The organism is Halobacillus sp. (genome assembly GCF_049282395.1).
Classification (GTDB): Bacteria; Bacillota; Bacilli; order Bacillales; family Halobacillaceae; genus Halobacillus.
Window position 1 is genome coordinate 1 of record NZ_JBAPTY010000286.1, and the last position, 43,838, is coordinate 43,838.

The following is a 43,838-nucleotide window of genomic DNA, read 5'->3' on the forward strand; positions in this document are numbered from 1 at the left end:
CCCTACACGAATAGTATTAGTAGCTTGAGCGATTTGACTGATGAGAATCTCAGGTGAAGAACTCGCCAGACCATTTGTACTATGATGCTCAGCAACCCAATAGCGATAGTAGCCTAACTCCTCTGTAAACCTTGCGAGTTCAATCGAATGCTGGAGGGCTTCATTTGCCATTTCCCCTTTAGAAATAGGACTCTGATCTAAAACACTGAGCTTCATGATGATCTTCCTTTCAAATAAACCGGCAGTTACGTAAAAATTTACTTATATACATCTTTCATGATTTGCTGTAAGATTTGTAACTGCTCCTCAAATAAGAGTTTGTACCGTTTCTTTAATACATCAAATTCTTCTTTCCCTTTATCAGTAAGGTAATACCAGTACACTTTTTGTCTTTTCTTATCGTGAGACTTATAATCTTCGCGTCTGTATAGAAGACCTTCTTCCGTCATCTCGTGAAGAGTATCCAGTAACGTAGAAGGTGCAGGTATCCAGTTCTTTGTTAATTGTTTAAATTCTGTCTTAAAATGTTCGCTAATCATTGGTTGATGGATTTGAAGTAAATGCATAATATAAAACTTTGTAAATTGAGCGGCACTCATGTTTAAGGCGAATCGCTTGGGATTATTTTTATGAGACATCCTTATCCACTCCTTAGGTATAGGCTTCTTCCTCCATTTTACAATAAAGAGTGGACGGTTTGTCTACTATTACGCACATTCGTTCGGTTATTTTGGTTTTTTATTTATCATTTCGGAGTTGCTACTAAGTTTGAAGAGAGAATATGTGATTGTGTTACAACCACCTAATCTAAATTGAATGAAATTCCAATTTTTCCAAAGTTTTTCGTATCTCTTAAGTATTCAAAAGCGTTTTTGTACTCATCTAATGAAAATACACGATCGAGCTGAGGTTTTATGTTGTGTTTTTCAATAAATTGAAGCATCTCTTTTAGCTCTTCTGCACTGCCCATAGTAGAGCCAAGCAAGTTATACTGTCCGTAGAAAAACTTTCGAATATCTAGTTGAATTTGATCTTCTGTCGTAGCCCCAAATGTTACGATCGTTCCTCCTTTTCGTATAATATTCAGTGATTTATCGAATGTAGCCTTCCCGATACTTTCAATTAATAAATCGATAGACTCATTATGAAGTGCTTCATTCCAGTCGTCTTCTGTTTGAATGGCTCGATCTGCACCCAATGCTAGCGCCTGTTGAAGCTTATCTTCAGAACGAGAAGTAACGATAACCCGTGCTCCTATAGCTTTTGCGTATTTTAAGACAAATGTCAGTACACCACTGCCGATTCCAGGAAGCATAACCGTTTGGTCTTTCTGCAAATTACCTCGAGTAAATAAAGCTCGATAAGCTGTTAAAGCAGCAAGAGATAAAACTCCAGCTTCTTCAAAGCTTAAATGTGAAGGTTTAGTCTCGAAGTGATTTTCATCACTAGTATAAAACTGCGCAAACGTTCCGTGATCGGGAAGGCCTACGATTTCAAATCCTTCCGGAGGGGCGGAACTGTTTCTCTTCCAGCCTAATCCCGGGTTAACTACAACTTCATCACCAACCTGAAATCTGCTTACTTTTTCCCCAACGTCCATAACTGTACCTGCGGCATCTGAACCTGGAATTAACGCAGGATCTTCTGGCTGGTGTCGCTTAGTAATGACAGCCAAATCACGCCTGTTCAATCCGGCTGTATGTACCTTTACTTTCACTTCCTTTTCCCCTAGGTTCGGGTCTTCCATTTCTTTTACTGTTAACCCTTCGATCCCAACTATTTGTTCATGTACTATTGCTTTCATATTCAACACTCCTTCCAATGAATGATTCTTAACAAGTCTATCAATTAAGTTGGGAACTATCCACCACTTCCCATTGTTGCAGGTTACTTGAAGAGGGGTTTTTATGCTCGTTATTTTAAGGGAGAGCATCTCGTTCTCAGTGGATAGCCTCTTTCCTTTACAAGAGTTATAGGAACCATTCCTTTCTATAATTTCGTGAAGTAGGATACTGTAAATTTCTATGCAGGAGTTGGTTTACCATTTCTTCATATGTATTTACTTAAAGATGAGCTGTTTGGACAGCTTTTAAAAAACTCTCTTTTACAAGAAAGGTTCTGTTAAAACCTTAGACGGATCTTTTAAATAATTGACGATTGTAACGGAGGTAGCCCATTGTGATCACCGATGTTGTTCCTGTATGCTATCCCCTCTCACCTTCACTTATAGGCTATATGACGCTATATAAATATATAAAAGCCCATCTCTGTCATGAACAGAAATGGGCTTGAGTATAGAATAATAGCAATTTCTTAGGGGGAGAATGCTGTTATTATTCACTTAGGATTTTAACTTGCACAGACTTTCTGCCGAAATCAAGAGCATCTTCGCGCTCTGGGATAAAGACATCAATGCGGTTACCATTGATAGCTCCGCCAGTATCTGCTGCAATAGCTTCACCGTAGCCTTCTACATATACTTTAGAGCCTAGTGGAATTACATCAGGATCCACTGCAATAACTTTTTGATCAGGATTTGCACGGAGGTCCACACCTGTAGCAGTCACACCACTGCAACCAGTACAGAATGCAGTGTACGCTGTAGCTTCTGCCGTAAATTCTTTCACTACGTCACTGCTTGAATCACTAGATTCTTCTGATTTAGATTCAGAAGCTGATTCATTACTTGATGAATCATCATTGTTGGATGAACTGGCTGAAACTTCAGGTTCAGAAGAAGCTTGTCCATTTACTTTAAACTTATCTCCTGGGTAGATTAGAGTGGAATCAAGATTGTTCCAATCCATAAGATCATCTACGCTAATTCCATACTTGTTAGAGATTTTATATAGGGTATCACCGGACTTAACCGTATAGGTAGCGTCGTTAGTGCTTTCTTCTGAAGAAGAACGCGACTCTTTTGATACCGTAAGCTGTTGATTAGGGTAAATTAAATTTGAATTCAAGTCGTTCCATGATTTTAGTTGACTTACGGATACATCATATTTTTTTGAAATGCCCCAAAGCGTGTCACCTTTATCAATCGTATATTCTTCAGCACTCACAGAAGTTGCGAATGCACCTGTTAATGCTACCGTAGCTGCTACTGAGAAAATTTTCTTTTTCATGTAGTTAATGCCTCCTCTAATTAATTCCAAAAATCACGAAGTGTTTATTTCACTAACTACAAGACTATCAGAATTTATTTATATTTTAAGAACAAACACCTAACAGTTTGATTTCAAAGGTAACATCCATATTTCATATAGATTACAAACCTCTGCATTATAAATGTATACCAGTGAAATTACGACAAATTCAGCTTTTCCTAATCAATGGCAAGAGATATTTTCTATTCACTCCCAAATTTGTTGTATAGTTCTAGTCCCTCTCTTATCCCAAGAAAAAAAGCCTGCCCATGAGGGCAGGCTTTATTCTATTCAGCTAATGCTGCTACTTGCTTTTGAACCGCTGGATCATTTAAATACTCATCATAACTCATTTCTTTATCAACGATACCATTTGGAGTGATTTCAATAATTCGATTCGCAATCGTTTGAATAAACTCGTGGTCATGGGAAGCAAAGATGACAGATCCCTTAAAGCGAATTAACCCTTTGTTTAAAGAAGTAATGGATTCGAGATCTAAGTGGTTGGTAGGTTCATCTAATAGTAACACATTGGCTTTAGAGAGCATCATCTTAGAGAGCATGCAGCGAACCTTTTCTCCACCGGAAAGCACATTAGCTTTCTTCAAAGCTTCTTCTCCGGAGAACAGCATACGCCCAAGGAAACTTCTTAAGAACGTTTCTGTTTCATCTTCAGGAGAATATTGACGAAGCCATTCCACCAAATTCAAGTCAGAGCGTTCAAAGAACTTCGAGTTATCTTTAGGGAAATAACTCTGTGAAGTAGTGACTCCCCACTTATACGTTCCTTCATCCGGCTCTATTTCACCCATAAGAATTTGAAAGAGAGTAGTCTTTGCAGTTTCATTAGCTCCGACTAATGCCACTTTATCATCTTTATTAAGTGTAAAGCTGATATTATTCAACACTTTAACACCATCAATTGTTTTAGATAAATTCTCTACTGTTAATAGATCGTTGCCTATTTCACGTTCAGCTGTAAAAGCAATGTAAGGATACTTACGTGATGAAGGCTGAATATCATCCAGCGTGATTTTTTCCAACAGTTTTTTACGTGATGTAGCTTGTTTGGACTTGGAAGCATTTGCGCTAAACCTGGCTATAAACTCTTTCAAATCTTTGATTTTCTCTTCTTTTTTCTTGTTTTGTTCCTCAGCCATTTTTGTGGCAAGCTGACTTGATTCATACCAGAAGTCGTAGTTCCCGACATAAACTTGAATCTTGCCATAGTCAAGGTCAGCTATATGGGTACACACATTATTCAAAAAGTGACGATCGTGAGAAACTACAATGACCGTGTTTTCGAAATCAATTAAAAAGTCTTCTAACCATTGAATTGCTTTAATATCTAGGTGGTTGGTAGGCTCATCCAACAATAGAACATCTGGATTGCCAAATAGAGCTTGAGCAAGCAGAACTTTTACTTTTTCAGAACCTGCAAGTTCACTCATCTTTTTCTCCTGGAGATCCTCTTTAATACCAAGACCTGTTAGGAGACGAGCGGCATCTGATTCCGCTTCCCATCCATTCATCTCGGCAAATTCACCTTCAAGTTCAGCTGCTCGCATACCATCCTCTTCAGTGAAATCACCTTTCATATAAATGGCATCTTTTTCTTTCATTACTTCGTACAAACGAGTATTACCCATGATTACTGTTTCCAGAACTTGATACTCATCATACTCAAAATGGTTTTGCTTTAAAACAGACAGACGCTGATTATTCTTTAGAGAAACTTCCCCAGTCTGTGGCTCGAGCTCTCCACTTAGAATGTTAAGGAAAGTCGACTTTCCTGCACCATTAGCACCGATTAGTCCATAACAATTTCCTGGGGTAAACTTTATATTCACGTCTTCAAATAACTTTTGATCGCCGAAACGAAGACTAACATTATTTACATTTAACATTAAAAATCCTCCAGTATTCGAATGTATAACATTAAGACATTATAACATTCATCCGAAAGATATAACAGGTTTCACTTATGATTTAAAATAATCTTGTTCAATCAGCCATTCTTTAAATAGCTCAAAATCATTCTCCACTGTTTCTTTATAATATCTGGACCACAGACCTAATTGATGGCGAAACAATTTCTGATCAGAGCCTATCGCTTTAAGGATAGCCTTTTCGCTATGATAATCCATAATACCATTCTCGATATCTGCATCTGCGCGCGCGTGGATTTTGGCACTAATTTGAGCCATGGTTTTGATTGTCTGTGTAAATTTCTTATAGTCATCCAGATTCTTTTCTCTTAAGTCCTTGGAGAAAGGTGACCTTTCACGCACATAGAAATCATGTCCATCCATTCGGAAGTACCCTAAATATGGGTCTGCCTGATGGTGCATGGCGTGCTGAGTGTGTGCAACTCTTCTTCCCTGATGTTTATTATCTTCCCAAAATTGTTCGTCATAAGGGAAGAAATAAGCTGGAATCGGGGAGCGAGCCTCTTTGGCTTCTAAAATGATATCATCGTGGTGCACTTCACCCTCTTGTCCTTCTATCAGGATGTAATATCGTTTAAGACCTGTTGATCCAATACCTGAACCGTTCTTCTTTACAACATCTTTAATACTGTAGAATGAATCCTTTTTTTTCGTTTCTGGATTTAAAGAAGACAGATATTCTTTCCATGCGGATTCCAGTTTATCCCTTTCCTGCTTCGAGACGGATGAAAGTTTGTCTTTTCCAATATCAAATGAACGGATGGAGTTATGATCGACTACGGTTTGTTTATCAAGTTCGTGAGAAGCATGTCTTTCTTCAATTTTTTTCAAGGTTTTCTTAATTGGACCTTTTGTGTTCTCGGAAGTAAATTGAAGGGATTGTGGATCTTCGTCTCCTTCTTGAAATGCTTTTAGCTGCTTACGGTACGCTTTTAAATACTGATCAACAAATTCATCTTCCTCTTTATCTGAAAATTCCTGCTTTTCAGACATAAGGCGGATACTGACAACCATTCGAAGAATATCGTATAAATAAGAACCTAAATATCCTTCGTCAAAATCATCAACATCGAAAACAATGTCATGGTTTTCATTGAGGAAGGCACTAAAGTTGTCAAAGTGCATGTCTCCCATAATCCACGTGGGTTTATCTTTTGGAGTGTGAAAAGTAAAGGGGAATTCAGTAACATCAAAGAAGAATAAATAAGCACTGCCTCTAAAAAAGCTGTAGGAATCTTCTCTCATTTTCTGATATTTCTTCTTGCGGCTGGACTGGGATAACTTCATAATACTTCCGTCGAATTGCTCAAGTATCGTGCCCAGTGTGTTTTTTCTGAGTTTTTTCTTGGTTGATAATATATGTTCCAGCTGCGGATCCATATAGCACCCCTCCCATTAATACTTGTGATCTCTTTTCCCGCTTCCTGCTTAATTATAAACAAAAAAACGGCCGCTCGAAAGGCGGCCGCTTCGCTATCTTAATTTTTATAATACAAACTATTGTTCTCCACTACCTGCAGGACTTTATTTTCCTGTTTCATCGGATTGCCGCATTTAGGGCAAAGATTTTCTTCATTTGTTCTGAAGTTATCCCTCATCCAACAGTTACAGTCGTCAGATGTGCAAACCCAAATTTTAGTTTCTTCTTCTTTAATTTCTGCCTGATTCTTTTTACCGAAAGCCATGTTTGAAGCCTCCTCTAGACATAAATTATGTAAAAGAGACTGACTCTGAAGCCAGTCTCTTTCTATTTTTTAAATTATAATTTAGTTACGTTTGCAGCTTGTGGTCCGCGGTTACCTTCTGTGATTTCGAATTCCACAGATTGACCTTCTTCTAGAGACTTAAAGCCTTCTTCGTTGATCGCGCTGAAGTGTACGAATACATCGTCTTCTCCTTCAACCTCAATAAAACCAAAACCTTTTTCCGCGTTAAACCACTTCACTGTACCTGTTTTCATAGGAATGGATCCTCCAATATTTCTAAAATTAATATGTGCTTACCATACTGAAAAAATCACATATTATAAAAAGTACCAATAATGCTTGATCACTCTTTATAATAGGTGATTCTTATTAATTGGTAAGCGATATCTCTTATATAGAATATAATACTATGACTCACCGGTTAAGTCAAGTAGTGCTTCTTAACATCCTATACAGTTAAGTATATCCATTTCTGATAAAATTTATTCCACTTTTTCACGATTTTTCTATGATTCCACAGGCAATCCTCTTTCCGGCATTCCCGCTAGGCTGAGACCGATAGTCATCCGGCTGCTGATGGATGATGACCGATTTTCCGATAATATCCTTGACCCGAAACCGGTCTGTAAAGAAAATCATTCGAGCCCTTCCTTGATTAGAAAACAACACCGGGAAGTCACCTGCATGGTTTCCATGTGGTTGTTGATCTGGGTTCCAATGCCCTCCGGCCGAAGCAAATGGATCTTTTCCTTCTCCTAATTCACAAATTCCTTTTTCATGAATGTGAAATCCATGAGGGCCCACCTGTGTTCCATCCTTTAATGTCTGAAATTCAGGCAAACCTTCGACTTGCACAAATACCTCCACACCATATGGCATTTCGTAAAAATACATGGCTCCTTTTAAATCAGGAGCAAGCGGACTGCTCCTAAAAGTTACCTTAGCAGTCTGGGAAGTATAAGCTGACCTGTAAGGTGAGTAGGAATAATACGAATACATACTCTTCGACCTCCTTTGTCCTTATAAATATGCTTAACCTAGAGACTTCATGATAGTAATTTCATTACACCGCATAGGTGATTGTTATTCTCTGCATACAAAAAGGACCTGAAATAAGTTCAGACCCTTTACAGAGATGTGATTTTCAAAGATTCGCTGTGTAAGAAGGAGGAAGAAGTTCTTACACAGCGATATCTTTTCACTTGATCTAGCTTATGAACAATTTGTGAAGGTTAGACCAGGTTTTTTATCTGGTCAAACTTTTTCTCTAGAGGACCAATATCGGCCGGGTGCTCTACACTATGAATCAGGCTGTTGAAGGTAGCATCAATTTGATGACGCCACTCATCTACATGATCTTCCAGCAGATGTTGCCATTGCTGTTCATAGTAGTCCTTCATAATTTTATTCGCTTCGTCGAGCTGATTTTTTAAGATGGGAGAGATAAGGTCAGCGAATTCATCTTTCATATCCTCTTTCTCATTGAGCTCAAAAAAAGCACGTGGACTTTTGAACATTTTCAATATTGATGAGGATTGCCGCTCATCGATCACAAGCTCTCCATGGAATGCAGGCAAAGGAATCGATATCCATTCCCGGCGTTCCAATCTAAGGTGATTTCTTACTTTTTTCAACTCCGCTTCAGTTTCCTGTTGTATTTGGTCAATCAAACCTTCAAGAAGACGCTCAATTCTAACACCAACCGCTTTGAACTCCTGATTCATCTCAAATTCTATTTCCTGAACCAATTCATTCCGTGCTTCTCTAAGTTCATTCTGAATAGTTTGATCTTTTCCATTAATGGTGGCCGGATTAAAATGACGCTTAAAATAATCCGTAAAATTTAGCATCATTCGGTGATGGACATAATAGAGCTGTTTGTCTATTTTATTCTTTAGTGCTTCTTTTTCTTTCATGCGGTCGAAGTCTTTTATTACATCAAGAGCTTCCTCTTGTTGAGCTTTTGCTTTCTTCAGGAACTGCTTCCGCTCTTCTTCGTTGAGTTGATTATTCTCAATAAACGTGGCGAGTGTTTCTTTTAATTCATTTAGGTTCCGCTCCATAGACTGAATTAAAACCTCAGCAAGCTCCCCATGCAGAAACTGATTAAACTGAGCTTCAAACGCATTAATACCGGAGGATTGGCCTAGCTCCCCCTGTTTTTCTCGTAAACCCATCAGACTGGATAGTGAAAAAAGACGTGGCTTCCGAATATCGAAGCTTCCCAGCTGATCGGCTACATATTTTTCTACATGCTTTACTTCCTCTTCTGAAGAGGCCAGATCCACCGCATTTATAATAAAGAACATCTTATCCATAGCGAAACTATCTTTGACGCGTCCTAATTGCGTAAGGAAAGATTGATCTGCTTTGGAGAATGGGTGGTTATAGTATGTGACAAAAAGGACAGCATCCGCATCCTTGATATATTCAAACGATACATCGGTGTGTCTGGCGTTCACTGAATCCGCTCCCGGCGTATCCACCAGAGTAATTCCTGCCTCCGTGAAAGGGCAATCGTAAAAGATTTCTACAGATTCAATAAAACACGATTTAGATTCTTCAGCTACGTACATAGAAAATTCATCCCACGGAATGGAAATGGACTGACCTAAATAATCTTTCATCAATTTATATCCACTTAAAAAAGCCTCTAAAAATGAAGCGGATTTGTGTTCCAGGCGGCTCCAATCCTGTACAGTTTCCAATTGTCTTACGTAACCGGAAAGTGTTTCACTACGTAATTCCAACTTTGTAAAAATCGGTTCTAAATCATCTAACAGTTCTTCTTCTTTCTTTATAATCGCCTGAATCGAGCCATGAGGATGTTCATCGCTGGAAGGCGATATTTTATTGATGGTCGCCGTAGTCGGATTGGGAGAGGCTGGTAACAGAGTATCTCCTAGAAGAGCATTAGCGAAGGATGATTTTCCTGCACTAAAGGCGCCAAATAATGCTACCGTATAATGTCTGTTACGCAGTCGATCCTGCTTATCCCGAAGCTGATTAAATAACCCGTCAATTCCTTCAACATCCTCTACAATCGATAGAGCCTTGGTTACTCTTTTCAGTGTGGAATCAATAGAGGCAGGTCCCTCTGTGAGTGAGGAATCCGGAATCTGATTTTCTTCAAAGTTACCTTCTACAGTCTTTGTCAACAGTTCACTTGTAATCTGTTTATGCTGAACGCGTTTTTCCCGCTCCTCAAGGTCGGTCTTAATCAAATCCTTAACCATGGAAGGAAGCGTCTCATTTTCAAGGCTCTTGTACAAATTCTTTCGGTAGGAAGCAAGATCTTCCTCCATCTGTTCCAGTTCTTCTTCAATCTGATCTTTTTCTTCCATAGCCTGGAAAACAGACTTATTTTTTTGATACTCCTTTTTCTTTTCATTTCTTATGTGGCTTTCGATTTGATTCCACCACTGATTCACGAACTGACGCATCTCTTTCTTGATATCATTGGACAACTGATCCGTATATCGAAGAATATAGTGACCGGTGACAGAAGCACCTGGTTCTATCATATCCTGCAGTTTAGCCTTCTCATAAATAAAGTTAAACCGCTGGATTTCATTCAGAAGCTCTTCATCGGTTATCGAAAGCTCTTCCGAAACTTCCAAAAGACGTTCTTTAAGCGGCCACTTTAAATTTTTTTCAATGCTCTCGAGGACCTGATCATAAAAAGCGGATTCTCTTTCTTCTTTAACTTCTTCTGTCTTTTTTTTGGTGAATAATACGCCTACTTTGAAGCCTCTCTGTCTGGATTCAAGAAATTTTTCTGCTTCGTCCCGTAATGAACTCGGCATGAGGTAAGCGTTCGGAATGAATGAAGATACACGCCGTTTAAAAAGATCCGCAGCATCTGAAATGACCTGTTCAGTATCTCTTCGATCTTCCTGGGTAAGATGGCTCTCACTCATTCCTTTATCTAATTGCTCTTTACGATCTTTTAACTCCTGTTCCCGCTCAAAAAATCCATCCGATCGATTATGTACGCTTTCCTCGATTATGGTTTCTGCAGCCTTTAGAGCCTGCTCCTGAACCCGAGAATAAGAAGACGAATACAACTGGGTAAACGCTGCTTTTAATGATTCATACTCATTCTTATCATAAGAAAAGTCCTTTAGAGAGATATAATAAATGGCTTCAGGCTTAATTCCACGGGTGGAGAACGAATGTTCGACACTCTGTTTAAAGTCTTCAAATGACAGTTCCGCTTCGTTGTGTTTATCGATTTGATTAATGACGACAGAGAATGGTGTTCCGCGTTCTTGCATCTCCATTAAAAACTTCACATTGACTTCGGATTGAACATGGTTATAATCCATTACATAATACAGAACATCCATCAGATGCAGCGAGGATTCTGTAATTAAACGATCCGCATCATTCGTCGAATCTACTCCCGGTGTATCCAATACGGTGACATGCTCAGGCAGACCGCAGTCAGGACGGCTGATTACAACCCTCGATATATCACTTCCATTCTTACACAAGGCCTGTATAGTTTCAAAATCCGTTTCCCCTTCATACTTTTCCGGAAGATCATGATGGAAATAAGTCATGGTATAAGGTTCGCCAGCCTTAATTTCCACAATATTGGCGCTGGTTGGTATGGGACTCGAAGGCAGCATTTGTTTATCCAGCAAATGATTAATTAACGTGGATTTACCAGCGGAAAAATGCCCTCCAAACCCGACCATCACTTTTTCATGCATTAATTTATCGATTACATCCAGAACCTTTTCACTCTGAGCAGGATCTTCTGTTTTTAAGTATTGATAGAGATTCTGTAATTGTGTAACGGTCTCTCTCGTTGCTGTCATGCCATTTTCCCCTTTTTGAGTATAGTGTATCATGATATTACTTCGATTGAGTATGATTCACAAGATCATCCAAAAAAATTCATCCGTCGATATAAGGAAGTGGTTCTTTAGTATCTAACTGTCCGAGAACTTGTTTAATCGGTGACCTGTTCCCTTTCATCCAATCGCCCAGACTAAATTTGACAGGATTGCTATCTCCTCCAAGCCCGAAAAGCATAGATAGAGACTCAGGGTAATAACACGCTGTATGAATAGTGCCTGACCAATGGCTGTACCGCTTCGAAAAGATCGGATTCCCGGTTTCATTCAAGTACTTAAAAGCTTCCCTTCCTGTAGAAAGTTGAGGATGCCCTTCTCTTAACGAACGGAGCCGAGTATGGGATTCTTCCACATGACGACGGTTTTCCTGAGGAATGACTTCAAAGTGATTCGTACATACACTTTCCTGCCGAACACGAATCCCCCTGGGCGAACCCTCTACAATTCTTGAATTTCTGCTCCGATCATAAAGTACATAATTAAAGGAATGACGGTGGGGAAGCTCCTTTAACCACTCAACCGCTTCATCCGTTGTCTTACAATTTTCAAGTAATATTCGTGTTAAAAGACAACAGATCAAACCGTCTTCCGGTTTAATCCGATTAACAAAATTATACCCTACACAAAGACCGTATTCATTCATTCCATCTGTTCTACCGATGATCCGTTGAGAAGGACCAATCAAAGCAGGACCTTCCGAAGGCTGAAATATAACAAGACGTCCTTCATAGGTTTTCGGGTGATAATCGTAGTTACGAGCAAAGAAGTTCTCTTTAGCCATAATGGAGCATCCGGAGTGAATCCAGTCCTGCTGCCAGCCGCTGAATTCATGAACAACCTCCTCCAGGGGCCATCCCAAACCGGCTGAGAGCCCTTCTAATTCAGCCCACAGCCCGCTTGAATATTTCATAAAAAAGGCTTTGGCTTCCTTTTGATTGACCCTGTATTTACGCATGGATTTGGTTCTTCGATTACGATATTTAGTAAGCAGTGGATTTTCTTTTAGCTGCTCGGCCTGATAACGTCCGAATGCATAATGACTTCCCTTAAACTGGATAACGTCTGAATAAATCTGTTTCATCCTTTTTTCTCCTCGAACTTCTATTCCTCAAGCCACTCCCAAATAGAGTTGTGAAAGGCGGGATCGTGCAGAATATGATTATGATCGGTGTCCTTAACAATTGTCATGTTCATCCCGAACGTATTTTCATACCATTCGCTTAAACGCTCCGGATGAACTACTTCATCATGCTCTCCTACATAAGTACGTACTCGGTCTTCCATTCCGCGAAATAAGTCTGCTGGCACTTTCTCAAGAAAGCGGGACATCATTAAGCGGAAGCTGAGCGATAGCCTTCCTGAATGATGGAATTCATCCGGAATTTGAGCAACAGTCCAGTTCAAAATGCGTTTTACCCCTAATTTGTACAATACCATTAGAGTTCCTGCCTTTTTCTGATACACAACATAATCCACATCTGTAGAAGGTTTAAATTGATCCGTAGCATCATTACGATAAACCGAAAGAGTGGGATGGAAAAAGGGAGAAATAAATAAGTATTGATCAGCTGCCTTGGGGTTTCTATGAATCAGCCTTAACAAATTAGCACACCCCATCGAGTGACCAACTAATAAAATTTGATCATACCCTTTTTTCTTAACAAAATGGATGAAGTCAAATAAATCATCATCAAACTGCTCCATATAAGAAAGGTCCCCGCGAGAGTTCAATTGATCGTACCCTCGCAATATTGGTAAAAATACATCGGCTTCTAATTCCAGCGATTCAGCAAATTTTTCCTGGTGGTTCAACTCAGCGGTAATGCCATGGATTAGAATCACAGCTCGATTTTTGGGTCTGTCTTTTTCAAAAGAGACATACTGTAAATGGGAGAAATCTCTTGCCGTGTACGTTTTCCAATTTGTTTTCACCATTCCTTGATCACCTCTATTCCATTTGCTGGAGGTATTTTGTAAATTCATTCACAGGGAGCTCATGCTGAAGCCGCTGCTCCAATCGTTCCATGTAATTCTTACTTAGATAAAAACGTCCTCCGCGATGGATCTCTCTTGCGTAATGGAGGGGAGGAGTAAGACTTTCTTTTTTGTGAATAACGGTAAATGAAAGAGCTTCTACCACGGGGCCATTATGAAGAGTCACTTCAACTACTACCGGCCTGTAGACATGGTTTGACACACCTTCCCGGCGAAATAAATAATCAAGAGCTTTCTCCGTAATTTTATACACCACTCCCTCTACTGAGTCTCCGCTTCTCTCGATAATATCTGCTCGCCCACCATCAGCACGATGATAAGAAAAGCCCAGGTGATATCCTTGCAGCTCTGCTCCACCTTCAATTTCCTGAAATAAGTTCTGCACACCACTTTTATAGAACCGCTCATGGTCCATACATGATCCGAAAGCGAAATAATAATAAGATTCCTTCTTTAATAATTGTTCCACCTTCCAGTCCCGGTGAAGAACTGGTTTTCCTTCTGGTGGATGGGGATAATAATAAACGTACGCAGAATAACTCTTCTGCTGGGTATGAACCGCGGACGTTTCTCGTTTAAATAATGAATCTGGATCTTTCTCTCGGTATCCTTCCAGTCGATCCAACTGTTGTAACATTCCTTCATCAATTTCGTACAATTCCCCATAAGCAAGAGAAGCTTCATTTTTTATTAAGAGGGGGTAATAAGAAGATCCTGAATAAAGCTCGCCGCTCGTCCAGGCTTGTTCGGATATAAGTGAAGCTCCTTCGAGGAAATGATGATTTTGTTCATTTTTGCGTAATGATCCATAAACAAACGCGTACAAATTCCTGCCTCCTTGTTTCTACATTAACTCAAATTCAACTATCATTAATAGCTTGAGCACCTTGAATGGCACGAAGTACAGCTTGCTCTACCACATGAGCAGCTAAACTTGAAAGACCATTTAGATCCACCTCTACTTCATTTGTAGTTAATGTAAATAAAGTGTCTCCATCTACAAATGTATGAGAGGGACGTATGGTTCTTGCAAGTCCATCATGAGCAAGGGCAGCTATTTTATTAGCTTGTGGTTTGGTCAATTTAGCATTAGTTATAACAGATCCTATCGTTGTATTTCCACTAAATCGGTTTGTGTCTGTCTTTTCTAAGGATTGAATCAGCACATTCTCCGTTCCTAAGAAGCGCCCTTCCTTCTGAACGCCCGCAACAATTTGTCCTGTTTCCGGATCAATGACGTCACCAAAGCTGTTCACAGCTACGACAGCTCCAATTTTTAAATTTCCCGCCTGAACCGCATAACTGCCTATTCCGCCTTTCATCGCATGATCTGGTCCCAGAACTTTCCCTACCGTTGCGCCTGCGCCCGCACCTTCTGCACCATCCTTAAAAGGAATAGGGGCAAAAGCGTTTGTACTGGCCTGATAACCCATCTCCCGGTCCGGTCGAACCCCTGCGTTACCTGTATGAAGATCAAACAAAATCGCACCAGGGACGATCGGCACTCGGGCGACCTGCACATCAAAGCCAATCCCACGCTCCTCAAGAAACTTCATAACGCCCGCTCCCACATCCAGCCCGTAAGCACTTCCTCCTGAAAGAAACACAGCGTGTACTTCCTCCACCAGGTTTTCAGAACGGAGCAGGTCTGTTTCTCTAGTTCCAGGTGAACCCCCGCGAACGTCTACGCCCCCTTTTGCCCCTCTCTCACAAATAATAACGGTGCACCCTGTATTCGCATGAGGGTCTTTAGCCTGACCTATCCGGAAACCTTCTATATCCGTTAGTTCGATCTTTTTCATATCTTTCGCCCCTTTTAGTTTTTATGTAGGAAAGATTGGGGAAAACTTCAATATACCAAATGCAGGAGGTGCTTCTAAATGGAAAGAAATCATTTAATTGTTCATGGCAGAGTACAGGGAGTAGGCTTTCGTGCCTCTGCCAAGCAAATTGCAGACCAGCTTGATATAACAGGCTGGGCTAAAAACAAGTCAGATGGAACGGTGGAAATTGATGCTGAAGGCGAAGGCCGCCAGTTGAAACAATTCATAGATAAAATAAATGAAGGTCCTACCCCATTTGCCAAAGTTGAAGCTTTAGATATTACTGAGAAAGAAGCAACCAATAGTTATGAGAGTTTTCGAACCATTTAATAATCTTGACCGCAGGATTTCCTGCGGTCAAGTTTTTTATTTCCTATTATTTTTTGTGCATTGGCCGTACAATAACCTCATTCACATTGACATTAGAAGGCTGAGTTGCCGCATAAGCAACAGCGCGTGCAATGTCATTCGCTTCCAGTGGGTCCATGCTGCTATCTTTGAACATGTCCAGTACTTCACCGTCCGTTATATGATCGGTCAATTCTGTATCTACCGCTCCCGGAGAAATGTTAGTCACTCTTACGCCTGAACGTGACAATTCTTTTTCCATCCCCATGGAAAGAGCACGGACTGCATATTTCGTTGCACTGTAAACCGTACTTGAAGGAAATACTTCGTGGCCGGCCACAGAAGACACATTAATTATGTGTCCAGCATCCTGTTCCAGCATAACAGGAAGAGATGCATGAATGCCGAACAATACCCCTTTAATGTTCACATCAACCATTTGCTCCCACTCATCTACGTGGTCATTTTTTAAGAAGGATAAAAGCATGACGCCGGCATTATTAACCAGGATATCGACGCTACCGAATTGATCCTTCGTTTCTTTTACAAGCTGCTCTACATCTTCTTTTTTGGTGACGTCAGTTTCCACCACTTTAGCTTCTACATTATAAGATTCTGTAATTTCATTCGCTAATTCCTGTAATCTCTCGGATCGCCGTGCTGCAAGCACCACGTTGGCACCTGTGTCAGCAAGATGATGGGCAATAGCTTTTCCTATTCCACTGCTTGCCCCTGTAATGATTGCTACTTTATTTTTTAGTTTAGTCATAGTGTTCCCTCCTATTAAAAGCTTCTCAAGGTATTTACCCTTTTTAATTCAATTTTATTCATACACCGGACGATCGCAAACCCGTGAACTATAAAAAACCGCCTCTATAAATAGAGACGGTTTTAAGTATGGATATTATTGTTCTTCAAAGAACTTACGGTTTAACTCGATGTATTTGTTTTCTTCTTCAGGTACTTCATCCTCTATATAAATAGCTTCAACCGGACATACAGCTTCACAGGCGCCACAGTCGATGCAAATGTCAGGATCAATGTAAAACATATCTTTACCTTCTTCTATACAATCTACAGGACACACATCCACGCATTCCCCGGCTTTTTCATCTTTACAAGGGGATGTAATAACAAATGCCATAGATATTCTCCTCCTTCTAGTTGTTAAATGTGTTTAAGTAACTATTCACGTTAACTAGTTTCGATAAACACTAAAGTCTATGATAACGACTATAGTATAATTTAGCAATTACTTCCGCTAAAATTCGACCAAATTAAGCAAATTTCCCGGGAGCTAGTAATTCTCCTGCCAAATTCGCTCTACCATGTATTCTCCCCCCTGCTTTTGCACTAAAAACATATCAGGGTTTGATAAACGTTTCCATTCATAAAAACCGATTTCCCGGTTATACTTTTGCAGCAGCAATGCAAGAAGGTTGCCGTGTGTTACAAGAAGTACATTCCCACAATCCTCTTGTTCAAGCTCATCGACAAGGGAGAGGATTCTCTTTTTTGCTTCCTGTGATGACTCGCCGCCTGAAAATTTCAACTCAGGATCTTTGAACGTATCATGCAGGACTTCTTCCCAGTCATCCAAGGGTTCATGGCTTAGGATTCGCTCCTCTAGACGCTCATCCGTTTTTATGGACAATCCTTTACTTAAGGCAAAAGGCTTAATTGTTTCGATCGCTCGTAAAAAAGGGCTGGAAATAATATGATTAATTTCATAACCGGATTGATCAAGAAAATTAGCTAACACCTGAGCCTGGCGGACCCCTGATTTCGTCAGAGGGGAATCCTCGTGCTGCCCTTCTGTTTCACTATGGCGTACTAAAATCAATTTGTCCATTTTCTCCATCCTCCCCTTAAATTAACCTTACCCTTATTATCGCTGATGGGAGGAGTGTTGACAAGGAAGCTCAGGAGAAAATGTCACTTTTTATACACTCTTTTCCCTCTATGCCAGGTTTCTACAACTTCTATAGTATTAAGTTCTTCTACAGCAACCTCTTGGGGGTGCCGGTCTAATAGGATAAAGTCAGCCTGGTAATCAGCTTCTATTCTGCCCTTTTCTCTTTCTCTGTATTCAAGTTCTGCAGGTGTATTGTAGAAACCCGAGAACGAAGCGTCCACCGAAAGTTTTTCCTGCGGCATCCACCCGCCAGGCGGCTGACCCTCCAGGTCCATCCGATTCACAGCCGTGTAAATGGACACGAGCGGATTAATAGCACCAATCGGAAGATCAGAGCTGAGTGTAATTGGAATTTGGGATTTATATAAACTTTGAAAAGCATCGCAATAAGGAACAAGTTCTTCAGGCGTCCACTTTTCTTTTTTATCCCATTCTCCTAACAAGAAAGACGGCTGGGTTTCAATATAAGGTTTTAAATCTGTTAATCGACGAAGCAGATCAGGAGCAAGTGTCTGAGCATGAATGATTCGGTGTCTGCGATTGCTTGTATCCACTCCATCCTGCTCCAGGGCTTCGATGGCTTGTTCTACTGCCCTGTCACCAATGGCGTGCATGGCTACCTGCATGTTGTTTTCGGAAGCTGTTCTCACCATGTCGTTTAACTCCGACTGGGAATAAATTAACGTTCCTTGAGTCTCTGGCGCTTCAGGGTAAGGATTTCTCATCGCTGCTGTGAACAAACGCTGCGTGCCGTCAAGAAAGATTTTTACAGCACCGACTTTTACTTGCTCCGTTCCATCTCCGGTTCGCATAGTGCTTCTATCTAAATAATGATGAAGATCATCTATATTGAAAATATAATGGTGGAGTTGTGCATCGATCGGGAGCTTACCTTCCTGTTCTAATTCAGTATAAGCCTGCCATAGTTTCTCATATGAACCAATAAAATTAATGTCGTCACTGTGGACGGAAGTAACCCCCACTTCACTTAAGTAAGGTACTGCAGCCGTTATGGCTTCTTTGGCATCCTCTACAGAACGCCCCCAAAAGTGATGCTTAATGTAATGGACGGCGGTATCTTTAAAACGACCAGTCCAGTTCCCTTGCTCATCTTTTTCCTTAAATTCTTCCGGTTCTTTCTCAAACCCTTTATCGTTTCTAAGTAAGTCCATAGCCTGCTCACTGATCACACATTCATGTCCATCCTGATGCATGAAATATATATAGGAGTTTACCTGTATTTCACTTAAGTCCTTTGCTGTAAGTAAATAATCAATGTCATCGAATTGAGCATCATTAAAACCTTTTCCAAAAATCCAATCATATTCTTCCATCTCATCATAATGGTTTTCCACAAGGTTTTTCATTTCTTGCCAGCTGGTTACCTCTGTTAAATCCAATTCTTTTTTTAAGAGACCAAATCTCAACAGGTGCATATGGCTGTCATTAAAGGAAGGTGCCAGTACCTTCCCTTCTCCGTCTATGACACTTTTATCTCCTTCATAAGGGCTTTCATAAATGGCCGTAATTTTATCTTCTTCTACGTCTACAGCATATCGGGTGTCTTCATCGTATTGGGATGATGGCTGGTAAATCCTGATGTTATCAATTACCATATTCATTGCTCCTTTATACCTAATATTCTATATCCATAACTTCCCCATTTCTTGCTCACTAAACATTAAAAACCGGCAGCGCGTAAGCACTGCCGGAAGAATTTATACTTCTTTAAAGTATTCTTTGTAAAAGCCGCCCATACGACCTGAATTATCAATAACAAAATAAAATTCTTCACTTTCATTTTTAACATCATACCTCTTACCAGGCGTTAAAACATTTTCTACCACGAATTTGGCTGCATCATTATGGACGCATTCAATCTGCTTAATTGTCGGATTGTTTTCCCAAGTCTTATGAATCATACTTTTCATCCTCCTTATTCTTCTGTATCCCTATCATACCTTGAAACGGAAAGAGGACTCAATCATTATAAACACGTTTTCAATTAGATTAGGTGTGTTTCATACCAGCTCCTGCCTGCCTTCACTTCTGATTCGGTCAGCTGATGTCCAGACCTTTCCCAGTGATCTGTCACCTGTGCCCCCGCTTCCTCCAGCATCTGTTTTAAATCAACGGTTTCTTGAGCTGGACAAATAGGATCGTTTTCGCCAGCTCCAATAAATACTGGCAAGGCTTTCTGAACAGGGAGCTGTATACTTCTCCTTGGAACCATTGGATGAAACAAGAATGCACCTTCCAGGCTTTTTTCATAATGAAATAACAAACTTCCAGCTATATTGGCTCCGTTCGAATAACCAATAGCCACTACTTTATTGCGATCGAAATCGTACGCCTCTGCAGCTTCAGTAAGAAATTCGTTTAACTCTCTCGTTCTGTTGATCAAGTCTTCTTCATCAAAAACTCCTTCACGCAGACGTTTAAAGAAACGGGGCATCCCATTCTCTAAGACGTTTCCCCTGACGGATAAAACGGAAGCGTCAGGATCAATCATGGAAGCGACGGGAAGTAAATCCTTCTCCGTCCCGCCCGTGCCATGCAGCAACAGCAGTACACGTTTATTTCCAGGCTTTCCTTGCTCGAATATATGCTTCATTTTCATAGTAGATCGCTTCTCCTTTGCATGATTCTTCACCTAGCTTATCGTCGATTATCAGTTTATCTTTAATTCGAGATATAGTCAAAGAGAAGACCTATATGCTTTTGGGTAAGAACTTTTGGTAGAAAATAGGCAGGATGATCACAATGGTAAGTAGACGTATCATTTGCAATGAGCTTACAATGGCCGGCTGTCCACCTGCCGCCTGAGCAGTAAGAGCCATTTCTACCAACCCTCCTGGAGCAAGACTTAGCACAGCGGTTACCAAATCCATACCTGTCCACCAGGAAAGCAAAAATCCAAGAGCGATTCCAAATGCTATAATCATAATAGCCAACCCAAAATACAGCAGGCAGTATTTCCCTGCTTGTAATAGATCTCTTATAGAAACTGAATGGCCAAGATGGACACCTATCATGATTTGAGCAGCAATAAAAAATAAATTCGGCAATTCATAAAGGGGAGTACCAATAGATTGAAGCAGCCCTATGATGAGCATAGGAACAATAACTAAAGCTGCCGGAATCCGAGCTTTGAGTAAATGTGCGATAAAATATACCCCGCCATAGATGATTATAGTCCATAACGATTCTTCCTGCGTGTTGGAGTTCATTATGGAAGAAGAAGATTGATAAAACCAATGGGTAGCTGCAAAGGGAATAATAAATAATACACAAACCAAACGTATCGTATGAAAAATAGTAACGAGGACCGTATTTGCTTTTAAAGATTCACTGACTGCCATCATGGCAGAAAGCCCTCCAGGTGCACTCCCAATTAAACTGGTTGAGATATCGATTGCTGTTTTTCTTGAGATGAGATAGGCTAAAAACAGGCTGAGAGAAATAAGCACAAGTGAAAGTAGTGTATAAGGAATAAAATAAGGAACGACTAAGGTAAACGTTTGTGTTGTAAAAGTGAGGCCTATCTGAATGCCAAGCAGTGCAAATGCTGCGTTTCTTATCGATACGTGACTGGTTGTTTCATATTTGAACCAGTATTTCAGCATGACCAGCCCGGCTACTGGACCGAGAATCCAGGGAAGAGGAAGCTTTAGCAGCCAGAATATGATCCCGGCAGTTAGCGCTAACGCATAGGTAAGAATAAACTTTTGGATAGAAATATTTGGAACCTCCTCACTTCTCTAATTGTACCTCACAAGCTGTTCTCAAAATCCTATACATATCGAATAAGTATGGAAAGGAGTCTCCCTAAAATGGATAAATGGATTTACGGTTACGACCGTGCTCGTTCCCGTTTTAATCATCTGCACCTGCGTAATTATTACGAGAATGACTTCGAAGATCTAATTCAAATTCAAAAAAAAGCGTTTCCTCCCCCTTTTCCACCAGAGCTATGGTGGAATAAAGAACAACTGGCTAATCATTTAGAAATCTTCCCACAGGGATGTATTTGTATAGAGGTAGATGGGGTGGTAGCAGGTTCCATGACCACAATGATAACGGATATGACTAATGAAACCATCGATCATTCGTGGGATTCGATGACAGGTGAAGGCACCATGAGTACGCATAATCCAGAAGGAAATACTCTTTATGTAGTTGATCTGTGTGTGGACCCCAAATACCGTTCTTTGGGACTTGGACGACAGCTCACTCAAGCCATGTATGAGAACGTCGTTCATTTGAACCTTGAACGTCTCGTCGGTGGCGCAAGGATGCCGCTCTACCATAAATACCATCAGGAACTTACCCCTGAAGAATATGTGAATCTTGTCATCCGGGCAGAGATTAAGGACCCGGTAATAACATTTTTATTAAAGTCTGGTCGTTCTCCCATCAAACCGATGGCTGATTATATTAAGGATGAAGAGTCCTGCCATTACGGATTACTAACAGAATGGCGCAATCCCTTTTTCAGTTAATTCAGGAAAAAGCCGCTTCCAGTACAGGGAGCGGCTTTTTATTGACCAGGCTTATGGGCAATCCCATGTTCAATCATCCCAAAAAGTTGAGAAGCTAATTCATCTACTCCCAATCTCTTTCGGTTAGGGAATAGAATAGAGTGAAAAATCAAGTCACCGATCAAACCTGAATCTGTATTTTCATTCCATATCCCCGTTTCTTTTGCATCGGAGATCCAATTCATCATCAAATCATAGGTTTTCATTAAATCTACATCCAATTCATTTTTGTAATAGATCGCTGCATTTTTATCGCTTGACTGCAGATCCTGAATCATTTTGTCAATTTGATAGATTTGAGCGTGTTCTAAAATAATTTGCAGCAATTGGAACAATTTGTGATTAGGGGGATCATCGGAAGGAATTCGATCAACTTTATCATTCATTTCCTTCATCATGTTTTTCATATAGGCCAGCAGAAGCTCATCTTTATTCTTGAAATATTCATAGAGTGTACTTCGTCCAACTTCAAGTAAATCAGCTATCTTTTTAAAATGCACACCATGTAAGCCCTCTGCTTGCAATACTTCTCCAGTTACATCTAATACGTCCTGCTTCGTTAAAGCTTTCTTTCGTCCCAAAAAGAATCCCTCCCCTCTTATTTTATTATAGCATTTTCCTGCAAAACCAGAGGGAAGGAGGATAAGACCCTATACGTGTTTAAAGGAACAGTTATTCTCGCTCTCTATTCAAATAAATGAGTTAAATATCCATATCCCTTTTCTTCCATGTCACGTTTAGGAACAAATTCTAATGCAGCTGAGTTAATGCAGTAGCGCATTCCCCCCTGTTCTTTCGGTCCGTCATCAAACACATGTCCAAGATGGGAGTCAGCGTATTCACTTCGCACCTCCGTTCGTCTCATTCCATGAGAAGTATCCATTTTTTCTTTTACTTCCTGGGTTTCGATAGGTTTCGTGAAACTCGGCCAGCCGCATCCTGCGTCATATTTATCTTTGGAACTGAACAAAGGTTTCTTTGATACAACATCTACATAAATACCTTCTTCTTCATGATCATGATAAGCATTTTGAAAAGGTCTTTCCGTAGCATCTTCCTGGGTAACTTTGTACTGGATATCACTCAGGCGATTCTTCAAATCTTCCTGATCCTTTTTATATCCCCAGTGTTCTTTAATAAAACCTGCACGTCCGGACCCTTTTTTATATCGTTTATAGTGAAAAGCATTTTTCTTATGGTAATTCTGGTGCTTATCTTCTGCTGGATAGAATGTCTCAGCAGGAAGAATTGGCGTGACAATCGGCTGCTTGAATTTACCAGATTCTATAAGCTGCTGTTTGCTTGCTTCAGCGATTTGACGCTGCTCTTCATCGTAATAGTAAATCGCGGTAGTATATGACTCTCCGCGGTCAGCAAATTGACCGCCATCGTCCGTTGGATCAATTTGCTGCCAGAATAGTTCGACCAGTCTTTCGTATGGGAATACCGAGGGATCATACGTGATTTGCACCGCTTCCTTGTGACCCGTCTGCTCGGTGATAACATCCATATAAGTAGGGTTTTCCGTGTGACCTCCAGTATATCCGGAAACAATAGAGTCAATTCCTGGTCTTTCATCAAATGGCTCAACCATACACCAGAAACATCCACCTGCAAATGTAGCTATTTTCAATTCATTATTCATTAATAAAACCTCCAATGCGTAGGTTGTTACATGTAAGCATGTCCTTATTCTTGCTAATATAAGAAAAAAAATCAAGCCACACGCACAGCCTAGATGTAAAGCTTGGGCTGTGATGTGCCTTGACGCCTTCTTTTAGAAGAAGAACCGGTGCTTTTGGATTGACTGGACGATTCAGACTTCGCGCTTGTTATGGATTCAGACCCGAGACTTTCTTCAGCCTCTTCTCCGTCTTCTTCATCCGGTTCATTCATAATTTTCATCATATTAATCATGGCAGGAATATTCTTTACCATCGGTCCATATTGCTGAACCATAGGCGCGGCACTTTGCATGGCTTTTAATGCTGTCTGCATATGCCCTAACCATCCTGCTCCGCCTGCTTTAGCTGCATTGCCAGCCGCTCCTAAAGCTTGTGTCCCTAAACCAGCGCCCCCGAATCCTGGTGCACCGAATCCTGCTGCACCAAAACCAGGAAAGCCTCCAGCACTTCTAACTCCTTGATTTAATAAGGGTGCCATTGATCTCATCATACCCTGTGGTGCCATGTAGGGCTGGGGTCCGGGAAACATACCCATAGGAGGGAAAGGCGGTTGACCTGTCGGAAACATTCATAACCCCTCCGTAACTTAAGATACTGTAGCATATGCCCGTTTCCGTAACTTGGTATGGGCTTACGAATCTTCGGGGTTTGCAGGAAGTGCCCAGTTAATGGGCTCCTCGCCAATCTCCTCCAAGTACTGGTTCGCTTGCGAAAACGGGCGGCTGCCAAAGAAACCTCGATGGGCAGCTAACGGGCTGGGGTGTGGGGCTGTCAATACTTTATGTTTAGAGCGATCGATGGATTTCCCTTTCTTTTGAGCATGTTTACCCCAAAGTATGAAAACAATAGGTTTCTCCCGCTGATTTAACATACGGATCACTTCGTCCGTGAACTTTTCCCAGCCCATCCCCTGATGAGAATATGCCTGGTGTGCTCTTACCGTTAATACATTGTTAAGTAAGAGTACGCCTTCTTTAGCCCAGGAGACTAAATGGCCATGAGAGGGTGGTTCAATTCCAAGATCTTCTCTTAATTCTTTATAAATATTTTTCAGGGAAGGAGGAATGGTTACTCCTGGCTTAACAGAAAAACTGAACCCATGAGCCTGTTCAGGTCCATGGTAAGGATCCTGCCCTAAAATGACGACTTTTACGTTTTCATAAGATGTGTATTGCATAGCCGAAAAAATTTCATACATATCAGGATACACATCATACCTTCCATATTCTTTTTTTAATTTTTCCCGAAGATCTAAATAGTAGGGTTTATGAAATTCTTCTTCCAGAAGATTTCCCCAATCATTATCCAGGACTTTCATGGAAATAACCTCTCTTTCTATCAGAATATAATGGTGCAAAGGGAGAAAAATGAAATTATTTCCTTTATCATCGATCTACTATTTCCCGGGTAAGCGCATAATGTGACATCTGCCCCTGCATATTTGATCACTAATTGACGGAATGTAGTGAAACGAGACGGTATTTACAATAAGTAAAATGATTTTTAAAGGTTAATTCCTCGATTATTCCCGCCCCTAGCTGTTCAGATTTTAACGTGCGTTTAATTTCAAGCTTTTCATTTAAAGGAAATATTCGATACCCCTCAAACACGATCTCAAACAAATTATCCTCATCGTTTAATCTTTGTTCTTTCCCATTCGTAATCAAAACCCATTCCATAGATAAAGGTGTGGCCATCTCCTCTTCCCCTCTCTTCAATCTCCTATTGAAAGACAAATTCGACCGAGGAGCCAGCAGGTCCTGTTTGGATTTGCAATTTAGCCGGAATTTCTTCCTTCAACTGCGGCACATGAGAAATAATACCTAACATTCGATTGCCATCCTGTAGACCTCTTAAACAATCAATGGCCTGCTCCAGCGATACCTCATCTAAAGTACCGAACCCTTCATCAATAAATAACGTGTCAAGCTGTACTCCTCCCGCGTGGGACTGGACAACGTCGGCCATGCCAAGAGCCAGACTAAGTGAAGCTTTAAACCCTTCCCCTCCGGATAAGGTCCGCACGGAACGTTTTTGGCCCGTATGATGATCAATAACTTCGAGATCCAAACCGCTTTGAGCTCCCCGCTTAGCTAGAGCATCGCTGCGTACGAGCTGATAACGATGGTCTGTCATCTGATCAAGTCTTATATTAGCCTGAACGATTATTTCATCAAGAAAAGCAGCTAAAACATATCGTTCAAGTGACAAACGAAGATGATTATCCCCTCTGGATAGCTGAGCAAGTTCTGCAATGTCATAGTAGGCTTGAGCTAAATCCCCCTGTTCTGATAACAAAGTTTCCATAGTGGTATAAACCTGTTTATTTTGCGACAAAGCCATTTCCAGTTCATTCACTGTCTGCTGCTGTTTAGTCAGCTTTTGTTTTTCTTCTTCCCATTCAGTTTGAAGAGCATCTAAATCCGGTTTTTGCTGATCAGCCAGCTTTTCATTCAAACTATGAAGACGTTCCTGAATAATTGCTTTCTGCTGCTTATACTGATCAATCTTTTCTTGCTTTTCTTCAATAGATTCCTTAGATAGAAGAGAGTTTTGATAACTTTCGACACTGGAAAACTGAAATTGAACGAGCGTTTGATTAAACTTCTCTTTTCGAATTTCTTCTGCTTCTTGTGCCTGCTTCACATATTTATTCCCTTCCTCTTCAGCCACTTTAGCCTGCTGCAGCTGATCGCGCAGCTTAGAATAGCGTTTTTGAACATTTTCCCACTTCTTCAGCTCTTCTTTATAGGAAGCTTCTGCTTGTTCTGTGAGTTGTTTTAATTTTTGTGGATTGGTAGTTTCAAAAGAGTAGTTTTCCTGGAAAGACTCTTTTTGCGTCTGTAATCGAGTTTGTTCTTGATAGCTCGTATGCCACTCCTGCTGAGCCTTTTCAATTTTCCTATTCAGCTCTTCCTCACGCTTTTCTATATTTTCAAGCTTTTTCACAGACTGCTCCATCTCTTCAGCTTGTCTGGCCAGCTCTTCCGATAACTTCCTTTTGGTATTTAAGCTTTGCTCACTTTGCTTTACCGCGCTTTGAATCGAGGGTTCATCCATAACACCTACCACTTTTTTATACTCCTCAAAAAGAGTATCCGTCAGTTGCCGCTGCGTTTCTCCTTTGGACTTGACTTGGACCGCTTCGTCCTGCATCTGCTGAAAAGATTTTTGTTTTTCATCTGCCTCTTGCTTTAACTGTTCAAGGCGGCTCTGACTGACAACTTGGGCAGGCTGAACAGCCGGCGCAGGATGATGGGAGTTTCCACAAACCGGACAGGGGGCCCCATTTTCCAATTGTAGAGACAGCGTATACGCATGGTGCTCACGAATCTCTTCGAGCGCTGCTTCATAATAGCTTTTAGCATTTCTCTGCTCTTTTTCCATCTGCCTGAAATCTTTCATAAACTGCTGATAGGATGCTCTCATCTCTTTTAATACATCCCACTCTTTTGCTAAACGTTTTAAATCCTTCAACTGCTTCGTCAAATGTACAACTTCATTCTTAACTTCATACATTTGACTGGTAACTTTACGCTCATCTTTACTTATTTCTTTTAATTGATGCCTTTCTGACTTTAGGTGCTTTAGCTCTTGCTCTAAAGAAGTGACTTGCTCCTTGCTTCTGGTAAGTTTTTGAGTCATTTCAGATAACTGGCTTTCGATTTTAAGGAAATGAGTTAATTTCTTTCTTTCTTCCTCTTTTTGCTCCCATTCTTTCTTTAAATTCTGTCGTTTTTCTTCCTTTTCTTCAAGTTCTTTATGCTCCTTTTCTATGTTAGAAAATTCAGCTTCAGTACGTATTCTATGCTGGGCCTTTGCTTCCTGGTCTATTTCAGCTTTCTTTCTTTCCTCTTCTCGATCTTTCCATTGTTGTTCAAACCCTTTTACTTCATCTGCCTGCCTGGCCCATTTGAGCTCTTCTTGAATAGAACTCATAGAACTTTCCTGTGATTGCAGCACCTTTTTCTCTTCTAAGAGTTTTTGCTGTTCAGTAAATTGTTCATGCAGCTGTCTGGCTTCATGGAACTGGGTCTGTAACTTATCCGCAGATGAAGACAAAAGCTCTAATTGATTTTGTTCCTGTTTAATCAGATTATTCTGATGCTCCATTCGCTTGCTTAATAAGTCAATGATTTTTCGCGGTTCTTCCTGCTCCAAAGTAACTTCCGCTTCCGTTCCCCAATGGATTTTGCCAACTTCCTGTTCAATTTTCCATTGAAATTGCTCAATTTCTTTTTCTAGTGTTTTGGACTGGTCTTTTAAGTAATCGGTTAATTCAGAATAGAATTGTGTTTTAAATATTTTTTGCAGTATATCTTCCCGCTCTTTACTATTCTCTGAAATCAACTTTCTAAATTCACCTTGAGGGATCATGATCATTTTTCGAAATTGATCATAGTCAAGCCCCATCACTTCTTCAATGTAATCATTTACTTCTTTTACTTTAGTAGCCATCAATTTTTCATTGTCCAAATGTGTAATATAAAGTTCTGCTCTAGCCGGTTCTTCTTTCCAGCCCTCGCCGCGTTCTTTTCTCCTCATTTGCTTAGGCATGCGGACAATACGATACAACTTACCTCTTAGTTCAAAAAGAAATTCAACATAGGTAGACTCTCCTTCTTGCGCAAAATGACTGCGCATAGAGTCTTGATCACGATCACTTCCGCTTGCACGCCCATATAAGGCGAAACACATCGCATCAAATATCGTCGTTTTCCCAGCCCCTGTAGGGCCTGTAATTAAGAAGATGGCTTCTTCTCCAAGGGAGGAGAAATCTATTCTTTGTTTATCACGATAGGGACCGAAAGCCTGGATGGTTAATGTAATGGCTCTCAAAGGTTACTGCCCCCTTTCTTCTTCTTTTAAGGCATCAATTGCCTGACTGATTAAGTTCTTTCTATGTTCAGAAATCGTGTCCCCTTTAATATCTTCATAAAATGAGCGGAACAGTTCTTCATGAGAAAGTCGCTGACGCTCTTTAACCTTATTTAATTCATCGATCTGCGTATTCACGGATGATCTTCGTCTCTCCAAGTGTAGAATATTCGGATATACTTTTCTAAGTTTCCCCATGGGATCAATGAGCTGACCATCATCCAATAGTTTAATATGAAGATAATTATGAGGACTCGCCGCTGCTTCACCAGAGAGTAAATCTTCAAAATACCCTTCCACTATTTCAAAATCGCGAAGGGGATAAAGAGGCTTCTTTTCAAAAGTAAGGTCGTTTTCCTCCTGCAAATCTATAATGGTCACTGATTTTTGGTGACGCACCTCTGAAAATGAGTATTTAAGAATGGAGCCGCTGTATCGAATATGATCATAGGCCACTCTTTGAGGCTGATGAAGATGACCTAAAGCTACATAGGAAAAATCTTTAAAGAGATGTGCGTCTATGTAGGGACTTCCGCCAATCATGGATAACCGTTCCTCGGATTCACTCTCCATTCCGCCTGCTAAGAAAGCATGACCGACCCATACGTGCCTTTCCGCCATGTTATACCTTTGTTGGATATCCTCTATTAATCTGGAGGCAGCCTCCTGGTGGCTCTTAATCTCTTCATCTTCAAATACAGCAGCTACTTCTGCAGGTTCTACATATGGAATAAGATGAAAATGGACAGGTCCATGCGAATCATAAAGAGTGATCGGCTCACGAGATCTTCTTAACTTTGTATCCAGAAACAATCCTTGCCTCCGAAACATTTGAGATCCAAACTCCAGTCGGTCGGGACTGTCATGATTGCCCGAGATCGCGAGCACAGGGATTTGAAAGTCATTGATTAATTTGGTAAGCACTTGATTCAGTAAATCAACGGCTTGCTTAGGGGGAATCGAACGATCATAAAGATCACCGGCAATAATAATCACATCCGGTTGTTCTTCCTCCACAATCTCTATAAATCTATCCAAAATAAACGCTTGATCGTCAGTCATATGGACGTAGTTTACGATTTTACCTAAATGCCAGTCCGCCGTATGCAATATTTTCATGTAAGCTGTACTCCTTCCTCGCAATCATTTCTCCTTTTAATTGTCTTCCTCAATCAAATAGGTGTCATATAAGCGATCAAACACCGATAGAGCACTAGGAAAAGGGATATTCCACTCTAAGTACCGGCTGATCTCATCGTACGTCTTGGCTTGCTTAGGAAAGCTGTGATCCTGAAACATCCAATCTGCCAGCTTTTTCTCGTCATTCTCTGTTCGGTTTCCTCGGTAGCGCATCATATAGTGATAAAAGGATCTCATTAATTTTTCCTCCTGAATTTTTGTACCTTAGTTTTATCATGGACACACCATAACTGCAAAATGATACCTATAAAAAAGAATCCTCGTTAAGTTTTTCAGAGGATTCTTACTTTGCTATTCTTCTTCTTTTTCCATATATTCCTGATGGTTTTTTAATTTATTTCGATAAACGATACGAGATAATATAATACTGACTTCATACAACACAATTAGTGGCACAGCCACGACCAGCTGAAGAATAAAGTCAGGCGGCGAAATAATGGTACCAATAATCACTAGAACAAAATAGGCGTATTTCCTGATTTTCACTAACAATACCGGGTTCACAATTCCAAGACTCGTTAGAAACATGGTCAGAATAGGAATTTCAAAGAGAACTGCAAATGGAATCGTTACACGGAATAAAAACCGGAAATATCTTTCCACCGTGAAGATTTCATTGAACATCCCATCGTTTAACGATAAAAGGAACGGTAATATGAACTGAATAAAAACCAGATAACCAAAAGCTAAACCACCTATGAACAATAGGAAAATAGCCGGAATATAAGACAGAGACACCCGCGTTTCCTTAGGGGTCAGCGCCGGTTTAACGAACAACCAGATTTGTAAAGTTAAAATAGGCAGCGTTCCTACAATTGCAATAAGACTAGCAATCGTAAAAACAATCCATATGATTTCTCCAGGGCTTGTCATATGAAGTTCAAAAGGAAGGTCATTCACGAAAAATCCCTGGATTGGCCTGACATAATACAGTCCAGCCGCAAAGAACGCTATAAAAAATACAAGCGTCCAAATAATCCGCTTTCTTAATTCGGTTAAGTGATCCGTTACATTCATTTCTATATCTTGACTAATTTTATTAGCTGCCAAATCGTCCACCTCCAGGCTTTAAGACGCAGCCTGACAAAAAGAAGATGTAAGGATCAGGCCCTTACACCTTCTTTATTCATTTATTCGTCTTTATTTTTGTTTTCGGATTTATTACTGCTGTCTCCATCGGACATAATGTCCCCAGTCGCTTTTTTAAACTCTTTCAGAGAACTGCCAAAAGCTTTGCCGATTTCCGGCAGCTTTGAAGGTCCAAACACAACCAGTGCAATAATTAATATCAGGATGAGTCCTGGTACACCAATGCTCGATAACATGGTTCATCCCTCCAATTCTTATGTTCTTTCGTAGTGTAATAACTTAAGTATCAGTTGTTTTTTTGGTCGGACGGCTTATCTTTTCCATCATCTGTCAAGTCACGAGCGGAATTCTTAAACTCCTTTAGCGTTTCTCCCGCTGCTTTGCCAATCTCCGGAAGTTTCTTAGGTCCAAAAATAACAAGTGCAATGGTTAAAATTAATATCAAGCCTGGGATTCCAATACTTGAAAGCATATCTTTCACCGCCTTTTAAGAGTAAACCTGGATGATCCATCGTTATATAGAAAGAAAAACTACACATCAAATCGTCATTTAACGGTTCTTTTCCTATCATATCATGATCTTGTCCAAATGTCTTGGTTTCATAAAATTTTGCAAATCTCCTGAGCTTTCCGGTAATCTTCCGGGGTATTCATATTTAAAAAATGACGATTTACAACTTCACTCGGAAGAGGCTGAAAATCATTTACATAAACCGAATGGACCTGCTCAAGCAAAAGACTTACCTTGCGCTCTCCATTATGAAGTAATGTTTCAATAATGGGAAGACAGGACTTACGGTAAATACCAGATAGCGGCTGAAGACGACCCTCATATTCCGGAACCACAGCATCAATCGTTTGGTCTGCGAAAGAGTATAAGTAGTTATAGACGCTCTCATGAATGAACGGAGTATCGCATGCTGATAAGAAAAACCATTCTTCCCCTCTAGCATTCATTACTGTGTGAAGACCGCCAAGCGGCCCGGCGTCCTGATAAATATCCCGGATGGAGGGAATGGGTAAATCTGTTTCATCATTCTGATTCATCACTACAGTTGGTACAGTCTTTTGCAGTTCATTTATTATACGGACCACTATGGGCTGCCCACCCAGCTCCAGCCAGGCTTTATCTTTACCCATCCTCGTGGAACCTCCTCCGGCAAGGATTACGCCGCAACCATTTAACTCGTCGCTCATGTTTTCTTCCGATCATAGGTTCTGAAATAATAATCGTAGGGGTTTTTCTCATCTTTTTTCCCTTTGTATTCATCAAGAAGTTTCCAATCCTCAATATTGAAGGGCGGGAAATACGTATCGCCTTCGAACTCTGCATCAATATAGGTTAAATACATCCGGTCAGCGTAAGGATACATCTTTTCAAAAAGAACACTCCCTCCGATAACAAACCACTCTTTCTCAGGATTTTCCTCTTCAAGCTTTATTATTTCCTCAATCGAATGAATAACTTCACACCCATTATGCGAATAATTCTCGTTACTCGTTATAACGATATGCTTCCGCTCTGGAAGAGGTTTACCAAATGATTCAAATGTTTTTCTTCCCATGATAATCGTCTTTCCCCAGGTCTTGTCCTTAAAAAATTTAAAGTCGTTAGGAATATGCCACGGAAGATCATTATCCTTTCCGATCAAGCGATTTTTATCCATTGCAAAAATAAATGATATCATTACCTTCACCTCGTTTGATTTTATACAGCTATGGGAGCTTTGATTCCAGGATACGGGTCATACCCTTCTATAGAAATGTCCTCCATCTCGAAATCAAATACACGATCTTTTTCAGGATTTAATGAGATTTTTGGTAGTGCTTTAGGTGTTCGGTTTAACTGCTTGTGCACTTGTTCTATATGGTTGCTGTAAATATGGGCATCTCCCAGTGTAAGAACAAACTCTCCAGGTTCCAGGTCACATTCACGGGCGATTAAATGGGTGAGCAGCGCATAACTAGCAATATTAAATGGAACGCCTAGGAATATATCCGCACTTCTTTGATATAACTGACAAGAAAGTTTCCCATCAGCTACATAAAATTGAAATAGTGCATGACAGGGCGGCAAAGCCATATTCGATGGTACATCCTCCGGATTCCAGGCTGTTACTATATGCCGCCTGGAATCCGGATTTCTCTTAATCCCTTCAATAACGTTTTTTAACTGGTCGATCGTCTGGCCCTGAGAAGTTTTCCATGCACGCCACTGCTTTCCATAAACGTTACCCAAGTCACCGAATCGATCAGCAAAAGAGTCATCTGTGAGAATCTTTTCTTTAAAATGTTCCATTTGCTCATTATATTGACCTTTAAATGCTTCATCTTTCAAGCTTCTTCTTCCAAAATCGGTCATATCAGGTCCATGGTAATCGTCGCTTTCCACCCAAGCCTGAAAAGCCCACTCATTCCATATGTTGTTATTATGCTGAAGAAGGTAACGAATGTTCGTATCACCTTTAATAAACCACAGCAATTCACTTGCCACTAACCGGAAGGGGATTTTTTTAGTTGTTAAAAGCGGAAAACCGTCCTCAAGGTTAAACCTGAGCTGGTGTCCAAATACGGAAAAGGTTCCTGTTCCTGTTCGATCTCCTTTTTCATGTCCTTCATCCAGGACGTGCCGGCATAAATCTAAATACGCTTGTTCATTATTAACCACTATGCTTCCTCCTCTAGGTGAATATTCTAGTCTAGCTGCTTTTCTCTACTAAATTCTAGTAAGTATTTTTCCATAAAACGATGCCTGCGATCAGCTTCCAGTCGTCCACTTTCTGTATTCATCATCCCAGAAAGCTTTAATAATTTATCGTGAAAATGCTGGATAGAAGAGGAAGTATCCCCTTCCTCATTATCGATACTCTGCCCCTTCGCCCCTCCATAGGTGAATGCACGAGCAATACCGATAGCACCGATGGCATCTAAACGATCTGCGTCCTGGACAACAGCGCCTAAATAGGATGAGGGCTTTTTTCCCTTTCGAAAGGAAACGGTCTCTATAGCTTTATTAATCTCATTTTTTTGGATAAGAGTGAAATTCAATTCGAGTAGTAATCGATTCCTCTCTTCTAAAGCCTTATCAGGATTTGTAAATAATTTCTCATCTCCTATATCATGAAGCCAGCCTGCTGCTTCTGCAAGCACTGGGTCGACTTCCTCTTCAACAGCGAGCTTACGGGACCAAAGCGCCACACGCTTCATATGGTCAAAACCGTGCCCTGTCGTATCATGCTCGAACTGTTTTTTTACATACGTTTCAATTCTTTTGAGTCGATGGTCTTTCTCCATAAATCCTCCTAAAATTGAAACAGGTCCATTTGTCTAGGATTCAAATCGTCGTAAGTGACCCCTAAAATGTCCTGCATTTGTTTAGCGTTATCCGCAGCATCACCGCCGGAATTGTTATTGAAAAGTAATGTAATCTCCGGGGTTTGTTTTTTTAGTTCATGGATTCTTTCAGCCCATTCCCTCAGTTCTTCCTCATTATATCTATAAAGGAAACGAACTTTTCTCCAATCCTCTCTGCCGTTCTTATTCCATCCGTGAATATTACGTCCGTGAAAGCGGACAAGTGATTTAGTCGGGTGGGTGGGCTCTAAAACGCGGGGCACAGAACCTTCTCCAGCTTGAGGCTCATCACAAATGGTATGAATCCACTGTTGATCTTTCATAAATGATAAGGTCTGGTCTTTATATTGGGGCTGGAACCAACTTTGGTTTCTAAATTCAAGAGCAAGAGGATAATCGGACAGCCACTCTCTAATAAAGCGCAATTTTTGTATATTTTGCTTTTTCACATCAAACCACGGTGGAAATTGGAATAAAAGAGCATTGATTTTACCTTTTTCCCAGGCAGGCTGTATGGATTCTTCGTACTGCTTCATCAATTCTTTTGCTTCTTGTTTCGTACGTTCCTGTCTATCGTGTCCTGTCAGATGACTAAAAGCTTTTATAACAAATCTAAATGATTCTGGGGTTTGTTTGATCCACTTTTCGTAATGGGACTGCGGCTGTATTGCGTAAAATGCGGTATCTACTTCTACCACAGGAAAGTGAGAAGCATATTCAGATAATTTTTCGTTTCCTTTTGTTTGATGTGAGTATAGGGAAGCATGATCTCCCCAGCCGGTCACACCGATTTGAATAGCCAATCCTCTTCCTCCTTGTCCTCTTATGTAATTAAAATCATTGTAGCAAAAAAAACATCCCCCTGACTAGAAAAAGCAAGGGGCTGACACTCTATTAAAATAAACCTTTAATCGTTCCATCCTCGGTAACATCCATTTGAAGAGCCGCCGGCTTTTTAGGCAGACCTGGCATCGTCATTACTTCACCGGTCAGAGCAACAATGAAACCAGCTCCTACAGAAAGTCTGAATTCACGCACTGTAATATGGAAGTTTCTCGGTCGGCCAAGCTGAGAAGGATCGTCCGATAGAGAATACTGGGTTTTTGCCATACAGATGGGCAATTGTCCATACCCTAATTGTTTTATTTGATGTAATTGCTTTTTCGCTTGAGTGGAAAATTGAACTCCTACTGCTCCATACACTTTACCAGCAATCTTCTGGATCTTTTCCTCTATGCTGTCGGATAAATCATAGGTATAAGTAAGAGGTGAAGATTTACTTTCACAGACCTTTACCACTTTCTCAGCTAGATCAATACCTCCTTCCCCTCCTTTCGTAAACACATCAATCACCGATACAGGTGCCCCCTGTTCCTCACACCATTTCCGTAAGTAGTCAAGTTCTGCCTGAGTGTCAGAAGAGAACTGGTTAACGGCTACAATAAAGGGAAGATTGAATTGACGAATCGTTTCCAAATGTTTTTCAAGATTCTCCATCCCTTTTTCGAGGGCCCCCAGGTTCTCCTGCTTCAAATCTTTTTTATTCAAACCGCCATGCATTTTCAATGCTCTAATGGTAGCTACAATGACCACAGCATCAGGCTCAAAACCTCCTGCCCGAGTTTTGATGTCTAAGAACTTCTCTGCGCCTAAATCAGCCCCAAACCCAGATTCCGTCACCACATAGTCACCTAACTTCGCAGCAATTTTTGTAGCCATTACACTGTTACACCCGTGAGCAATATTTGCAAAAGGCCCCCCATGAATAATGGCAGGTGTGTTTTCCAATGTTTGGACAAGATTGGGCTTCATGGCGTCTTTCAGTAATAATGTTAAAGCACCCTGAAAACCCAGCTGATTAACAGTAACCGGCTCTTGTTGATATGTATAGCCAATAATAATCCTGGAAAGCCTCTTTTTTAAGTCTTGTAAATCGGCAGCCAGACAAAGCACGGCCATAATTTCAGAAGCCACAGTGATCGTAAACTCGTCTTCCCTGGGAACTCCTCTAACAGCACCACCTAAACCAACAACCACTTGGCGTAAAGAGCGATCATTTATATCTAAAGCCCGCTTCCATGTAATTCTTCTCGGATCAATGTTCAGCTGATTCCCTTGATGAATATGGTTATCTATAAAAGCGGATAACGCATTATTAGCAGTCGTGATCGCGTGGATATCCCCAGTAAAATGAAGGTTAATCTCTTCCATAGGAACAACCTGGGAATACCCGCCTCCGCAAGCACCGCCTTTGAGTCCCATCGTTGGTCCAAGTGAAGGCTCTCTTAATGCAATAACCGCTTTTTTATTCAACTGGTTTAAGGCCTGCCCCAGCCCTACCGTTACAGTAGATTTGCCTTCACCGGCAGGAGTAGGATTAATAGACGTGGTAAGAATAATCTTTCCATTTGGTCGATCAGCCAGTTTGTTTAGCAGCTGGTCGGATAATTTGGCTTTATAATGTCCAAAAGGTTCCCAATCCTCTTCTGCCAGCCCCATCAGTTCTGCAATTGAGGAAATAGGATTCATCTGCGCTTGAAGAGCAATTTCGATATCTGTCTTCATAGTTTCACTCCCTTTATAACCTATCTTACCTTTTTTTTACATCATTTCAAAAAGTTTAAACGATTCTTTCTAATAACTGACTGATTTTGAAACTTACAGCCTCTATTTTACCGGGCGAGAATAAAAAAAGAACTTCCAAAGCTCCCGCACATTCAAGCGTCGGGGAAGCTGTCTAAACAAACATCATTAATCTTTAACCACTACCCTGACAAAAAATCATATTCAGATTGTTGACGTCACTTTTTCGATACGTTATATTGTAGTTAAGCAAATAAGGTGATCGGAAACATAAATGCAAGGTAGTTCCCATAGAAGTACTCCGGAGTTTATTGTTCCGAGTTTCTATGGATTTTTTATGTTCTTATCATCATTTGTAATTTATCACGTATTACGTGTAAGAAGTTTTTAGGAGGATTCATATCATGCAAAACGGTACAGTAAAATGGTTTAACGCGGAAAAAGGTTACGGCTTCATCCAAGTAGAAGGTGGAAACGACGTATTCGTACACTTCTCTGCTATTCAGGAAGAAGGTTTCAAGTCTCTAGAAGAAGGCCAAACCGTTTCTTTCGAAATTGTTGAAGGCGACCGCGGTCCACAAGCAGCTAATGTTGAAAAACAATAAATGAAATCCAAAGCAGCCCCTTTAGGGGCTGCTTTTTTTATGTATCCCTTGAAAAAACTAGCCCTCCCTCGTATAATTAACGGCTGTTAGTCTAGCAGCGCGGTTCGCAAACTCCCGCGATATCAAAACTAAGGAGGTAATTAAATGAGTAATGAATGGTTATGGCTCTTATTCGCTATCATTAATTTCAGCTTATTACTAATGGTTTACCGCATCTTTGGTAAACCCGGACTTTTTGTATGGATAGGAATGTCCACGGTAGTTGCCAATATTCAGGTAGTCAAAACAGTTGAATTATTCGGATTAAATGCAACTCTCGGAAATATCATTTATGGAACAGCCTTTTTGGCCACAGATATATTAAATGAAAAGTACGGAAAGAAAGATGCCCGAAAAGCTGTTTGGATGGGATTTTCTACCCTGATAGCTTTGACCATCATGATGCAGTTGGCCATTCAGTTTACGCCTGGAGAAAATGATGTGGCTCAGCCTGCTCTTGAGAGTTTGTTCGGCATTGTGCCCCGCATTGCTCTTGGCAGCCTGATAGCTTATATTATTAGTCAGTATTTTGACGTATGGATGTACGCACGCTTGAAGAAATTATTCTCAAGTGATAAAACGCTATGGATAAGAAATAATGGAAGCACAATGGTCAGCCAGCTCTTAGACAGCGCCATCTTCTGCTCTATTGCTTTTTTAGGGCTCTACCCTTTCGAAGTTTGGCTGGAGATATTCTTGACAACTTATATTATTAAATTTATTGTAGCTGCTATCGATACCCCATTTTTATATGCAGCCAAAAAGTTTAAGCACGCTGAATATTGAAGGAGCTGTTTGAATTGATCGAAGTTTATACAGATGCTGCGGCAAGCGGTGATCCAGGCCCTAGTGCTGCTGGAGTAATTATCAAACAAGGAGCCACACTTATAGAGCACAGCTTCTATCTAAATGAAAGAAATAACCATGAAGCAGAATTTTTAGCTGTAATTAAGGCCCTTGAAGTATGCAGAGAAGATTTCCCTGAAGAAATCATATCTATTCGATCTGATGCAAAAATAGTCATTGATACCATTGAAAAAGGCTATACCAAAAATGAGAAATTCTCATTTTTCCTGAAGACTATTCAGGAATTGGAAAAAATCTTTCCTTACGTTTTCTATAAGTGGGTGCCAGAAAAGCAAAATAAAAACGCAGACCGAGTTGCCCGCGCCGCGCTTTTAAAATATACAAAGCCTAGCTGAAAACACACTTGTAGAGAAACAAAGCTTTCTCTACAAGTTTTTACTTTTCCCAACAGCCTTGGTGCCCAGGTGGATTATTGATAAGTGGTTGAATGATCTATGGTTACTTAAGTCAGATTTGTATCTGTTTTAACGCTTATCATGCAATAATGCGGGGGAAGAGCAAGAGGTTAAGTAAAAGTTCCTCAGAAACGGTCTGTACGTTTTACGCCCTGCTTTATAACAGGGACCTGCTTCCTTTCATTTCGTTGCAGAAAGTTCACAGATCCTTACTTTAAAGGAAGTTTAGAAGAAGAAACGCGTTCTTCTATAGACCGATAGGCCTGACGTTTCGAATTAATATGCGGCTTAGCAATGTGTTCCAATACACTTATGAAAAAACTTGGGTCAAAAGCTTGCTGGAATTTTAAAGTAATCTTTACCGCAATAATGGTTTTCCACTCGGAAGCATTGGCTGAATTCTTACCAAAGTAAATAAATCTCACATCTTCATCACTTAATTTAAACCCCCTCGTCCACAAATCCTCTAAAAAGTAGGCTAATGCATGGTTTTTTTTCATAAGTCACTCCTTACATTTTACTGCCTTTTAAATTGGTCCATTACGCTTAACGCTCAACTATGTATAAACGACTAGCGCTTCTTGAAAATAGGAACACGAAGGTAAGATTAAGCTACAATTTTAAAGTTCTTCTAATGAATTAGACAGTAATCAGCTTTCGACATTTTTCCTTCTTTTTCTCTATTATAGCAAAAATAAAAAGCCAGGTGTATTTACCTGGCTGAAATTGTTCGTTCATATGATTTTCGATTTTGTGAAGGAGTTGGTTTTACATTCCCTTTTACTATATCCATAACCGAGCGAGCAGGTACTGATCCAAATTTTTCCAATACCCAAACCATCAAGCAACTGTAAACAGCGACAATCAAAAAGATGATCACCATCATAATGTTCCCGCACCCTTCTAAATGATAATGATTTTCAATACTAATTAGATTATAGCAGACCTCTTCTGTAAAAAGCAACTGTCAATAAGTCTTATACCCTCTCTTCTAAAGCCTTTTCTTCTGCAGGAATGCGTACCATGAGTACAAGCAAATGTAAAAATGGGAATACAATCGCCGTTATATAGGCTTGGAACAGCAGAGGAATAAATAGTAATTCAAAAAACACGATAACGTAATTGGGATGAGGGATATACCTGTATGGACCTTTCTTTATAGGCTTTTCATCAGGTAAGGTTAGAATTCGTGTATTCCACCTTCTCCCTAAGCTAGAGATACACCATATCCTTAAGACCTGAAGAAGGATAAACATGCTAAGAGAAAGATAAAATACACGACTGTAATGGTACGAAGTGAAAGCAAACTCTGAAAAAAGTGAAACAAAGAATAAACTATGGAGCACAATAAATAAAATATAATGATTTTCTCCTGATTCAATGGCTCCTCTGTTCAACATCCATTTTCGATTTGACCTGGCAAGAGCTAACTCTGCTAACCTTTGAATAACCAAAAAAGAAAACAGAATCCATAAAAATCCTTCCATTACATCCACTCCAAACTTACGATTTCTGAACTAAAACCAGGTCCGAGGGATGTCATACAGGACCTTGTACCTTTTTCAGGTTCACTCGCCATCGCCTCATTTAATACAAAATGCACCGTAGGGGAGGACATATTTCCGTGATTCCTCAACACATTCTCTGAAAACTTTAACGTATGATCGGATAATTCAAATACTTCCTTGTAACCTTCCAGCACTTTTCTTCCACCGGGATGGGCAACGATAAACGGCAACTCATTGATTTCCCAAAGGTTTTCAGCTAAAACATCCTTCATATGAAGACTCCAAAATGATTTTACTAATCTTGGTATGCTTTTATTAAAAATAACTTCAAATCCTGTATCCACTACTCTCCATCCCATTACATCCGTGCTCGATGGCTTGAGTCTGGAACTTGAATTTAATACCTTAGCCGTGGTCAGGGCAGCCATTTCTCGAAGTTTTGAACATTCTCCACTCATGAGTACCGCTGATGCACCGTCTCCAAATAATGCAGTTCCTACAAAGTTACTTACTCGCTGATCGGTTAGTTGGAAGGTTAAACTGCATAGTTCCACACATACTACTAAAACATTTTTTTCAGGGTGACCTTGAAGCCATTCAAACGCTCGTGCCACTCCGCTTGTACCTCCCGCGCATCCCAATCCGAACATAGGAGTCCTTTTCACCGTTTCTTTGAAGTTTAAATCATTAATAAAGTAAGTATCCAGTGTAGGTGTGTTGATTCCAGTAGAAGATACGAAGATAATATGATCTATCATAGAAGGACTCACTTCTTGCTTTAAGAACTGAAGATTAGATAAGCACGACTTAATAGCACCCTTAGCATATTTCAAAGCCTTTTCGTGAAATAATTCATTTCTCTCCTTTAATCCGTGCGGATCTTCAAACCACTCCATACTTGCTGAGAACTGTCTTTTATCTATTTGAGCATGTTCGAAGATTGGCAGCAGCCGTTTTTTTTCATGAGATTTGAGAGGGAATAGGTTGTAAATAAGTGATTGTACTGTGTCTTGAGAATATTCATACTCAGCTTGTTGCAGTCCGGTTGAAAGTATATAGGCCATTCGACAACCTCCTTTTTTTTAATATGCTCCTAATCCGGCTTGATTATGAGCTTAAAGAAAGCTGTCTTCCAGTTTTCAACTTAAAATAAAAACGAGCAATCAACCAGGGTTGATTGCTCGTATATACTTAAAATCCATAAATCGTCATTCCGCCATCTACAAAAAGAGTCTGGCCTGTCATATAGTTACCTGCGTCTGAAGCAAGAAATACTGCGGCACCAGACAGTTCTTCAAGCTTTCCTATTCGGTTTAATGGTGTTCTTTCAAGAATGGATTGTACATAATCTTCATCCTGTAACAACTGCTCCGTTAATGAAGTCGGAAAGTACCACGGACCGATGGCGTTCACATTAATTTGATACTTACCCCACTCCAGAGCAAGGTTTTTTGTCATTTGAATAAGTGCACTCTTTGTCATAGCATATACGACTCCGGTTCTTAACGCGGTATGACCGCCTACGGAAGAAATGTTAATAATCTTTCCTTGTCTATGTTGTTTCATTACCCTTCCCGCATATTGAGATAAGAAAAACGCACTTTTCATGTTGGTTGAAACAATCTGGTCCCATTCTTCCTCACTTACGTGTTCAGCTTCTGAGCGTATGTTCATCCCTGCATTATTGACCCAAATATCTATAGCTCGATCACCACGGATTTCTTCCACTTCCTCTTTAATCGCATCATATTGCTGGATATCCTTACAAATCGTATAAGCTTGCTGTCCTAGAGATTCAACTGTATCTTTCATTTTGTTTAGCTGCTTTTCATTACGGGCAATTAAGATTACATCGGCTCCTGATTCGGCATAGGCAAGAGCAATTGCTTTCCCAATACCTTTGGTGCCACCCGTGACGACGGCAAGTTTATTATCTAATCGAAAATCTGGTAAATACATACTAAGACCTCCCGAAGTAAAAAATAAATAAAATTTTCAGTATATTATAACATTTTTGCAATTTCTTTACATTCATTCCCGCCTCCCCTAGAATAAACGTGTTACATAACTTAAAGGGGGATTATTTATGAAGAAATGGTTACTTATGCTGGGCATTGCAGGTACGCTGGTTATCGCCGGATGTAATAATGACTCTTCTGATGAATCAGGCAGTGATTCTGAAAATCAGACGGAAGAACAATCTTCAGGTGAAGAAGAAAGCAAAAACGATGACCAGGCAATGAAGAAAGAAATCATGAGCGTCCAGATGAATATGCAGGACACTTTCCAGCCTTATCAATCTAAAATTGCCGCTTATGAAGAAGCCATGGTTGCTGAAGAGCCGGACCCAGAAGCCATCAAATCTGCAGGGGAAGAAGCTCAGACAGCCGCAGCAGAGGCTGCCGATGCAGCGTCAAATTATTCAATAGAAGCCGACCTGCCTGAAGATGTAATCACTACATATGAAGAAGCACTTCCTTCTCTTCAATCTTACTATGAAGAGGTTGCAAGTGCACTAGAATCTAACGTAGAAGAGGCAGATTTATCGCAAGCTGATGAAAAATTCTCGGAATTTACGGAACAAATAGCCCCTGTTTATGAGGATGCTGGATTATTAAAACCTGAATTAAAAAAAGAATTTTCTTAATTAAGAAAACCCAGCTGTCAGTACTGACAGCTGGGTTTTCTATCTCTAAACTATATTAAAATTGATAAATGTGTTTATACTTATTGGTCAGATAGTCTACCAAATAATCAGGGTTTAACCCTTCCCCAGTCACTTCTTCCAGGAGTTCAAGCGGTTTTTTCATCTTGCCATACTGATGTATATGAGACGTCAACCACTCTTTTATTTGATTAAAATCTCCCTGTTCAATTACTCGGTTAATATCAATTTCTTTGCTCATTTGTTTTTCGATTTGGGCTGCATACATATATCCCAACGCATAAGACGGAAAGTAACCAAAATCTCCCCCGGCCCAGTGAATGTCCTGTAGCACGCCTTCGGAGTCCATTTCAGGCTTAACACCCAAATACTCTTCCATTTTTTCATTCCATAACTTCGGCAGATCCTTTACTTCTATTTCTTCGCCTATTAAAGCTTTTTCGAGTTCGTAACGAACCATTATATGAAGACAGTAGGTTAATTCATCAGCTTCAATTCGAATAAGTGACGGCTTTACCTCATTAATGGCCCGGTAAAATTGATCCAGCGGCAGGGCCTCGAATTTTTCCGGTGCGTGTCTTTTAAACAATTCGTAATGATTCTGCCAAAAGGATTCCCTTCTAGAAATAAAGTTCTCCCAGAACAGAGACTGAGACTCATGAATACCCATAGATGTTCC

At 40.3% G+C, this 43,838-nt stretch carries 48 protein-coding genes and 1 pseudogene; 6 read left to right on the forward strand and 43 right to left on the reverse strand.

All coding sequences use genetic code 11. The features are described 5' to 3' along the window. The 14 genes from WAM07_RS12400 to WAM07_RS12465 all read right to left on the reverse strand — a co-directional run. A partial coding sequence (locus tag WAM07_RS12400) for an LLM class flavin-dependent oxidoreductase (RefSeq protein ID WP_422167280.1) occupies nt 1-216 on the reverse strand: 216 nt, incomplete at its 3' end. A 41-nt stretch (nt 217-257) separates the two neighbouring features. Continuing rightward, nucleotides 258-638 carry a helix-turn-helix transcriptional regulator gene (locus tag WAM07_RS12405; protein ID WP_224892515.1) on the reverse strand — a complete coding sequence of 127 codons (381 nt, stop codon included), beginning with the start codon at nt 636-638 and terminating at the stop codon, nt 258-260. Nucleotides 639-802: 164 nt separating this feature from the next. Beyond that, nucleotides 803-1,804, reverse strand: coding sequence for a zinc-dependent alcohol dehydrogenase family protein (locus WAM07_RS12410; RefSeq protein WP_422167282.1), 1,002 nt, complete (start codon nt 1,802-1,804; stop codon nt 803-805). Between the two features lie 529 nt (nt 1,805-2,333). Continuing rightward, nucleotides 2,334-3,128: a LysM peptidoglycan-binding domain-containing protein gene (locus tag WAM07_RS12415; RefSeq protein WP_422167283.1), complete on the reverse strand. Its 795-nt coding sequence runs from the start codon at nt 3,126-3,128 to the stop codon at nt 2,334-2,336. Between the two features lie 308 nt (nt 3,129-3,436). Beyond that, nucleotides 3,437-5,056: an ABC-F family ATP-binding cassette domain-containing protein gene (locus WAM07_RS12420; RefSeq protein ID WP_422167285.1), complete on the reverse strand. Its 1,620-nt coding sequence runs from the start codon at nt 5,054-5,056 to the stop codon at nt 3,437-3,439. Nucleotides 5,057-5,131: 75 nt separating this feature from the next. Then, complete coding sequence (locus WAM07_RS12425) at nt 5,132-6,478, reverse strand: DUF2252 domain-containing protein (RefSeq protein ID WP_422167287.1); 1,347 nt, start codon at nt 6,476-6,478, stop codon at nt 5,132-5,134. Between the two features lie 98 nt (nt 6,479-6,576). Continuing rightward, complete coding sequence (locus WAM07_RS12430; RefSeq protein WP_014643428.1) at nt 6,577-6,783, reverse strand: cold-shock protein; 207 nt, start codon at nt 6,781-6,783, stop codon at nt 6,577-6,579. A gap of 74 nt (nt 6,784-6,857) precedes the next feature. After that, on the reverse strand, nt 6,858-7,058 hold the full coding sequence (locus WAM07_RS12435; RefSeq protein WP_014643429.1) for a cold-shock protein: 201 nt from the start codon (nt 7,056-7,058) through the stop codon (nt 6,858-6,860). A gap of 241 nt (nt 7,059-7,299) precedes the next feature. After that, on the reverse strand, nt 7,300-7,803 hold the full coding sequence (locus tag WAM07_RS12440) for a superoxide dismutase family protein (RefSeq protein ID WP_422167289.1): 504 nt from the start codon (nt 7,801-7,803) through the stop codon (nt 7,300-7,302). 233 nt (nt 7,804-8,036) lie between these two features. Beyond that, complete coding sequence (locus tag WAM07_RS12445; RefSeq protein ID WP_422167291.1) at nt 8,037-11,630, reverse strand: dynamin family protein; 3,594 nt, start codon at nt 11,628-11,630, stop codon at nt 8,037-8,039. Between the two features lie 79 nt (nt 11,631-11,709). Next, nucleotides 11,710-12,750, reverse strand: coding sequence for a C45 family autoproteolytic acyltransferase/hydolase (locus WAM07_RS12450; RefSeq protein ID WP_422167293.1), 1,041 nt, complete (start codon nt 12,748-12,750; stop codon nt 11,710-11,712). 20 nt (nt 12,751-12,770) lie between these two features. Further along, a complete protein-coding gene (locus WAM07_RS12455; RefSeq protein ID WP_422167295.1) occupies nt 12,771-13,604 on the reverse strand; it encodes an alpha/beta hydrolase in 834 nt (277 codons plus the stop codon). A gap of 13 nt (nt 13,605-13,617) precedes the next feature. Beyond that, on the reverse strand, nt 13,618-14,490 hold the full coding sequence (locus WAM07_RS12460; RefSeq protein WP_422167296.1) for a gamma-glutamylcyclotransferase: 873 nt from the start codon (nt 14,488-14,490) through the stop codon (nt 13,618-13,620). A gap of 34 nt (nt 14,491-14,524) precedes the next feature. Next, nucleotides 14,525-15,466 (reverse strand): P1 family peptidase, encoded by a 942-nt coding sequence (locus tag WAM07_RS12465; RefSeq protein WP_422167298.1) that lies wholly within the window; start codon nt 15,464-15,466, stop codon nt 14,525-14,527. Between the two features lie 78 nt (nt 15,467-15,544). Between WAM07_RS12465 and WAM07_RS12470 the strand changes: the two genes are divergently transcribed. Further along, nucleotides 15,545-15,817, forward strand: a complete 273-nt coding sequence (locus WAM07_RS12470; RefSeq protein ID WP_422167300.1) for an acylphosphatase — start codon at nt 15,545-15,547, stop codon at nt 15,815-15,817. A 46-nt stretch (nt 15,818-15,863) separates the two neighbouring features. Here WAM07_RS12470 and WAM07_RS12475 read toward each other — a convergent pair whose 3' ends face one another. The 7 genes from WAM07_RS12475 to WAM07_RS12505 all read right to left on the reverse strand — a co-directional run bounded on the left by WAM07_RS12475 (nt 15,864) and on the right by WAM07_RS12505 (nt 21,490). After that, on the reverse strand, nt 15,864-16,604 hold the full coding sequence (locus tag WAM07_RS12475; protein WP_422167302.1) for an SDR family oxidoreductase: 741 nt from the start codon (nt 16,602-16,604) through the stop codon (nt 15,864-15,866). A gap of 135 nt (nt 16,605-16,739) precedes the next feature. Continuing rightward, the gene (locus WAM07_RS12480; RefSeq protein WP_014643438.1) at nt 16,740-16,979 is read right to left on the reverse strand and encodes an indolepyruvate ferredoxin oxidoreductase subunit alpha; all 240 of its coding nucleotides are present in this window, start codon (nt 16,977-16,979) and stop codon (nt 16,740-16,742) included. A gap of 153 nt (nt 16,980-17,132) precedes the next feature. Then, on the reverse strand, nt 17,133-17,687 hold the full coding sequence (locus WAM07_RS12485) for a histidine phosphatase family protein (protein WP_422167305.1): 555 nt from the start codon (nt 17,685-17,687) through the stop codon (nt 17,133-17,135). 83 nt (nt 17,688-17,770) lie between these two features. Beyond that, nucleotides 17,771-19,366, reverse strand: coding sequence for an amidohydrolase (locus WAM07_RS12490; protein ID WP_422167307.1), 1,596 nt, complete (start codon nt 19,364-19,366; stop codon nt 17,771-17,773). Between the two features lie 102 nt (nt 19,367-19,468). Beyond that, a complete protein-coding gene (locus WAM07_RS12495) occupies nt 19,469-19,672 on the reverse strand; it encodes a DUF6501 family protein (protein WP_041601333.1) in 204 nt (67 codons plus the stop codon). Between the two features lie 83 nt (nt 19,673-19,755). After that, nucleotides 19,756-20,364 (reverse strand): alpha/beta hydrolase, encoded by a 609-nt coding sequence (locus WAM07_RS12500; RefSeq protein WP_422167353.1) that lies wholly within the window; start codon nt 20,362-20,364, stop codon nt 19,756-19,758. Between the two features lie 97 nt (nt 20,365-20,461). After that, entirely contained in the window at nt 20,462-21,490 is a 1,029-nt protein-coding gene (locus WAM07_RS12505) for an AbrB family transcriptional regulator (RefSeq protein ID WP_422167354.1), read from the reverse strand. Nucleotides 21,491-21,583: 93 nt separating this feature from the next. Here WAM07_RS12505 and WAM07_RS12510 point away from each other — a divergent pair, with 93 nt between their 5' ends. Beyond that, on the forward strand, nt 21,584-22,252 hold the full coding sequence (locus tag WAM07_RS12510; protein WP_422167309.1) for a GNAT family N-acetyltransferase: 669 nt from the start codon (nt 21,584-21,586) through the stop codon (nt 22,250-22,252). 38 nt (nt 22,253-22,290) lie between these two features. Here WAM07_RS12510 and WAM07_RS12515 read toward each other — a convergent pair whose 3' ends face one another. The 17 genes from WAM07_RS12515 to WAM07_RS12595 all read right to left on the reverse strand — a co-directional run bounded on the left by WAM07_RS12515 (nt 22,291) and on the right by WAM07_RS12595 (nt 37,062). After that, on the reverse strand, nt 22,291-22,872 hold the full coding sequence (locus WAM07_RS12515; protein WP_422167311.1) for a TetR/AcrR family transcriptional regulator: 582 nt from the start codon (nt 22,870-22,872) through the stop codon (nt 22,291-22,293). 104 nt (nt 22,873-22,976) lie between these two features. Beyond that, the gene (gene msrB, locus WAM07_RS12520) at nt 22,977-23,936 is read right to left on the reverse strand and encodes a peptide-methionine (R)-S-oxide reductase MsrB (RefSeq protein ID WP_422167313.1); all 960 of its coding nucleotides are present in this window, start codon (nt 23,934-23,936) and stop codon (nt 22,977-22,979) included. An 89-nt stretch (nt 23,937-24,025) separates the two neighbouring features. Next, nucleotides 24,026-24,544, reverse strand: coding sequence for a VrrA/YqfQ family protein (vrrA, locus tag WAM07_RS12525; RefSeq protein WP_422167315.1), 519 nt, complete (start codon nt 24,542-24,544; stop codon nt 24,026-24,028). A 63-nt stretch (nt 24,545-24,607) separates the two neighbouring features. After that, complete coding sequence (locus WAM07_RS12530; RefSeq protein WP_422167317.1) at nt 24,608-25,294, reverse strand: uracil-DNA glycosylase; 687 nt, start codon at nt 25,292-25,294, stop codon at nt 24,608-24,610. A gap of 130 nt (nt 25,295-25,424) precedes the next feature. After that, complete coding sequence (locus tag WAM07_RS12535) at nt 25,425-25,673, reverse strand: DUF2584 domain-containing protein (protein WP_422167319.1); 249 nt, start codon at nt 25,671-25,673, stop codon at nt 25,425-25,427. Between the two features lie 25 nt (nt 25,674-25,698). Next, entirely contained in the window at nt 25,699-28,815 is a 3,117-nt protein-coding gene (locus WAM07_RS12540; RefSeq protein WP_422167320.1) for an AAA family ATPase, read from the reverse strand. Nucleotides 28,816-28,818: 3 nt separating this feature from the next. Then, nucleotides 28,819-29,973, reverse strand: coding sequence for an exonuclease SbcCD subunit D (locus tag WAM07_RS12545; protein WP_422167322.1), 1,155 nt, complete (start codon nt 29,971-29,973; stop codon nt 28,819-28,821). A gap of 36 nt (nt 29,974-30,009) precedes the next feature. Beyond that, a complete protein-coding gene (locus WAM07_RS12550) occupies nt 30,010-30,231 on the reverse strand; it encodes a YozE family protein (protein ID WP_014643452.1) in 222 nt (73 codons plus the stop codon). 114 nt (nt 30,232-30,345) lie between these two features. Continuing rightward, nucleotides 30,346-31,104, reverse strand: a complete 759-nt coding sequence (gene tatC, locus WAM07_RS12555; RefSeq protein ID WP_422167325.1) for a twin-arginine translocase subunit TatC — start codon at nt 31,102-31,104, stop codon at nt 30,346-30,348. Nucleotides 31,105-31,184: 80 nt separating this feature from the next. Next, nucleotides 31,185-31,379 (reverse strand): twin-arginine translocase TatA/TatE family subunit, encoded by a 195-nt coding sequence (tatA, locus tag WAM07_RS12560; RefSeq protein ID WP_014643454.1) that lies wholly within the window; start codon nt 31,377-31,379, stop codon nt 31,185-31,187. 50 nt (nt 31,380-31,429) lie between these two features. Next, a complete protein-coding gene (locus WAM07_RS12565; RefSeq protein ID WP_422167327.1) occupies nt 31,430-31,615 on the reverse strand; it encodes a twin-arginine translocase TatA/TatE family subunit in 186 nt (61 codons plus the stop codon). Nucleotides 31,616-31,743: 128 nt separating this feature from the next. Further along, nucleotides 31,744-32,340, reverse strand: a complete 597-nt coding sequence (gene mobA / locus WAM07_RS12570; RefSeq protein ID WP_422167329.1) for a molybdenum cofactor guanylyltransferase — start codon at nt 32,338-32,340, stop codon at nt 31,744-31,746. Further along, nucleotides 32,337-32,831 (reverse strand): dihydrofolate reductase, encoded by a 495-nt coding sequence (locus WAM07_RS12575; protein ID WP_422167330.1) that lies wholly within the window; start codon nt 32,829-32,831, stop codon nt 32,337-32,339. The genes mobA and WAM07_RS12575 overlap by 4 nt, the downstream gene beginning before the upstream one ends. Before the next feature lie 20 nt (nt 32,832-32,851). Continuing rightward, nucleotides 32,852-33,811 carry a thymidylate synthase gene (locus WAM07_RS12580; RefSeq protein WP_422167332.1) on the reverse strand — a complete coding sequence of 320 codons (960 nt, stop codon included), beginning with the start codon at nt 33,809-33,811 and terminating at the stop codon, nt 32,852-32,854. A gap of 26 nt (nt 33,812-33,837) precedes the next feature. Further along, nucleotides 33,838-34,437, reverse strand: a complete 600-nt coding sequence (locus WAM07_RS12585; RefSeq protein ID WP_422167334.1) for an HD domain-containing protein — start codon at nt 34,435-34,437, stop codon at nt 33,838-33,840. Nucleotides 34,438-34,445: 8 nt separating this feature from the next. After that, entirely contained in the window at nt 34,446-35,300 is an 855-nt protein-coding gene (locus WAM07_RS12590) for a DUF72 domain-containing protein (protein ID WP_422167336.1), read from the reverse strand. A 91-nt stretch (nt 35,301-35,391) separates the two neighbouring features. Next, a complete protein-coding gene (locus tag WAM07_RS12595; protein WP_422167338.1) occupies nt 35,392-37,062 on the reverse strand; it encodes a formate--tetrahydrofolate ligase in 1,671 nt (556 codons plus the stop codon). Nucleotides 37,063-37,484: 422 nt separating this feature from the next. Here WAM07_RS12595 and WAM07_RS12600 point away from each other — a divergent pair, with 422 nt between their 5' ends. The 3 genes from WAM07_RS12600 to WAM07_RS12610 all read left to right on the forward strand — a co-directional run bounded on the left by WAM07_RS12600 (nt 37,485) and on the right by WAM07_RS12610 (nt 38,926). Beyond that, complete coding sequence (locus tag WAM07_RS12600; protein WP_014643463.1) at nt 37,485-37,685, forward strand: cold-shock protein; 201 nt, start codon at nt 37,485-37,487, stop codon at nt 37,683-37,685. A 144-nt stretch (nt 37,686-37,829) separates the two neighbouring features. Beyond that, entirely contained in the window at nt 37,830-38,510 is a 681-nt protein-coding gene (locus tag WAM07_RS12605; protein WP_422167340.1) for a queuosine precursor transporter, read from the forward strand. 14 nt (nt 38,511-38,524) lie between these two features. Next, entirely contained in the window at nt 38,525-38,926 is a 402-nt protein-coding gene (locus WAM07_RS12610) for a ribonuclease HI family protein (protein ID WP_422167342.1), read from the forward strand. Nucleotides 38,927-39,195: 269 nt separating this feature from the next. Here WAM07_RS12610 and WAM07_RS12615 read toward each other — a convergent pair whose 3' ends face one another. The 4 genes from WAM07_RS12615 to WAM07_RS12630 all read right to left on the reverse strand — a co-directional run bounded on the left by WAM07_RS12615 (nt 39,196) and on the right by WAM07_RS12630 (nt 42,453). After that, nucleotides 39,196-39,486, reverse strand: a complete 291-nt coding sequence (locus WAM07_RS12615) for a DUF6123 family protein (RefSeq protein ID WP_422167344.1) — start codon at nt 39,484-39,486, stop codon at nt 39,196-39,198. A 477-nt stretch (nt 39,487-39,963) separates the two neighbouring features. Then, the gene (locus tag WAM07_RS12620; RefSeq protein WP_422167346.1) at nt 39,964-40,473 is read right to left on the reverse strand and encodes an isoprenylcysteine carboxyl methyltransferase family protein; all 510 of its coding nucleotides are present in this window, start codon (nt 40,471-40,473) and stop codon (nt 39,964-39,966) included. Next, nucleotides 40,473-41,558, reverse strand: a complete 1,086-nt coding sequence (locus WAM07_RS12625; protein ID WP_422167347.1) for a type III polyketide synthase — start codon at nt 41,556-41,558, stop codon at nt 40,473-40,475. The genes WAM07_RS12620 and WAM07_RS12625 overlap by 1 nt, the downstream gene beginning before the upstream one ends. A 127-nt stretch (nt 41,559-41,685) precedes the next feature. Further along, nucleotides 41,686-42,453, reverse strand: a complete 768-nt coding sequence (locus WAM07_RS12630; protein WP_422167349.1) for an SDR family NAD(P)-dependent oxidoreductase — start codon at nt 42,451-42,453, stop codon at nt 41,686-41,688. Nucleotides 42,454-42,580: 127 nt separating this feature from the next. Between WAM07_RS12630 and WAM07_RS12635 the strand changes: the two genes are divergently transcribed. Beyond that, nucleotides 42,581-43,141 (forward strand): hypothetical protein, encoded by a 561-nt coding sequence (locus WAM07_RS12635; RefSeq protein WP_422167351.1) that lies wholly within the window; start codon nt 42,581-42,583, stop codon nt 43,139-43,141. A gap of 55 nt (nt 43,142-43,196) precedes the next feature. Here the strand turns inward: WAM07_RS12635 and WAM07_RS12640 are convergent. Further along, nucleotides 43,197-43,838, reverse strand: a pseudogene (locus WAM07_RS12640) (carboxypeptidase M32); the annotation flags it as partial.

Bases quoted from the DNA above. Each gene is read 5' to 3' on its own strand.
- WAM07_RS12405 (WP_224892515.1), bottom strand. From the start codon at position 638: ATGTCTCATAAAAATAATCCCAAGCGATTCGCCTTAAACATGAGTGCC.
- WAM07_RS12410 (WP_422167282.1), bottom strand. From the start codon at position 1,804: ATGAAAGCAATAGTACATGAACAAATAGTTGGGATCGAAGGGTTAACA.
- WAM07_RS12415 (WP_422167283.1), bottom strand. From the start codon at position 3,128: ATGAAAAAGAAAATTTTCTCAGTAGCAGCTACGGTAGCATTAACAGGT.
- WAM07_RS12420 (WP_422167285.1), bottom strand. From the start codon at position 5,056: ATGTTAAATGTAAATAATGTTAGTCTTCGTTTCGGCGATCAAAAGTTA.
- WAM07_RS12425 (WP_422167287.1), bottom strand. From the start codon at position 6,478: ATGGATCCGCAGCTGGAACATATATTATCAACCAAGAAAAAACTCAGA.
- WAM07_RS12430 (WP_014643428.1), bottom strand. From the start codon at position 6,783: ATGGCTTTCGGTAAAAAGAATCAGGCAGAAATTAAAGAAGAAGAAACT.
- WAM07_RS12435 (WP_014643429.1), bottom strand. From the start codon at position 7,058: ATGAAAACAGGTACAGTGAAGTGGTTTAACGCGGAAAAAGGTTTTGGT.
- WAM07_RS12440 (WP_422167289.1), bottom strand. From the start codon at position 7,803: ATGTATTCGTATTATTCCTACTCACCTTACAGGTCAGCTTATACTTCC.
- WAM07_RS12445 (WP_422167291.1), bottom strand. From the start codon at position 11,630: ATGACAGCAACGAGAGAGACCGTTACACAATTACAGAATCTCTATCAA.
- WAM07_RS12450 (WP_422167293.1), bottom strand. From the start codon at position 12,750: ATGAAACAGATTTATTCAGACGTTATCCAGTTTAAGGGAAGTCATTAT.
- WAM07_RS12455 (WP_422167295.1), bottom strand. From the start codon at position 13,604: ATGGTGAAAACAAATTGGAAAACGTACACGGCAAGAGATTTCTCCCAT.
- WAM07_RS12465 (WP_422167298.1), bottom strand. From the start codon at position 15,466: ATGAAAAAGATCGAACTAACGGATATAGAAGGTTTCCGGATAGGTCAG.
- WAM07_RS12470 (WP_422167300.1), top strand. From the start codon at position 15,545: ATGGAAAGAAATCATTTAATTGTTCATGGCAGAGTACAGGGAGTAGGC.
- WAM07_RS12475 (WP_422167302.1), bottom strand. From the start codon at position 16,604: ATGACTAAACTAAAAAATAAAGTAGCAATCATTACAGGGGCAAGCAGT.
- WAM07_RS12480 (WP_014643438.1), bottom strand. From the start codon at position 16,979: ATGGCATTTGTTATTACATCCCCTTGTAAAGATGAAAAAGCCGGGGAA.
- WAM07_RS12485 (WP_422167305.1), bottom strand. From the start codon at position 17,687: ATGGACAAATTGATTTTAGTACGCCATAGTGAAACAGAAGGGCAGCAC.
- WAM07_RS12490 (WP_422167307.1), bottom strand. From the start codon at position 19,366: ATGGTAATTGATAACATCAGGATTTACCAGCCATCATCCCAATACGAT.
- WAM07_RS12495 (WP_041601333.1), bottom strand. From the start codon at position 19,672: ATGATTCATAAGACTTGGGAAAACAATCCGACAATTAAGCAGATTGAA.
- WAM07_RS12500 (WP_422167353.1), bottom strand. From the start codon at position 20,364: ATGAAGCATATATTCGAGCAAGGAAAGCCTGGAAATAAACGTGTACTG.
- WAM07_RS12510 (WP_422167309.1), top strand. From the start codon at position 21,584: ATGGATAAATGGATTTACGGTTACGACCGTGCTCGTTCCCGTTTTAAT.
- msrB (WP_422167313.1), bottom strand. From the start codon at position 23,936: ATGAATAATGAATTGAAAATAGCTACATTTGCAGGTGGATGTTTCTGG.
- vrrA (WP_422167315.1), bottom strand. From the start codon at position 24,544: ATGTTTCCGACAGGTCAACCGCCTTTCCCTCCTATGGGTATGTTTCCC.
- WAM07_RS12530 (WP_422167317.1), bottom strand. From the start codon at position 25,294: ATGAAAGTCCTGGATAATGATTGGGGAAATCTTCTGGAAGAAGAATTT.
- WAM07_RS12535 (WP_422167319.1), bottom strand. From the start codon at position 25,673: ATGGCCACACCTTTATCTATGGAATGGGTTTTGATTACGAATGGGAAA.
- WAM07_RS12545 (WP_422167322.1), bottom strand. From the start codon at position 29,973: ATGAAAATATTGCATACGGCGGACTGGCATTTAGGTAAAATCGTAAAC.
- WAM07_RS12550 (WP_014643452.1), bottom strand. From the start codon at position 30,231: ATGAGATCCTTTTATCACTATATGATGCGCTACCGAGGAAACCGAACA.
- tatA (WP_014643454.1), bottom strand. From the start codon at position 31,379: ATGTTATCGAGCATTGGTGTACCAGGACTCATCCTGATATTAATTATT.
- WAM07_RS12565 (WP_422167327.1), bottom strand. From the start codon at position 31,615: ATGCTTTCAAGTATTGGAATCCCAGGCTTGATATTAATTTTAACCATT.
- mobA (WP_422167329.1), bottom strand. From the start codon at position 32,340: ATGAGCGACGAGTTAAATGGTTGCGGCGTAATCCTTGCCGGAGGAGGT.
- WAM07_RS12575 (WP_422167330.1), bottom strand. From the start codon at position 32,831: ATGATATCATTTATTTTTGCAATGGATAAAAATCGCTTGATCGGAAAG.
- WAM07_RS12585 (WP_422167334.1), bottom strand. From the start codon at position 34,437: ATGGAGAAAGACCATCGACTCAAAAGAATTGAAACGTATGTAAAAAAA.
- WAM07_RS12595 (WP_422167338.1), bottom strand. From the start codon at position 37,062: ATGAAGACAGATATCGAAATTGCTCTTCAAGCGCAGATGAATCCTATT.
- WAM07_RS12600 (WP_014643463.1), top strand. From the start codon at position 37,485: ATGCAAAACGGTACAGTAAAATGGTTTAACGCGGAAAAAGGTTACGGC.
- WAM07_RS12605 (WP_422167340.1), top strand. From the start codon at position 37,830: ATGAGTAATGAATGGTTATGGCTCTTATTCGCTATCATTAATTTCAGC.
- WAM07_RS12615 (WP_422167344.1), bottom strand. From the start codon at position 39,486: ATGAAAAAAAACCATGCATTAGCCTACTTTTTAGAGGATTTGTGGACG.
- WAM07_RS12620 (WP_422167346.1), bottom strand. From the start codon at position 40,473: ATGGAAGGATTTTTATGGATTCTGTTTTCTTTTTTGGTTATTCAAAGG.
- WAM07_RS12625 (WP_422167347.1), bottom strand. From the start codon at position 41,558: ATGGCCTATATACTTTCAACCGGACTGCAACAAGCTGAGTATGAATAT.
- WAM07_RS12630 (WP_422167349.1), bottom strand. From the start codon at position 42,453: ATGTATTTACCAGATTTTCGATTAGATAATAAACTTGCCGTCGTCACG.
- WAM07_RS12635 (WP_422167351.1), top strand. From the start codon at position 42,581: ATGAAGAAATGGTTACTTATGCTGGGCATTGCAGGTACGCTGGTTATC.